Source organism: Amycolatopsis pithecellobii (genome assembly GCF_009707865.1).
Classification (GTDB): Bacteria; Actinomycetota; Actinomycetes; order Mycobacteriales; family Pseudonocardiaceae; genus Amycolatopsis_E; species Amycolatopsis_E pithecellobii.
In genome coordinates this window covers 1-57671 of the sequence record NZ_WMBA01000023.1, presented here as the reverse complement: position 1 = coordinate 57671, position 57671 = coordinate 1, and the positions used below count along the sequence as shown (strand labels likewise).

Here is a 57671-nt window from a genome sequence, read left to right as displayed (position 1 = left end):
ACCGCGGCCGGGGTTTACAACGTGCTCCTGCTGGCGGCGCCGCTGGCCGCGATCGCGGCGGCCCAGTTTGTGGTCATGTACATCGGCGGGATCGACATCTCGGTCGGCGGCACGATGAGCGCGACCGTCTGCGTGCTGTCTTTCTGGGTGCAGAGCGCGTCGGCGGTGGCGCTGCCCCTCGCTCTGGCGGTCGGGATCGGCACGGGCGCACTGGCCGGAATCGGCAACTCGATGCTGATCGAGCGACTGCGGGTGCCGTCGGTGATCGCGACGATCGCGACATTGGGGCTCCTGCAGGGGATCGGTCTCGCGCTGCGGCCGACACCCGACGGCGTCATCGACCCCGGGTTGACCGAGTTGCTCACGGCGCCGGTCTGGGTCTTCCCCCTGCCGCTCGTGGTGCTGTGCGTGTTGTTCGTGGTCGCGGACCGGCTGCTGCGCTCGACCGGCGCAGGCCTGCGCCTGCGTGCGGTCGGGCTCGACGCCCGGTTCGCCTACCGGCTCGGGGTGCGTGCGCCGCGGTTGCGCCGGCTCAGCTACGTGCTGTGCGGGGTGCTCGCCGGTCTGGCCGGGGTGATCCTCGCGGGGCAGGTCGGAGTCGGTGACCCGACGGTCGGCGACCCGTATGTGCTGCTCGCGGTCGCCGCGCCGATCGTGGGTGGGGCGAGCCTGCTCGGTGGCCGGGGCACCTTCGCCGGCTGTGCCCTCGGCTCGGTCCTGCTTGCGCTCGGCTTGACGCTGCCGACCACGCTCGGGCTCGGCGAGGGCTGGAACGTCATTCTCACGGGCGGGCTCACGGTGCTCGCACTCGCGCTCTACAGCCACGGTATCCGGGCGAGGGCCGGCCGGCGTGCGCGCCGCAAAATCCGTCAGATCGAGTTAGTGTCCATTGACAAAACTGACGCAGCCGCCATAAAATCCAAGAGCGGAAGGCAATAATTCCCGCCAACGATCTGGCTCGTCATGAGCATTTATGGACATTCACGCCATGTGGACAGGAGTACATCCAGATGAGAGAGGCCATTTCCCGGCCGTCGCCCGTCGAAGGCACCGCAGGCACATGCGCCGGGCGGTCGCGATGACGGTGGACGCCGCAGCCTCCGATCCCCGGCAGTTCCGGCATCTCACGATCGACGATCGGGGAGCCATCGCGGTCGTGTCCTTCGACCGGTCGCCGGTGAACGCCGTGGACACCGATATGTGCCACGAGATCCGCGCCCTGTTCAGCCGCTTGGACGAGTACCTGCCGCGGGTCCGTGTCCTGGTCCTCCGCGGTGAGGGAAAGCATTTCTGCGCGGGGCACGACTTCAAGGAGTTCGCGAGCCTCACTCCGCAGAACTCGCCCGGCCGGCAGAAGCTCGTCCGGGAGACCTTCGCGGCCGTATACGACTGTCCGGTGCCGGTGATCGCGGCGGTGCATGGCGTCGCGATGGGCACCGGGGTCGCGCTCGCCGCCTGCTGCGACACCATCATCTGCGGGGAAAGCGCGCGCCTGGGGGTGCCCGAGGTCGGAGTCGGTGTCATGGGAGGCGCGCGGCATATGCGGCGCCTGGTTCCCGAACACGTCATGCGGACGCTGTACTTCACGGCCGGCTCCGCTCCCGCGGCGGATCTCCTTCCGTACGGCGGAATTCACGCGGTGGTGCCGGACGAGCAGCTGATGGACACGGCTCTCGCGCTCGCCGAGCGGATGGCGATCCACAGCAGGGCCGCGCTCCGCCACGCCAAGGAATCGTTGAACACGATCGAGTTCATGGACCTCAAGAGTGGATACGAGGCCGAGCAACGGGTCACCACCCGGCTCTCGGCGCACCCCGATTCACAGGAGGCTCGCAACGCGGTGTTCGAACGACGAACCCCCGAGTATTCACACTCGGCCTGACCGCGATCACAATCCCTATTCGACCGAAGGGCAGTCCCATGACGGTAGCGTCGACGGCTCATCCCAATCACAACCCTGCCCCGGTCACCATCGAGGCCCGGCGGCTCGACGGCAAGACGATCTTCATCACCGGTGCCTCGTCCGGCATCGGTGCGGCCGCCGCGCGGCGCTTCGTCGCGGAGGGCGCCGACGTGGTGGTGGGCGCTCGCCGCATCGATCGGCTCGAGTCGCTCGTCGACGAGCTGACCTCCGAAGGAGGCAACGCGCTCGCGGTCCACCTCGACGTCACCGACGAGGCCTCGGTCGCCAAGGCGGTGCAGGACACCGTCGAACGGTTCGGCCGCCTGGACGGTGCCGTCAACAACGCCGCCCTCTCGGGTGCCGGGGCACCGATCGTCGACACCGACAGCGACTACGTCCGTCAGGTCTTCGACGTGAACCTGATGGGCGTCTACTTCAGCCTGAAGTACGAAATCCCCGCGATGCTGGCGACCGGTGGCGGCTCGATCGTGAACGTGAGTTCGGTCGGCGGCATCATCGGAATGCCGAACATCTCGGAGTACATCGCCTCGAAATGGGGCGTCATCGGCATGACGAAGAGCGTCGCCCTCGAATACGGTGGCGCCGGGGTGCGGGTCAACGCGATCGCGCCGGGCAGCACCAAGACGGACATGTACGACGCCTGGCTGCCCACCCCGGAGGCGCAGGCCAAGGTCGCCGCCTACTCGCCGATGAACCAGATCGCCCTTCCCGACGACATGGCCAGGGTCGCCCTTTTCCTGCTCTCCGAGGAGAGCCGGTGGACCAACGGCACGGTGATCGCCGCCGACGGTGGCCAGCATGTCGGTTGTTTCTGAGCACTGACGGACCGAGAGGAGACAGCGTTGACTCTGCGAATCGGTATCGACACCGGAGGTACCTTCACCGACCTGGTGGTGGCGGACGGGGAGCGGGTGTACGCCGCCGTCAAGTCACTCACCACCCACGGCGACCTGCCGAGCGGGACGCTGAAAGCGCTCGACAAGGCGGGCGTCGCCGGCGGGGAGGTGGAGCGCATCGTCCACGGCACGACCGTCGCGTTGAACGCCATCCTGACCCGCCGGGGCGCCGAGGTCGGGCTCGTCACCACGATGGGCTATCGCGACCTGCTCGACATGGGGCGCGGGTGGCGGCCGTGGGAAGACGCTCTCATCGACCCGCGCTGGCGGCGCCCGCACGAGCTGCGGCCGATCATCGAACGGCACCGGCGGCGCACCGTGCCGGAGCGGGTCCGGGCGGACGGCGGGACCGTCGTCGCGCTCGATGAGGCCCACCTGCTGGCGGAGGTCGAGAAGCTGGTGGCGGACGGGTGCGAGAGCATCGCGATCTGCTTCCTGCACTCCTACAAGCATCCGGGTCACGAGCAGCGCGCGGCGGAACTCGTGCGCGAGCGCTTCCCACAGCTGAGTGTCAGCACGTCGGCGGATGTCGCGCCGTTCCCCCGCGAGTACAGCCGCTTCTGTACTTGTGTGTTGAACGCCTACGCCCAGCCGCTGATGGACACCTACACGTCCGATTTGGAGGAGCGGCTCCAGCGGTCCGGGTACTCCGCGCCACTGATGTTCATGACGAACGACGGGGGTCTGATCGGGCCCGAGCAGGCGACCGCGCGCCCTGTCACGACGCTCAACAGCGGGCCGGTCGGCGGGGTCATGGGCGCCGAGATGTATGCACGCCGCCTGGGCATTCCGAACCTCGTCGGCTTCGACATGGGCGGCACGAGCACCGACGTGGCGGTGGTCGCGGACGGGCGGGCATCGGCGGAGCGAGAACTCGTGCTCGAGCACGACGTGATCGCCGGGATCCCGGTGCTGGAGATCCACAGCATCGGCGCCGGTGGCGGCAGCATCGCCTCGCTCGACGCCGCGGGCGGCCTCAACGTGGGGCCCGAGAGTGCCGGAAGCAACCCGGGACCCGCCTGCTACGGACGTGGTGGCACGCTGCCGACCGTCACCGACGCGTTCCTGCTGCTGGGAATGCTGGATCCGAAGGTTGCTCTCGGTGGCGAGATCCCACCCGACGTCGACGCGGCCGAGCAGGCCTACGCCGGGCTCGGCGACCAGCTCGGTGCCGCACCGGGCGACCTGGCCAAGGCCGTCACCGAGGTGGCGATCCACAACATGGCCGAGGCCGTGCGCCAGCTCACCGTGTACCGCGGCGCCGACCCTCGTGACTTCGGGCTCCTCGCCTATGGCGCGGCCGGACCGCTGGTGGCGACGCAGGTCGCGCGGAGCCTGCAGATGCCGCGCGTCGTCATCCCGGCCCTCGCCGGCGTGTTCTCGGCCTTCGGTCTCCTCGGCGCGAAGGTCTTCGAGGAAGACGTAACACCGGTCATGGCTGTCGCCACCGAGGAACTCGCGGCGGAGGTGTTCGCCCGGCTGCGGCAGACCGGCGCGCGACTCGCCGAGGCGTCCGGGCACCCCGATATCCACCTCGAATTCCGCCTCGACGGGATGTACGCCGGGCAGCGCTCGGAGCTCGAGGCGCTGGTGAACCCGGCTCACGAGCAGCCGCTCGGGCACCTGCGGGAGGTCTTCGGCGAGGCGCACCGGAGGCAGTTCGGCTACACCCTGCCGGCCGACGTCTACATCTCGACCGTGCGCGTCCGGGCGGTGGAGCCGGCCGCCCGGGAGGTTCTTCCCCCCGAGCTGGAGGCACGGGAGGAGGGGCGGCCCCGAAGCGCCCGCGACATCGTCATCGGCGGAGAACGCCATGAGGGAGTGCCCGTCTACGAGGCGGCCGCGCTGGCGCCGGGCCAGCGGATCACCGGACCGGCGGTCGTCGAGGCCGCGAGCTACAGCGCCGTCATCGGCGACGGTGACGTGGCCGAGATCAATTCGGTCGGCGACATCCTGATCGACATTCGGGAGGCTGTCTAATGTCTGTTCAGCAGAAGAACACGAGCTCGACCTCCGCGCTCAGCGCGCAGGAAGTACAAACCCGTTACGGGATCGACCTGACCGCGGCCGAGGTTCTGCGGCACGCGTTGCGCTACATCGCGTTGCAGATGCAGCAGAAAGTCAACGCCGCGGCGCTGAGCCCCCTGCTCAGCGAGATGAACGACTTCGGGATCGGGCTGCTCGGCCCGCGTGACGAGGCACGCGACCTGGATTTCGACGCGATCGCCATGTCCACGGGCGCGCCGGCGCATTTCGTCATCAACCAGTACTACGCGCGGATGGCGATCGAGCACTGGGGTGTCGAGAACTTCGAACCGGGCGACATCGTGATCTACAACGATCCGTACCACGGCGGCAGCCACGTCAACGACATCGGCGCGGTGATGCCGATCTTCCACGACGGCCGGTTGCTGGGCTTCGCGGCCAGCATCACGCACTGGCTCGACATCGGGGGCCCGATCCCCACGGGATTCGGCCCGGGGCTTCAGCGTGACGTGTTCGCCGAGGGCATCCGGCTTTCTCCGCGGCTGCTCTACCAGCGTGGCGAGCTGGTCCGGGAAACCATCGAGCTGTTCACCGTGCAGACGCGCATCGCGGAGATGAGCTCGAACGACCTGCAGGTGATCAAGGCCGCACTCCAGGTCGGGGTGGACATGGTGGGCCACTACGTCGACCGCTACGGCGTCGACGCGTACCTCGGGGCGGTCGAGTACACCCTCGACTATTCGGAGCGGGCCGTGCGGCAGGCATTGCTCGAGATCCCCGACGGCACCTACGAAGCCGAGGACCATCTCGACAACGACTCCGAGGGCGAGCCGATGCTGCTCCGGTGCACGGTCCGCAAGTCCGGTTCCGATATCGAGATCGACTTCTCGGGTTCGGCGCGCGAGGACTGGAACGGCTATGCGTGCCAATGGTCGGACACGGTCTCGGCCGCACACCTGGGACTGCAGAGCATGTTCCTCGACTCGGTGCCCCCGAACGCCGGCGCCTATCGCCCGGTGCACGTCGTCACGCCACCCGGGTCCTGCTTCCACGCGCTCCCCCCGATGTCGACCAACTCCGGGCACCTGTTCTTCCTCGTCAAGAGCACCACTCTGGTGAAGATGGCGATCTCGAAGGCGGACCCGAAGTTCGCCGTCGGCGAGAACTACGACGACATCTGCATCATCAGCTTCTCCGGCACCGACAACCGGCCCAAGAATCCCACGCCATTCGTCTTCATCCGGTTCCCGCTGGGCCCCTTCGGTGGCAGCGCGCTGGGAGACGGCTGCTCGTACATGCCGATCGAGGAAGGCAACGCCGTCGAGACCTCGATCGAGTTCGAGGAAGAGGCGTTTCCCCTGTTGTTCCTCGAACGGGAGTTCGTGACCGACACCGCCGGTCCCGGCAAGCACCGCGGCGGGCCGGCGACGCGGGTCCTGCTCGCCCCGCTCGTCGATACCGAGAGCACCTACCAGCTGGAGCAGTGCCGGTTCCCGACCAAGGGAGAGTTCGGCGGTGGTGGCGGCAGCATGGCCGGCATCCTGCTCCACAAGGGCGGCCTCGCGCGGTGGTCGAACCTCGAGGAGCTCGCCGACCCCGAGGTGGTCGCCGGATTCGTGAACCCCGACGACGGCTCCCCCGCCGATCCGGGCGACGAGCGCGCGCAGTTCCGCATCAGCAAGCTCGCCGGCGTCCATTTCGCCGCCGGTGATGTCGTCACGTTCCAGGTCGCCGGCGCGGGCGGCTACGGCGACTCGCGCGAGCGCGACCCCGAGGCCGTGCTGCGCGACGTCCGCAACGAGATCGTCTCCGCCGCGGCAGCCGAACGGGTCTACGGCGTCCACTTCGGGTGACCGACCAAGAAGGGAGAAGCATCATGTTCCCCAAGCCCACCGAGCCGACCGTCGACGAGCCTTTGACGCCGGCCGGCACCGGCTGCCCCGCGTGTGGTGCAGCCACCGTCTTCACCTACCGGCTCGTCGACTACCGCGGCTGGCTCCGCGTGACGAAGTGCCGCACCTGCCTGCACGTCGTCGACCGGCACCGGATCACGCCCCCGGCCCAGGCCGGAGTCGGCTGATGGCCGTGACGCTGACCCCCGCCCCGGAGTACGCCGAGCGCTACCGGCGCGCCGGTTTCTGGAGCGAGGAGCTGATCGACGGGTTCGTCTCCGCCAGGGCCGCGCACCCGGTGACCGCCGCTCGCCCGGCGATCGTCGACGGGGCCCGCACGTTCACCTTCGGGGAGGTCGAGAAGCACGTGCGCGCCATCGCCGGCGCGCTGCACGAGCTGGGCGTCCGCAAGGGCGACGTCGTGTCCTGGCAACTGCCGAACTGGTGGGAGGCCGTTGTCCTGCACCACGGGATCCTGCGCTGCGGGGCGGTCAGCAACCCCGTCATCCCGATCTACCGGCGGCGTGAGGTCGAGTTCATCCTGCGGCAGGCGGAGACGAAAGTCTTCGTGCACCCGGCGCGGTTCCGCGGATTCGACTACCGGCAGATGGTGGCCGAGATGGCACCGCAGCTGCCCGCGTTGACGCACACCGTCGTCGTGCGGGACGAGGCACCATCCGGCCGCGCCTTCGAGGAGCTGTTGCGTGCCGGCCCCGCGCCCGATATCGATCGGGCGGCGACCGATCCGGCGGTGCTGATGTACACCTCCGGCACCACCTCGGCCCCGAAGGGCGTCATCCACCCACATGCGACGCTGGTACGCGAGAACCACGGATGCATCGAGAGCTGGGGGCTCACCGGCACGGACCGGATCTTCATGCCGTCGCCCCTGACGCACGTCACGGGCCTGCTCTACGGCGTGCAACTACCGTCGATGCTGGGCAGCCTGCTCGTGCTGCAGGACGTCTGGGAACCGACCGAGGCGCTGAGACTGATCGAGCGTCATCGCTGTTCCTTCACCGCGGCTGCCACACCGTTCGTCCACGGGCTGGTTCGTTCCGAGGAGCTTGCGCAGCGCGACGTCTCGTCCCTTCGATGGGTCGGTGTCGGTGGGGGAGATGTGCCGCCAGGGCTGGTCCGGGAGGCTGAAGCCCGCCTCGGCGCCACCATCGCCCGCGGCTACGGATCGACCGAGTACCCGACCGCGACCCAGGCCTGGGTCGACGACCCGCTCGACTGGCGCGCCGAGACCGATGGGCGCCCGATGGAGGGGACCGAGCTGAAGATCGTCGACGATGCGGGAGCCGAGTTGCCCCCCGGCGAGCGCGGCGAGCTTCTCGTGCGGGGGCCGGAAAGGTTCACCGGTTACCTGGTGCCGCCACCGGGCGAGGAGGTCTTCGACGCCGACGGCTGGTTCGCCACCGGCGACCTGGCCAGGCTGGACGCGCGCGGCCGGCTGACCATCGAAGGGCGCAGGAAGGACATCGTCCTGCGCGGCGGTGAGAACATCAGCGTCAAGGAGGTCGAAGACCACCTCTACACCCATCCGAAGATCGCCGAGGTCGCCATCGTCGCCATGCCGGACCCGATCATGATCGAGCGGGCCTGCGCGTTCGTCGTCACCGCCGGAGACGAACCGCCGACGCTGTCGGAGCTGACCGGCTACCTCCTGGACCACGGTTTCGCGATCCAGAAGGTCCCGGAGCGGCTCGAGCACATGGCGGAGCTGCCCAAGAACCTGGCCGGGAAGGTCCAGAAGTTCAAGTTGCGGGAACGCATCGAGGCCCTGCTCGCGGCCGAGACCACGGAAGCGAAGCTGGAAAGTCTGGGATGACGGCTCCCTGATCGCGCACCGATGAGTTTGCCGCGCTGCGCCGGTCTGTACGTCTGATTTCGACTGACGGAAAGGCCGGCGCATGCGGAAACTGATCTACGGCATGAACGTGACCCTGGACGGCTACATCGCCGCGCCGGGCGACCCGAGCCACACCTCGGGATCCGGTGACATCGGCTGGAGCGTGCCGAGCGACGAGCTGTTCCAGTGGTGGCTCGACCAGGAGCGGGCGAGCGGCCTGACGCTGTATGGGCGCAAGCTGTGGGAGACGATGAGTTCCTACTGGCCGACCGGCGACCAGCAGCCGGGTGCCACTCCGGCGGAGATCGAGTTCGCGCGGAACTGGCGGGACACGCCGAAGGTGGTGTTCTCCTCGACGATCGACAAGGTCGACTGGAACACGCGTCTGGTCACCGGCGACGCGGTCGCCGAGATCACCCGGCTCAAAGCCGAGGACGGCGCACCGATGAGCATCGGCGGCGCGACGTTCGCCGCGGTGGCCATGCGGGCCGGGTTGATCGACGAGTACGCGCTCGCCACCTGTCCGGTCCTGGTGGGCGGCGGCACGCCGTTCTTCACCACGCTGGACAGCTGGGTGAACCTGAATCTGGTGGAGACGCGGACGTTCCCCCACGGCGTGGTCCTGACCAGGTACGAGACGAGGCGCTGAGCGCGGCCGGTAACACCGCCGGAATCACCAGGGCAGGATGCCGTTCCGGTCGGTGACCGTACCGGTCGGGGTGTCCGGTCCGAGGGTCGCGACACGTACGATCGCGTCGGCGCCTTCCTCGACGCTGTGTCCGAGGTTGCCGGTGAAGTCCGTCGCGGTCTGGCCGGGGTCGACGGCGTTGAACCGGATGTCGTGGATGGTCCTGGCGTACTGCATCGTGATCATCGTGACCGCGGTTTTGGAGGAGCCGTAGGCGGCGAGCGGGTACTGCGACTCGACGCGCTCCGGGTCGTGGATCAGCGTGAAGGATCCGACGCCGCTGGTGACGTTGATGACCGATGGCGCCGCGGCCGCGCGCAGAAGCGGCAGGAAGGCGCGGGTGACCCGGACGACGCCGAACACGTTGGTCTCGTACACCGTACGGAACGCCTCGACCGGCGTCTCCTCGGGAGTCGCGACCTCGCCCAGTATCCCGGCATTGTTGATGAGGACGTCCAGGTGGCCGGCCTCGTCGCGAAGGATCTTCGCAGCCATCGTGACCGACGCTTCGTCGGTCACGTCGAGCTGCACGAACGAGGCGCCGAGTTTCGCTGCGGCAAGACGACCGCGTTCCGGGTCGCGGGCACCGATCCAGACAGTGTGCCCGGCTTCGATGAGGCGGCGTGCCGTCTCGTAGCCGATACCTTTGTTGCCGCCGGTGATGAGTGTGTTCGTCAACGTTCTTCCTTCAGATAGTGAACAGAGGCTTACTGGGCGGGCCGGAACGGTTGCAGCAGCCGGATTCCGTCCTCGATCGACCCTTCGATCAGTTCGAGCATCTGCGGAACCAGCTCTCGCATCCGGGGGGCACCGAGGTGGGCGTCGAGGTATTCGCGGTTCTCCCACCGTTCGTAGATGACGAAGGTGCCGGGCCGGCCGTCGACTTCGTGGGCCTCGTAGTCGATGTTGCCGGCGTCGTTGCGGGACGGGGTCACGGCCGCGGTGATGAAGGCCTTGAGTTCGGCCTCCTTGCCCGGTTTCGCCTTGGCCTCCCAAAGGACGGTCACGTATCCGTTCGGGGTCGCGGTCATGGGGAATTCCTCTCGGTCGAGTGGTTCCAGCTTGCCCGGCGGCCCGGTGGTCCAACCAGAGATAGACAGTGCTACCCAACGTCCGGGCCGTGGTGGGCGGTCCGGGGCATAATGGTGGTGATGTCTTCCGATGTTCATTCCCTCGGTGGTTTGCTCAGTATCTGGCGCGAACGCCTCCTTCCGGCCGATGTCGGCCTGGAGTCGTCCGGCCGTCGCCGCACGAAGGGGTTGCGCCGTGAGGAGCTCGCACAACTCGCCGGCGTCAGTGTCGACTACGTGATGCGGCTGGAACAGGGCCGCTCGCGCACTCCGTCGGCGCAGATCGTCGCGTCGCTCGCGCGGGCGCTCCAGCTGGACCGCACCGAGACCGCGCTGCTTTACCGGGCCGCGGGCCTGACACCGCCGAGAACCGGGACGGTCTCCCACCACATCCCGCCCGGGGTGCAGCGGATGATCACCCGCATGTCCGACCTGCCCCTCGCGGCGTTCGCGGCCGACTGGACCCTGCTCACCTCGACCTCTCTCTGGCAAGCGCTGTTCCAAGCGCCGTCGGTGATACACGATCCCGAGCAGAACCTGATCGTGCAGACGTTCATCGACGAGAGCATCGCCCGCATCGCAACACCCCGAGGGGGGCCTGACGCGTTTGAACGAGCGCTCGTGGCGGACCTTCGCTGTTCAGCCGCGGAACTCAGTGGCGACAGTCGCTTCCGGGCGTTCATCGCGGATGTCCGGGCACGCAGTCCGCGCTTCGCCGAGCTCTGGGAGGAGGGCCGCGCGGCCGTGCACCAGACCATCGTCAAGACCATCCACCACCCGGTTGTCGGGGACGTGACACTCGACTGCGATGTCGTCACCGTCCCGGACTCGGACGTCAAACTCGTGGTCTATACCACTACTGAAAGCGGGCCCGACGCCGAGAAGCTCGAGTTCCTCCGGGTCGGTGCGATAGGCGCGTCCATGACGAGGTCTTGACCGAGCCGGGTCATCGTGGATTGCGGAACACCGCGCTCGCGGTCAGGACGGTCCGCCCTTCGCTGTGGAGCCGGGCGGACACGAACGTCACCGTCCGCGTCGACTGGTCCACCGTCGCTTCCCCGAACAGGAGCTCACCACCACGTGCGGGCGCCAGCATCGAGCACGACAGCTGCAGCGTCACGGGATGGCGGCCGGGATCCACGCCGAGGAACGATTCGACGGTGGCGCCCAGTGTGATGTCGAGGACGGTCATCAGCAAGCCACCGTGTGCGGTGCCGTTGGGATTGAGATGATGCGGCGCCAACGACACGCACACCTCCGTCCGGTCCGCGCCGCGCCGCCACAGCAGGCCGCCGACGTGGCCGAGGAACGTGCCTTCCTGGCCGAGCGGGACGAAGCCTTCGGGAACGTTCATGCTTCCTCCACCAGGACGATCCAGTTCGCCGCCAGCGCGGGCCGGGCACCGGCGCGGCGTTCGAGCAGACAGTCGAGACCGAGCCGGGTGGCCGGGCCCGGCCCCGGCTCGACCGCGTTCAGCGTAAGGCGCAAGCGGAACTCGTCGCCCGGGAAAACCGGTGCCGTGAAACGGATCCGCTCCAGCCCGTAGTTCGTCCACCGGGTGGCGCCGGCGATGGTGTAGCACTGGTTCGCCAGCGCGGTGACCGTGGCGAGCACCAGGAATCCGTGTGCGAGAAGGCCTCCCAGGCCGGCCTCGTCGCGGGCCCGCGCCGGGTCCGTGTGGATCCAGTGGCGGTCGTGCGTGAGTTCGGCGAAGCCGAGCACGTCGTCCTGGTCGAGCGACGCCCAGCCGCTGATCCCGATCTCGCTGCCGAGGTGGGCATGCAGGTCGGCGGCGCTGCCGACGTCGAGTGTTCTGGCCGGGTTCCCGATTTTCACGATTCTGCCTTCTGCCGGTCGTACATCCGCTCGACGAGCGATCGCCGCCGCGCCAGGACGGCACCGCGCACGAGCTGTCCCTTGCTTCCCACCTCGTCGCCCTCGGGCTCCAGCAATGCGCCGTCGAGGATCCTGGTGCTGGGCTTGGTGTTCTCCCGGTTGTACGCGTCCAGCAACAGTCGCAGATCGTCCTCGCCGAACGGCTCGGCGGCCCAGACCAGCACACAAGGTGCGGACCGGTCGGCGCCGGTGACGACGATGTCGCGCAATCGGCCTCCGCCGCGGGCCAGCAGGCTCGTGCGGATACCGCCGGCATCCACCCAGGTTCCGTTGGCCAGCTTGAAATCGTCGGCGATCCGCCCGGCGAAGCGCAGCCCGCGATCGGGGTGCTCGGGATCGACGAGTTCGCCCGCGTCACCGGAGCGATACCAGCCGTCGTCGGTGAACGCGGCCCGGCTGGGTCCGGGCTGCCGCCAGTACCCTTCGGCGACACAGGGTCCGCGGACGAGGAGTTCGTACTTGCCCGCGACGGGCCGCAGTCCGATCTCGACACCCGGCAGCGGGGTCCCGATGCAGTCCGGTGCCACCCCGTGTGCGTGCACCATGGTGGCGCCAGGGCCGACCTCGGTCGAGCCCCATCCGGTCACGATGGGGACCGGGCGCCCGCGCACCGTCGCCGACAGTTCGGACAGCCGCCGGAACACCGTCGGGTGCATGGCCGCGCCGGCGCTGAACATGACGTCGAGGCGGCCGAAGAACGCCTCGCGGAAGGCCGGATCGGCTTCGAGTGCGGGCAGGAGCGCCGCAAACCCCGCCGGCACCGCGCCGTGGAAGGTGGGCCGGTGGCGGCGCAGGTTCCGGATCGTGAGGTCGAGCCTTTCCGGCCTGCCCGCGGCCTCGTCGATGTGCAGGGTTCCCCCTTGGGACAGCACGAGGTTGACGTTGGCGTTGCCGCCGAAGGCGTGGTTCCACGGCAGCCAGTCGACCAGGACGGGGCGATGCCCGGTCAGGAACGGCCAGACGTCGAGTGTCATCTGGACGTTCGTCGTCATCATCGACTGGCTGTAGGCCACGGGTTTCGGCCGGCCGGTCGAACCGGAGGTGAGCAGGATCTTCGCCGGGGCCGCGGCGTCGATGGCGTCAGGCACCGGACCGCGGTCGTGGCTCGCTTGCCGCAGCTCACGGACAGCCGCTCGCCCCACGAGGACGCGAGTGTGCCCGGGCAGGGCCTCAGCCAGCACCGCGGCCTGTGCGGATTCGGCGGCCCAGACCAGTGCGGGTTCGAGCAGGGCCAGCAGATCACGCAGCTTGGCACGGTCGGCCGACGCCCCGGCGTATTGCGGTGCGACCGGCACGGCGACGGCACCGGCCAGCATCGTGGCCAGCGACATGGTCAGGTGCGCCACGGAATTCGGGCCCAGCACGACCACCCGGTCACCCTTGCGCAGTCCACTGTGGACCAATGCGGCGGCGGCCCGCTGGACATCCTGCCACGCCTCGGCGTAGGACCAGGCCGTCCTGCCCGCGTCGGTGGCCGTCGTGAGGAGTGCCGCGCCGGGCGTTTCGGTGGCGAATCGGCGCAACCAGTGCAGGATGGTCGGCGCCGGCCTGCCCGCCGGAATGCGCGATCGCAGCACGACCAAGCCATCCGGTTCCCGGCGGTAATCGACCGCGGGTGTGGCGAACATGCTCACTCCTCGCCCTGCAGCAAGGCCAGCACGTCGACAGCGGCGGCGTCCCTGGCGGCGAGGATGTCGCCGATCGGCCGGTCACCGAAAATCTCGTCCGCGGCCGCGATCAGCCGGGCGCGGGTGTCTTCGTCGAGATGCGGCGTGCCCAGATCGGACCACCACCCCTCGATGGTGTCCGCGAACGAGCGCATCGCGCCGCGCATTCCGCCGGGACCACCCGCGAGCGCCAGCGACGTGAGCGGGCCACCGATCAGGAAGCGCGGGGTGATGCCGTGCACGACGGCGTCCTCGATGCCGCGCGCGTCGACGACGCCCTCGGCGAGCAGATGCGTCGCCTCCCGGAGCATCGCGAAGGTCAGCCGGTTGGTGAGGTAGCCGGGGATTTCGCGGTGCAGCAGCACCGGGCGCTTGCCCAGACCGGTGAGGTGGGCGAGCACCGCGTCGACGACGGCGGGTGAGGTCGCCTTGCCGGCCAGCACCTCCACGAGCGGGAGCGCGTAGACCGGGCTCTGGGGATGGGCGACGACGAACCGCTCTGGGTGGTGCATACCAGCCTGCAGCTGCGACGGCATCAGGCCACCGCTGCTCGACAGGATCGGGACGCCGGGTCCGACCACGTCCTCGATGTCGTGATAAGCGTCCTTTTTGGACTCGACTGACTCGGGGACGTTCTCGTGCACCAGAACCGCGGCGCCGAGATCCGCGAGGGGAACCAGCCGCAGCAGGTCCACGGGCACCGCGGCGGGGGCGTCCGGCACGGTGCGCCGCACCGACGGCCACACCGCCTCGAGATACGCCGTCAGCCTCCCGAACGCGTCCGGTGCCGGGTCCACCACCAGCACCGGCCGGCGGCGGGCGAGATAGGTGGCGGCCCAGCCACCGCCGATGGTCCCGGCGCCGACGAGGCCGATCGGTTCGTCCTGCATCGCTGACCTCCTTGTCACGCGTCCTCGCGCAATGAATCCATGTCCGGCACCGGCCCGCAGCGGGTGAGCAGCGCCTTGCGGCGGAGGAAGCGCAGCATGCCGTTGGGCCCCATGCGCGAGCCGCCCAGCCCCGAGGAGTGGTACGAGGTCTTCTCGACGTCACGCATGATCGCGATGGTCAGCGACGTGTCCATCAGGCTCACCGCACCGGCGTTGAGGCGTCGTCCGATCGCCGCGGCTTCGGTCTCGTCGCCGGCGATCACCGCGGCGGACAAGCCGTACTCGCTGTCGTTGGCGAGCCGGACCGCCTCGTCGACGTCGTGACAGGCCTGCACCGGGACGACGGGGCCGAAAGTCTCCTCGCGCATGATCTTCATGTCGTGGTCGACGCCGGTCAGCACGGTCGCCCGCATGTACCGACCGCCGTCCAGCGTCACGCTGGGGCCGCCGCAGTGCAGCACCGCACCCCGGGCCAGCGCGTCGGCGAGATGGTCGTCGACGATGTCGGCCTGCCGGGCGAGGATGAACGGGCCGAGGTGGCCGTGCCCGATGTCCGGGTGGTTGAGCTCGAGCAGCCGGGCCTGGCGGGTCAGCTCCTCGACGAACCCGTCGTGCACAGTCTCATCGACATACACGCGCTCGGTGGCGAAGCAGATCTGCCCCGTGTTGTGCACGGCCCCTTTGAGGACCGCGGCGGCGGCCCGCGGCAGATCCGCCGAGGCGGTGACGATGGCCGCGTCCTTGCCGCCGAGTTCGAGGAATGCCGGGATGAAACGCCGGGCGCACGTCTGTGCCAAGGCGCGGCCGGTGGGGACGCTGCCGGTGAAGCAGAGCGCGTCGACCTCCTCGACGATGCCCTGGCCCGTTTCGGGGCCGCCGGTGACGTAGCGCAGCACGGCGGCGAGTTCGGGCACTTCCGCGATGCCGGCCGCGACCGGCTCGACGAACCGTGGCGTCACCTCGCTCGGCTTGATGATCACCGCGCAGCCCGCGAGCAGGGCAGGCACGGCGTCCAATGTGGACAGTAGGAACGGGTGGTTCCACGGGCTGATCACGCCGAGCAGCGGGTACGGGTCGAACTCCGTGTCGTAGCTGACCGTGGGGGAGACGCTGGAGACGCCGTGGAGCCGGGCCCCGTCGAGGATTCCGGGCGCGGCGTCACACCACCCGCGGATCGAGGCGGCGACCAGGTACGGCACCTCGTGTGCCACCCGGCTGCGGCCGGTGTCGGCCATCTCCGCGTCCCCGATCGCCTTCGCGTTCGCCTCGATGACGTCCGCCCAGCGGCGCAGCACCGCCGCCCGGTGGCCGATCCCGGCGGCGTGCCACTCGGGCTGGTGCTTGCGCAGGTCGCCACAGACCGCGGCGAGTTCGGCCGGCTCCGGTGGCTCGATGACGTAGTCGACTTCCCCCGTGCGGGGATTGCGGACAGCCAGCACACCGCTCATCGCAACGCACCTTCTCGCCGGCCGAGGAAGTCGAGGACGAGTTCGTTGAACCGCTGATGCCGTTCCCACTGCGGCCAATGCCCGGCGCCTTCGACGAGTTCGAACCGTCCGTTCGGGAGCTTGTCCGCCATGCGCAGGCCGACGGCGGCAGGTCCGGAGGGATCGTCACTGGTCCAGACCACGAGGGCGGGTGCGGTGATGGCGGCCAGTTCGGCGTCCGTGATCATGTTGCGTGCTCGCACATCCGCGTCCTGCAGGCACATGATGTTCCGCATCGACTCGGCGAACGGCGGTTGTGCGTAGATGGTCCGCCGGACGTCGACCAGTTCCTGGGTGACGCTCGCCGGGTCGGCCATCAGCCAGCTCACCCTGGCGCGGATACGCTCGTCGCCGGGGTCGTCGGCGGCGCCCTGGGACAGCGAACGGATCCGTTCGCGGACGGCGGGATCGGACCGCGCGCCGCCGGGGGTGTTCAGCACGATCCGGTTCACCCGCTCCGGGTGGGCGTAGGCGGCCTTCACCGCCACCCAGCCGCCGAGCGACTCCCCGTTGAGATGTGCGCGTGTCACGCCGAGCGTGTCGAGCAGGGTCATCAGGTGGTCGACGTAGTCGGGCAATTCCAGCGGCCGGGTCGCCGGGGTGGTCAGCCCGTGCCCCGGGTAGTCGTAGGCGATGACGCGGAATTTCGTTGCCAGGGCGGGAATGTTGCGCGCGTAGGCCTCCAGGTGCCCGCCGATGCCGTGGAGCAGGACCGCGGTCTCGGGGCCGGAACCGGCTTCCAGTACGCGGGTGTTCCATTCGCCGATCTGCACGTGGCGGATCGTCAGATCCTGCCCGAGCAGGGCGGTCCAGATGCTCGGCTCGCCGGTGACGGGAGCGGGGACGGGGACGGTCACGAGTTCCTCCGGGGCTCTGCGGTGGTGATGCCGAAGCCGGCGATCCACTCCGGGATCGGGCGGTAGAAGCTGCTGCGCATGTCGTAGGGACCGGCGGCGGCCAGCGCCGCGTAACAAGCGAGCCACGTGCGGACCTCATGGGCCGAGTTGCCCGCCTCCGCCGTGATCCACGCGTTGGTCCAGGTGTCGGTGGCCTTCAGCCGCCCCTCGGCGAGGAGATCGAGGAACGCGCGGTCCCAGGCCGGGTTGAGTCGTGGCCCCGGCTCACCGGCCACGACGGCGAGCCCGGCGTCGCGCACCCTGGCCTCGCGCCCGGCCCGCTCGCCGGGTGTCGGATGCCGCCCCGCGATCAGCCGGGCGGCCACCTCGGGCGGCGCACCGTCCAATGTGGGCAGTGGCGGATCGTGCGACAGCCCGCCCGACCCGACCAGCAACACCCGGCGCTCGAGCGCGAGCAGGGCCCGGCCCAGTGCCTCGCCGAGCAGGCGAGTGCGGCATACGGGGCCGAAAGGCACGGCCACAGAGTTGATGAAGACGGGCACCGTCGGTACCGCGTCGATGCCCCCGAACAGCAGCTCCAAGGGCTGCGCGAAGCCATGGTCGACAACCATCCGCTCGGACATCGCCAGGTCGACGCCCGCCGCCAGGACCTCCCGCACGACATGCCGTGCGGCCTCCCTGTCGACGGCCAGCGGACCCTGCGCCGTGCCGTAATCGCCGACGGCTTCGGCCGCGGTGCCGACGCAGAACGGCGGCATCAGGTCGTAGAACATGCCGTTGTAGTGATCCGGTGCGATCACGACGACCAGATCGGGCCTGAACTCCGCGGCGAAGGCGCGGGCCTGTGCGAACGCCGAGTCGACTGCGGTCTGGGCGTCGCCGCGCGGCGCAACGGTGTGCATGAGCGGCGAGTGCGACGCCGTAACGACGGCCAGCGGCATCTTCGACCTCCTCGGCATTGGGGACGACTCGACGCTACGACCACCCGGTCATATAGGTCTATGTGAAAGTTCGGCAGCAGGACTTAGCATTTCTTCTATGAGTTCGTCGACGACGCCGGACAACCGGATTTCCCTGCACAAGCTCGAGGTCTTCTGCAGCGTGGTGGAGCGGGGCGGGGTCCGCCTCGCGGCGGAGGATCTGTTCGTCTCCCAGCCGGTGGTCAGCGCCCACCTACGTTCACTGGAGGAGCGGCTGAACGTCAAGCTCTTCCAGCGTGACGGGCGCGGCATGAAACTGACCGAGGCCGGTGCCGAAGTGCACCAGTGGGCCACCGAGGTGCTGCGCGGGCGCATCGAACTGGACCGCAGTCTGCGTGACATCTCCCGCGGGGTGTCCGGGCGAGCGTCGATCGGGTCGAGCATGTCGGTGGGCAACTACGTCCTGCCGCAGATCCTGGTGGACTTCCGTCGCGAGCATCCGCACGCATCGATTTCGCTGAACCAGTCGACCGTGGAGATCGCACTGGAGCGCACGCTTGACGGCCGCTCCGATTTCGCGGTCGTCGCCACCGACGCCGTGCTCGACGCCAACTCCTTCGAGGCCGAGCTGATCGCTCAGCCCCCGTTCTGTCTGGTCGCGGCGCCCGATGACGAGCAGGTCGGCGACTCGGCGTCGGTCGCCGAGTTGCGCGGGCTGCCCTTCGTCTGCCCGCCTGCCGGCGCGGCGATCCGCCGCAGTCAGGATTCGGCGCTGGCCGCCATCGGGGTCGTGGACCGGAGAGTCGAAATCGAACTCGGCAGCGCCGAGTCGATGAAGGTCGCGGTTCAGGGCGGACTCGGGGTGGCATTGCTCTGGCGAGAATCCGTGCGCCGCGAGCTGGAATCCGGTCTCCTGCGCGAAGTGCGGATCACGGGACATCTGCTGCACGACAAGCTTTACCTCGTGCAGCGTCGTGGCAAAAGACTCACCGCATTCCAGTCGATGCTGACAAAAGTGCTCCGGGATGGCATTCACGAGCTGTTGAGGCAGCATCAATAGCTTTCTGGCTCAGCCAAGTCGTCGAAAATCGTCATAGTGCTATTTCTCGGGGCGGCTTAGTTTCCTTGGCATGACTGAGCTCACACCCGCCACGCCGGCCACCGCAGCCCGGCTGGGTGACTCACCGGCCGCCCGATCACCCAGGTTGCGCCGTCTGGTCACCGTTGCCGTGCTGGCTCAGGCCGTCGAGTACTTCGACTTCTTCGTCTATGCCACCGCATCCGCGATCTTCCTCGGCCCGTTGTTCTTTTCCGGACTCGGCGCCACGGCTGCCACGCTGGCGTCGTTTTCGACCTTCGCCGTCGGGTTCGTCGCGCGCCCGGTCGGTGGTGCGGTCGCGGGCCACTTCGGCGACCGGTACGGCCGCAAACCGGTGCTCGTCGCCTCGACGGCCGTGATGGGCGTGGCCACCTTCCTGATGGGCCTGCTGCCCACGGCGGCGACGATCGGCTGGGCCGCCGCGGTGCTGCTCGTCCTGCTGCGCCTGGTGCAGGGCTTCGCGCTCGGCGGGCAGTGGGGCGGTGCGTCGCTGCTGCTGACCGAAAGCACGCCGGGCGGACGGCGCGGGTTCTTCGGCAGTTTCGTTCAGGTCGGCTCGCAATTGGGGCTGATGGGCGGGATCAGCGCGTTCCTGGTGCTGTCTTTTCTCTTTACGAACCAGCAGATGATGGCGTGGGGCTGGCGGATTCCGTTCCTGTCCGGCCTCGTCATGATCGGCATCGGGCTCTACATCCACCGTGCAGTGGAGGACACGCCCAAGTTCAAAGAACTGCAGGCGGCCCGCCCGGAGCCGGCCGCAGGAAAGCAGCCTCCGCTGACGAAGGTGTTGCGCGAGCATTGGCGGACGATCCTGCTCGCCGGCGGCGCGTTCGTGCTGCCGAACGCCGTCGCGTTCATCGTGGTGTCCGGCATTCTCGACTACGGCGTCCGGTCGTTGCACCTGGCGCGAGGCCCTCTGCTCGGCGTGATACTGGCCGGTTGCGTGGCGCCGTTGTTCTTCCTGCCGTACTTCGCGCACCTGTCCGACCGCGTGGGCCGGCCGAAGCTGTTCATCCTCGGGGCCGTGGGCGTCGCCGCCTGGGGATGGCCGATGTTCGCGATGATCGACACCGGCAACCTGTGGCTGGTCTTCGTCGCGTTGTTCGTCTGCTTCACCATCCACTCGCTGATGTTCGGCCCGCAGGTGGCCCTCTACTCCGAGCTGTTCAGCACCGACGTCCGCTATTCCGGCGCATCGCTGGGCTATCAGGTCGGGTCCGTGTTCGGTGGCGGGCTCGCGCCGCTGATCACCGCCGCCCTGCTCGATGCGACGAAGGCGAGCTGGTCCGTCGCCGCCTACATGACGGTGCTCGGGGTGATCAGCCTGCTGTCCATCGCGGCCCTGCGCAGGCGCGCGAACTCGGCCGGCCGTAAGGAGTTGTGATGACGAGGCGGACAGTGCGGCACATCGTCGACACTCATCACCACGTCGGCACCCTTTCGATCGGCGCGGCCGAAGAGCGGAACACCACGGGGGCACCGCGTGACCCCGTCGATACCCATCACGCGATGCTCGATCGCTTCGGCATGACCGCCTGCGCGGTGCTGCCGGGCCTGCAGTACGAGCGTCCACACGGGATCGTCAACACCCGGGAGGTCAACGATGCGATCGCCGCCTACCGGAACCGCTCGCCACGCTTCCTGGCGGCACTCGGCACGGTGGAGCCGCTGCACGGTCTCGCGCTCTGCCGCGAGGAGCTCGACCGGATGGTCGGCGAACTGCGTCTCGACGGCGTCGTCTGGCACACCCGCTATCAGGGCGTCGCCGTCTCGGACCGGCGGATGCACGCCCTCGTCGACGAGGCCACCGCACGCGGGCTTCCCTGCTATATCCACATGTTCGCCGAGTCCAATCTCGAGGCGCCGTGGATGTTCGCGGACCTCGCCCGCAACCATCCCGATGCGACCATCGTCGCCCTCGACGGGTTCTCGGGCTCGACTCAGCTCCAGTACGTCATGGATCTGGCCGATCGTTTCGGCAACCTGCTGTTCGACACCGCGATCTGTTTCCCGTTGCTGCGCCCGCTCGACACCTTCGTCAGCCGGTTCGGGTCCGAGCGGCTGATGTTCGGCACCGACTCCTACGCCGACCCCGTCAGCTACAACGTGCCTGCCGTGCTGGAGGAGCTGCTTGCGTCCGAAATGGACGGTGAGCATCTCGAGAACATCTTCTGGCGCACGTTCTGCCGCGTCTTTCCCGCCGCGGACAAGGCCTTGCAGGCACTCGACACCTCCGAGGAGAACCTCTGATGCCCACTCCCTCCGGACGCCGCTCCGTGATCGTCGTCGGCGCGGGACCGGTCGGCCTGACCCTCGCCGCCGAACTCGGCGCTCGCGGCATCGACACGCTCGTGCTCGAGAAGCAGGACGCCACCACGGACAACCCGCGCTGCAATACGACCAACGCCCGGTCGATGGAGTACTTCCGCCGGCTCGGCGTTGCGGACCGCATTCGCCGCGCCGGGCTGCCACTCGACCACCCCACGGACGTCGTGTACTGCACGAGCCTGACGGGCTGGGAGCTCACCCGCTTCCGATTCTCGTCCGCGCAGGAGATCCTGGACCGGACGGCATCCGAACTCGACGAGTGGCCGACTCCCGAGCCCCAGCACCGGATCTCGCAGATCTTCCTCGAGCCGATCCTCGAGGAGCACGCCCGCGGCTATGAGACCGTCGAAATCGCCCGCGGGCACGAGGTCACCGGAGTCGCGCAACGCGGCGAAATCGTCGAGGTGCGCGTCAGAGCCGCAGGTGCCGAGAAGGTGCTGACCGCCGACTACGTCGTGGGATGCGATGGCGGGGTCAGCACTACCCGGCGGGCGATCGGCGCCCGGCTCCAGGGCGACTCCCGTGCCGCGGAGAACCGGCTGTCGGTCTACTTCCGTTCGGCCGAGCTGGCGCGCGAGTTCGCCGCGTCGGAGCGGCCCGGCTGGATGTACTGGTGGTATGGACCACGACTGAAGGGCTCCTTCGTCCAGCTCGACGGTGCCGGGCTTTTCCTGTGCCACGCCCGCGTTCCGGAAGGCACCGCGCCCGAGGACCTCGACGAGGATGAGGTTCTGCGCGCCGCACTCGGCCGCGAAATGGACGTGGAGAAGATCCAGGTCGTGCGGTGGACGCCGCGCCGCCTGGTGGCCGACCGGTTCGTCGACGGGCGCATCGTGCTCGCGGGCGACGCCGCACATCTTTGGCTCCCGCTGGGGGGTTTCGGGATGAACACCGGCATCGCCGACGCGGTGGGGCTGGGCTGGCGCCTCGCGTCGCGGCAAGCCGGCTGGGGCGGACCCGAACTCCTCGAGGCCTACGAGGTGGAGCGCCGCTCGGTCGGCGAAGCCACTTCCCGTGCGGCGCTGAAGATCGACCGGGACATGGCGTCCATCGCCCGCGACCCGGCTCTGCACGGCGACGACGCCGAGGGGGCCCGGCTGCGGGCCGAGGCCGGTGCGCTGATCGAGAAGGTCGACCGGCAGCAGTGGCACAGCCAAGGCGTGCAGTTCGGCTCTCGTTACGTGGACTCGCCGGGAATCGTCGCGGACGGGCGGCCCACGGAGAGCGCGATCACGCGGATCGACGAGTACCGCCCGAGCCTCGCCGCGGGGGCCCGCTTCCCGCACACCTGGCTGCCCGACGGACGCTCGGTGTTCGATCTGCTCGGGCGGGACTTCACGCTCATCTGCGCCGGCGCGGATCCCGGCCCCTTCGTCGAAGCCGCCACCAGGCTCGGTGTCCCGCTCTCGACGCTGAACGTCGACGAGAGCTATGCCCAGCCGCTCGTTCTCGTCCGCCCTGACATGTTCATCGGCTGGAGCGGGGCGCGACCCCCGGCCGATATCGACGGCCTGCTCCGGCGGCTCGCCGGTTTCGGCGCGGTCACCGTAAGGCAGTTCTCCAGGGAGGCAGCGAGATGAGATTCGGGGTGGTGATCGCACCGAAGATCGACGACTGGGGAATATTCAAGTATGCGGAAGACCTCGGCTACGACGTCGCGTGGGCTTGCGACTCCCAGATGCTGTGGTCGGACTGCTACGCAACCTTGGCACTCGCGGCGGCGAATACGTCCCGGATATCGCTCGGTCCGGGGGTGGCGGCCGCCGGCACCAGAATCGCGCCGGTGACCGCGCATTCCATCGCGTCGATCTCGAAGCTGGCTCCCGGGCGCACGGTCCTCGGCATCGGCACCGGCCACACCTCCATGCGGGTCATGGGCCAAAAACCCATGAAGGCCAAGGACTTCGAGGAGTACGTACGGGTCCTCCGTGCGCTGCTCAGCGGCGAAGAAACCGAAGTAAGCCACGCCGGCCGACGCGGCTATACCCGGTTCCTGAACCGGGAGCACGGGTTCGTGGACCTCGCGCATCCCATCCCGATCATCGTCGGGGCCAACGGGCCTCAGGCGCTCGCCATCGCCGGAGCGGTGGGCGACGGCCTCCTCACGATAGGAACGACGCGACCCGATGACGTGCAGGCCACCCTCTCGGCCGTCCGGTCCGGAGCAGCGGCCGCGGGCCGTGCGCTGCCGGACGGGTACCCGGTCACGACGATGACGAACGTCGTGGTCCTGCAACCAGGTGAACCGGTCACGTCGGACCGGGTCGCCGCCCTGACCGATTCGTGGGTCGGTGCCGCCCTTCACTTCGCGTACGAAATGTGGCGCATCCGGCAGGACGACGCAATGGTTCCTCCTCCCTTCCATTCTTTCTGGGCGGAGTACTGCTCCTATGTGGACAGTATGGAAACGCCGCTCGATCGCCGTCACCTGCAGATCCACGACGGTCACGCGACCTTCCTCCCGCCCGCCGAGCGCAGGTTTCTCACCGAGGACGCGATTCGCGCCGTCACGATCATCGGCTCGGTCGAGGAGATCGCGGAGCAGGTCAAGGCCGCGGAATCAGCAGGCGTCACCGAGCTGGCCATTCAGAGCCCCCTCGCGACCGCCAGGGATGTCATGCGGGACTTCGCAGAGAAGGTACGGCCGTGTCTGTAGACAACGAAACAGATGTCGTATCGGCCGGCGTCGACACCGGGTCCCCGAAGCGTCCGGCGCGCCATGACTCGCGGCCGGCGAGAACAAGAATTCTCGCGATACTCCAAATGGAGAAGTACAGCGCGCTCTGGATCTGGGCAGGTTTGATCATCCTGTTCGGCCTTTGGGTGCCGGACACATTCCTGACCTGGTCGAACGTCCAGATCATCTTGTCGAGTCAGGCCGTGACCGCCATCGTCGCCCTCGGCCTGGTGGCGCCACTCGCCGTCGGCGCCGTCGACCTCGCCGTAGGTTCCGTGGTCGGCTTCGCGGGCATGCTGGCGGCGGTCCTCATGGCCCGCGGCGATTGGGGAACCGTACCCACGATCGTCGTGACGCTGGCGCTGGGATGTGGCATCGGTGCCGCGATGGGTGTGCTGGTCGGCGTCGTGCGAATCAGCTCGATGATCGTGACGCTGGCGGCGAGCTCCGTGCTCAGCGGCATGATCTTCTGGCTGTCCGAAAGCCAGAACGTGGTCGGGCTGACTTCGCAGTTCTTGGCACTGGGCAGTGGGACGGCGCTCGGGCTGGCTTGGCCGTTCTGGGTGATGCTCCTGCTGTGCATCGGCGCGTGGCTCTTCCTCGATCACACCGCCACCGGCCGTTATCTGCACGCGACTGGGCTCGGGCAGGAAGCCGCGAAGCTGTCCGGCGTTCCCACGACACGCTTGATCGTCTTGGCGTTGACTCTCTCGGCCGGGGCCGCGAGCATCGCCGGGCTGCTGGGTACGGCCCGCATCGGAGCCGGTGATCCCTCATTCGGGCCGTCATATCTGCTGCCGGCCTATGCCGCTGTCTTTCTCGGGTCGACTCAGGTCCGTCCCGGCTTTTTCAATCCCTGGGGCACGGTCATCTCCGTTTACGTGCTGGCCACGGGCGTGAAAGGACTGCAGCTTGCCGGCGCGCCGGTGTGGATTCCCGAGGTCTTCAACGGCCTTGCGCTGCTCGCGGCGGTAAGCCTCGCCGTCGTCAGGCAGCGTATGGCGGCCCATCGCACCTTGGTGCGGATGCGGCGCCTGGTCAACGCACGGAGGCCGAGGTGAACACCCAGGACGAGCTGTTCGTACTCAAGGGCGTTTGGAAAACCTACAACGGCCCACTCGTTTTGAGCGACGTCGATCTCACCCTGCGCGGCGGCCGGGTGCACGCACTGGTCGGACACAACGGATGCGGGAAGTCGACGCTCATCCGCATCATGGCCGGCGCCGAACGAGCGGAACCGGCCGGTGCCGCATACCTCGACGGTGCCCCGGTCGAGCTGAACGACTCGCACAGCCACCATCATCGCCGCCTGCACTTCATCCATCAGGGCCTGAACGTCATCCCGCACCTGAGCACACTGGAGAACGTCGCACTCGGCACGGGCTACCCCAAGAGATTCGGCATCATCCGGTGGCGGTCCCACCGGATGCGCATCCGGGAGATCCTGCACCGGATCGGTGCGGACTTCGACCTCGACCGGCCCGTGCACACCCTGCTGCCGAACCAGCTGGTCGTCGTGGCGATCGCGCGAGCCATGGCACATTGGACGGACAGCCGCTCGGTACTCGTGCTGGACGAGGCGACCGCAGCCCTGCCCGCACCCGAGGTCGAGCAGTTGTTCACCACCGTCCGCCATGCGGTGCGGGACGGCGCAGCCGTGCTGTTCGTTTCTCACCGGCTCGACGAGGTCCTTCGGTTCGCCGACGACGTCACCGTGTTGCGAAACGGCCAGGTGGTGATGAACGCCGAGCGCGACGAGCTCACCAAGGCGACCCTGCTCGACGCCTTGCTCGGACACCAGCAGCACACGACTCCATCGGGGAACCACGCACGTGCCGAGACGGGTAAGGGCACCGCATTGCGTGTCCAGAACCTGACAACCGAACGGATACGGGAAGCGAGCCTGACCATCGAATCCGGCGAAATACTCGGCGTGGCCGGTCTCGATGGATCGGGGCGCGAGCAGTTCGCCGACGCGGTCTACGGAACCATTCCCCGGGCCGGCGGCGAAATACTGCTCAACGGCAACACCGTGCCGGCACGCCCACGCGGGAGCGTCAAAGCCGGCATGGGACTCGTTCCCGCCGATCGCCCTCGCAGTGGTGTCATCCCCGAGATGAGCGTGCGTGTCAACGAAACCCTGCCTCGTCTCAAACAGTATCGCCGGGCGACGAAGTTACTCGATAAACGGCGCGAGCAGCGGGACGTCTCCACCTACCTCGAAAACGTCGACATGACACCCGGCAGCACCGAAAAGAAGATCAAATTTCTGAGCGGCGGCAATCAACAGAAGGTCGTCATCAGTCGATGGTTGAGGCACGGCGTCGACGTCCTCCTTCTCGATGAACCGGTCCAGGGAATCGACGTCGGTGCCAAAGAGGTGATCTTCAACCTGGTGCGCGATGCGGCCCGGAACGGGACCGCCGTGGTGATGTGCTCGGCCGTGGACGAGGACCTCGCGGCGCTCTGCGACCGCGTCGTCGTCTTCGACCACGGCGCCATCGTCGCCGAACTACGAGCACCAGATATCACCGTCGCCCGCATCGCCGCGGCTTCACACGCCTTCAAAACCGGCACACTCTGATCGGAAACCGTCATGAATTTCCTTGCTCGCCATCGACGTCGAGCCCTCTGGGCATGCCTCACCCTGGCGGCCGTAACCGTTCTGGGAGGCTGCGGTTCTTCCCGGGTGGCCGACGGCCCGGCCGCGCACGACCCGGCTACGGATACCGGCGTCGCCGCCGCCAAAGCGCAGATCGCCGCGCAGATGGTGGCGCCGACATCGGTAGGTATCACCAAACCCATCAAGCCGGCCGTCGCCGGAAAGACGGTCGTCTACCTCAAGTGCGCGATCGTCAACTGCAAAATCCACGCCGACGCGCTGGCCGAGTCGTTCAAACCCCTTGGCCTCAACCTGAGGGTCGTGGATTCGGGCCTCACCCCTGAATCCTTCAAAAACGCACTGGCGACCGCGAAAGCGCTTCATCCGGACGGCGTCATATCCGACGCCATTCCCGCCGCGATCGCACAGACGACCATGGACGAGATGGCCGCGGAAGGAATCTCCGTGGTGTCCATCGTCGCCCCCGACCTCAAACTGAGCGATCGGGTGGCGAACGTGATGGGAGTTCCGTACATGATCCGCCAGGGGCAGACGATGGCCAACTGGACCATCGCCGACAGCGGGGGTCACGCCAATGTGCTGTACCTGTCCGACACGACGTTGTCGTTCTCGGCATCGACCACGCAGGGTCTGAAAGAGGCGTACGCCAAGAACTGTCCGGGCTGCACGGTCCACGAACTCGCCACGAATTCCGGCGAGATCGGTACGGTACTGCCGAACAAGATTTCCAGCTATCTGCAAGCGCATCCCGACGTCAAGTATGTGATCGTCCAGTATTCCGCGCTGCTGACCGGGGTGCCCGCCGCGCTCGCCACCGCGGGCATCACCGGGATCAAGACGATCGGCGCCTCGCCGACCCAGATCAACCAGCAGTACATGAAAGCGGGTCAGGAGTCCGCCGGCATCTTCAACAGCAACGCGGCGATGGCCTGGTATGCGACCGATACGGTGGCCCGCCTGATGAGCGGGGAACAGCCACTGCCGGTCGTCGACGACCCGCCGAATCTGCAGCTGATGACCGCATCGCAGGTCACTTGGGAGCCGAAGAATTCCGACTATCCGTGGATTCCCGGATGGGAGCAGATGTTCACGAAGGCATGGGAGGCGAACGGATCATGAGTGACCGTCTCCGGAATCTGTATGAGTCCTTCACTCGCCGTCTCGCGGCCGAACCGGAGATTAGCATCGACGGTATGCGGGACTTGTTCGAACAATGGCACCTGGCGACCGCGGAGCCGGACGGCGTCACCTATCGCGAGGTCACCGACGCGCCCGTACCCGCCACTTGGTGCACCCCGCTCGGCTCGGACACCCGTCGTGCGATCGTCTATACCCACGGCGGCGGTTTCGTGGTCGGTTCGCGGCACAGCCACCGGAAGCTCGCCGGCCATCTCGCGACACGATGTGCGACACCCGTGCTCGTCATCGACTACCGGCGGGCGCCCGAACACCCGTATCCGGCGCAGGTGGACGACACGGTATCGGTAGCGGAATGGCTCACCCGGGCACACGGTTTCGTCCCGGCGCAGATCGCGTTCGCAGGTGACTCCGCGGGCGGAAACATCGCGGTCAGCAGCGCCCTCCGGCTTTCCCGGACAGGCCTGGCACCCGCCGCCGTCGTCGCGATGTCGCCCTGGTTCGACCTGGCGAACAGCGGACCCTCACTGGAGGAAAACGCCCGGCATGACGCGATGGTCAACAGGCCGACGCTCGAAGCCATGACCGGTCTTGTGCTCAACGGGCAATCACCGGAAACCCCTGGCGCGAACCCGTTGGGTGCCGACCTGACCTTGCTGCCCCCGACATTCGTGACGGCGAGTCAGCACGAGACGCTTCGTGACGACGCGACACGTTTCGCCGCGCGGGCCGAAGCCGCCGGACGCGATATCACTCTGCTCATCGAGCCGCACGCGCAGCACGTCTTCCAGATGGCGGCAGGCAGGTCGCCGGCGGCGGATCGCGCGCTCGACCAGATCGGACAGTGGGTACAAGAAAGATTTCTTTCCGGCGCTCGCCGTAATTGAAGCATTCGCGAACCACGAAGAATCGGAGACTTCAATGAGCTCTGTTGAAATCGCACGTTCCTGGCTTGAACGGTTCGCCACGGCGATCGCGCGTCGTGACGCCGATGCGCTCCGGCCGCTGTTCGCCACGGACTCGTATTGGCGGGATCGCCTGGCTTTCACGTGGGATCTGCGGACGCTCCATGGGATCGACCGGATCGCCGACATGATCGGCTCGGTTCTTCCGTCCGTCGACGCCGCCCAGTTCGAACTCGACGATGCGGCCGTTGATCTCGTGAGCAATGGCGACGACGGACAGTGGTTGCAGGCGAGCTTCCGGTTCACGACCTCCGTGGGCCCCTGCCGCGGCATGCTGCGCCTCATCGATGTCGAAACGGCGCCGGTCGCCTGGGTCGTCTACACCTCACTGGAAGGACTGGATACGGCGACGGAACCGATCGGGGAACATCGGCCGATGGGCGCGGAACACGGAGACCGGCGCCCCCTTGACAACTGGGCGGACCGGCGAAGGGCGCAGGTCGAGTTCCGTGCTGCGGACCCCGCCGTGGTCGTGCTCGGTGCGGGGCAAGGAGGCCTGAGCGTGGCGGCCCGGCTCAAGATGCTGGGCGTACCCACGCTGATCGTCGAGCGGAACCCGCGGGTCGGTGACAGCTGGCGGAACCGCTATCACTCCCTTGTCCTGCACGACCCGGTCTACACCAATCACCTGCCCTATCTTCCGTTTCCGGAATCCTGGCCGGTCTTCACGCCCAAGGACAAACTGGCGGATTGGTTCGAGACCTACGTTTCGGTGCTGGAACTCAATGTCTGGACCGGCAGCGAAATAACCCGCGCACAGTTCGACGAGAAGAACGAACGGTGGAGTCTGGATGTGCGTCGCCAGGACGGTTCGGTCCGGACCGTGGCGCCGCGCCATGTCGTTCTCGCGACCGGTGTCAGCGGGCGCCCGAGGGTACCTGAGCATCCCGGTGAGGGCGTGTTTCACGGTGAGATCAAGCATTCGAGCAAGGTGACCGGCAACGAAGACGTTGCGGGCCGGCCGGTCCTGGTCGTCGGTGCGGGCAACAGTGGCCTCGAGATCGCCCATGACATGTGGGAGCGAGGTGCTGAGGTAACGGTCGTTCAGCGTTCGTCGACCCACGTCTCGAACGGGAAGAATCTGGCGGACATCCTTTTCGCCGGTCTGTACGAGGAAGGCGCTCCGCCGACCGAGGAAGCTGATTTCCTCGCCAACTCGCTGCCACTGGAGGTCGCATTCGATCTGCAGGACCGCGTCCTGATGCCGGCCGTCTACGCGCTTGACGCGGATATGCACGCAGGCCTCGAAAAGGCCGGATTCGCCTGGAACCGCACAGGTGTGCACGAACTCTTCCACCGCCGTGGCGGTGGTTACTACATCGATGTCGGCGCATCGCGCCTGATCATCGACGGCCGGATAAAAATCAAGAGCGGTGTCGAGATCGCGGAATTCGACGCGGCGGGTGTGCAGTACACCGACGGAACCCACCAGGCGGCGGATCTGGTCGTCTATGCGACCGGCTACGAAAACATGCGTGAGACGGCACGTGAGCTGTTCGGAGATGGCGTCGCCGACAGGTGCCGACCGGTCTGGGGTCTCGACGGCGAGGGCGAACTCAGTGGCGTCTGGCGACGATCGGGATTCGATGGTCTCTGGTTCATGGGGGGAAACCTCTCGCTCGCGCGAGCCTTCTCTAAGGCACTGGCACTACAGATCCGGGCCATCGAGGACGGTGTCGCACCGCGTCACGAGCGAGACCTGCCACTCGCCGCGGCCGATCAGGTGGCCCTGTCATGACCGGAAAGGAGACCCCCATGACTGGACGACTCGCGGGCAAAGTTGCCTTCATCACCGGTGCGGCCCGGGGACAGGGCCGATCCCATGCCGTCAGATTCGCCGAAGAGGGCGCGGACATCATCGCCGTCGACCTCTGCGAGCAGATCGCGACCGTCGCGGCGCCGATGTCCACAAAGGACGATCTGGACGAGACGGCCGGTCTCGTCGAGAAGGCCGGCGGCCGGATCGCGGCCGTGGTGGCGGACGTTCGTGACCGCGCCGGTCTTGAGGCTGCGCTTGCGCGAGGCGAGAGGCAACTCGGGAGGGGAGTGGACATCGTGGTGGCCAACGCCGGCATCTTCCCGGTCGGCGGACCGGAGCCCGACCCGGATCGGACGTTCGGTGATGTCCTCGCCGTGAACCTCACCGGTGTATGGAACACGATCAGCGCGACGGCGCCCGGCTTGATCGAGCGCGGTCGGGGTGGCTCGATCGTGCTCACCAGCTCCACCCAGGGGCTTGTCGGCCGTGGCGGTGACGGGTCCGCCGCTCTCACCGCCTATGCGGCGAGCAAGCACGGCGTGGTGGGGCTGATGCGCTCGGTCGCGAACTGGCTTGCGCCGCACCAGATCCGGGTCAACAGCGTGCACCCGACCGGCGTGAACACCCCGATGATCGTGAACCCTTTCGTCGCCGGCCATGTGGCGAACCACCCGGAGGCAGTGGCGGCGGTCGCCAACGCGCTCCCCGTGGACATGGTCGAGCCCGTCGACGTCAGCAACGCCATCCTGTACCTCGTCAGCGACGAGGGACGGTATGTCACCGGCGTGACGCTGCCCGTCGATGCCGGGTTGAACGTCCACTGATCCGGTCGCACCGATGCCCGGCGGGTGAGGTGCTCAGATCGGGTCGGTGCGGGGCACCTTCGTCGCGAGGACCTTGAAGTAGGGCAGGGGCGACCACGCCTGATGATCGCCGATCACGTACAGGCGGTGCTTGGCCCGGCTGACCGCGACGTTGAGCAGATTGGGTTTGCTCGCGGCCCACCTGCGGGCGCCCGGCCGATCAGGTGCGCTACCCAGCACCAGGACGACGATGTCGGCCTGCTTGCCCTGGGCGGTGTGCACCGTGCCGGCGACCAGGCCGCGGTACCGCCGGGACCGCGTCTGCACCTGACGGGCGATGTCGCGGAACGGGCCGATCACCATGACGTCGGACATGTCGAAGTCCAGGGTCGCGAGCGTCCGCAGGATCCGGTCGAGTTGGACGCCTTCGCCGGGTATCCAGTGGCCCTGGGCGGCATTGCCGGGCACGTCTATCCACTTGGACACCGGCAGCGTCGGGTAAGTGGCCGCGAACCGCTCGCCGGCCGCCGGTGCGGTGCCGTCGATCATCAGGCCGTCGTAGGCGACCGCGTTGACGATGCCGAACATCGGCTGGTCGCAGCGCCGGTGCACGGTGAGCGGAATCCCGACCCAGGTGGGGGCGTCGTCACCCGGCAGCCAGGTGCCGAGCGAGGTGAGCCGGTCGGCGAGCCGCTGCACGGAGGTGTGGCTGGTCAACCACTGCTCGTCGACATCGAATTCCCGTCGGATGGCCTGTTCCGCGCGGAAGGGGAGGACGGTGATCGGTTCGAGTTGCAGGGGGTCGCCGACGACCACGGCCCGCCGCGTCCGCCACAGCGCACCGGCGGCGTTCTGCGGCGTCGCCTGGCCGGCCTCGTCGATCAGCAGCCAGCCGAGCGCCTCCCGGCCGAGGTGACCGAACAGCCGAGCGTAGGAGGCGAACGTCGTGGACACCACGGGCACCACGAAGAAGAGGCTCTGCCACGCGGCGAGCACTGCCTCGTCGTCGGCGTCGCGGGGCGCCTCGCCGTTGACCACGTCCATGGCGGCCTGGAGGTTCTGGCGCATCTCGGTGGGCAGGTGCCGCAGGAAGGCTTTGTGCAGAGCCAAAGCCGCGAGGAACAGGGCGCTGCGCGCGGTGTTCCACTCGGCGTCGGTCCACAGGGCGGCGAGCTCCCGGCGCTCGCGGTCCTGCCACCAGGCGGTGTCCGGGTAGTGCCGGCCGAGGGCCGCGGCCGCGTCGGCGAGCCGGCCGTCGAGGACGGCGAGTTCTTCTTCCAGCGCCTGGAGTTTCGACGTGGCGTCCGCGTGGGCGTGCACGGTCGAGGTCAGTTCCTCGTCGGCCACCGCGACCGCCCTCCGTGCTGTCACGAGCGGCTCGTGGTAGACGTCCGGCACTGGTATGCCGGCCGTCAGCATGCGCTGCACGGATTCCACCTCATACGCGGCGGCGTCGACATCCCGCTGGGCGGCGTCGATCTCCGTTTGAACGGCCCCCAGTTCCTGATGCGCTTCGGTAAGCTCCTGTTTGGCGGCAGCGACTTGCTTGGCCAGCCACTTGTCCTTTCGGGACCACTTCCTCTTCGCACCGCCCAAGGTGCGGACAATTTCCCCCCATCCCGGCGGGTCGTCCTGGTGGGCTTCGTGCGCCGTCCAGCGATCGGCCGCTTCGCGCTCGTACGACTGGACCTTTCGTTCCGCAGTGGCCCGGCGGCCAGTGCTGAGCCGCTCGATGAGGGCCGTTCGTTCGCGGATGACATCTTCGGCGACGGCCAGGCGATCGCGCGCGGCCTGTTCCGTCTCCGCCTGCCGGGCCAGGGCGATGCGGTCGGCTTCCGCCTTGTGGACGCGTTCGGCGTCGACGGCATCCTCGCGGCGTGCCCGCGCCGCATCGGCCCGCTGCCCGGCTTCGGCGACGGCCTGCCGTTGTCCGGCCACGCCGGCCACAAGGCCGCTTCGGTGGTCGAGCGACTGGTACACGGCGGCTCGCTCGGCCCGCACCTCCTCGACCCGGGCCTCGGCGGTCCTGAACTCCTCGGTGGCGGCCGCCCACGTGCTGTCGGGTGGCGTCTGCTCGTAGGTCTTCAGCACGGACCACATGCCGTGCCAGGCATCGTCGGCGGCCGGGTCGATCGGTTTGTGGTACCAGAAGTTGTCGACGAACCGACTGCGGTTCGCCTTGTTGCCCAGCCTGGCCGCGACCAACGCCCAGCCATGGGGATCCTCGGCGGCAGGCGTTTTTCCCGGCTCGGCCTTCGGCCCCGGCGCGAGCAGCGCGGTGGCGATGTCCGTGAAGTAGTCCACCTCGGCAGCGTGTTCCTGCCACGACTCGTCGATAGCGTCTGCCGCCGGGATTTCGTCGGTGACGTTCTGCACGGCGCCGTTGTTCGTCGACGCCAGAACGATCTCGAATCCGGTCAAATTGGGATTCCACGGATGGATCACTCGTTTGCGTTCGCCGGTGCGCCAGCTCAACCGTTGGCCGGTGAAGGCCCCACTCGGCTCCGGCAGGGCGGCGAGCCGCTGTGCCCTGGTCACGACCAGGTCCGCGATGAGGTCGCGGAGCATGGTGGTCTTGCCCGTCCCCGGCGGCCCGTTGACGCCGATGAGACCGGTCGTGTCCAGCAGGCCGGACGCGGTGATGACGGCCAATTGCTGGTTCAGTGCCAGTGCGTGCGCCGGGTTGCTCGGCCAACGGCCGCTCGGAACTGCGCGCGGTGCGGTTCCGGCCAGCACGTGGTCCAACCGATCTCGCACATCCACCCGGCGGCCGGTGGGAATCTCAGTGGCGGGCCGCAGGTAGTCACGCAGTGCGGCACCGATGTCGTCCTTCGCCGTCTGCTCCGCGACCAGGGCAAGGTCACTCATGATGAAGCTGTTGAGGAAGTCGTGACCGCCGGGGCTGTCCGCGTTGCGGCGGGCCACGATCTGGCTCTGGATCCGGATGTCCGTCACGGAGAGCGCAGCGGAGGTCCCCGCCGCGCCGACGGCGATCTCCAGGCACCGCATGAGGTCGGCGAAGTCCAGAACCCGGGGAACGTACTGCGGCGGCGTGTCCTCGTCCCCGGGGAACACTTCGTCGGTGACGAAGTCCCGCCACTCGGCGCTGAAGTCGAGTTCGGCATCCTGCAGCAGCGCCAGCCAGTCCGGTCCACAGCCCTGAGACCGGTGCACCTCGCCGGTGGCCCAGGCGCAGCTCGACAACACCTCCGAGTTGAGCAACGCCCGGCCGTCCTCGCCGACCAGGAATGCGGCGATCGCGCTGTCCCCTCCCGGACGTTCGTCATAACTGTCCTGGTCCGGTTCGAAGACCTGCGAGAGCACGTCGAACACGTCAGCGCGGCGGTAGATACCGAGGTAGACGGTGTGCCGCCAGGCTTGATCCCGATCGATCCGCCACCCGGCGAGGTCGTGGTCCGGCTCCCACGGCAGCGGCTGCCCCGGCCGTGCCATGAACATCTGCCGTTCCCGATCGGGCGGGTCGACCTTCTGGGGACCGAACATCTCCACCGTCCGCCAGAACTCGACCACCTGCGCCCGCGTGACGTTCGCCCCCAGTCCCAACCCTGCTCCGATCGTCGACACTCCCGACGGCGGCGCCCAGCGTAGCGCTCCCGGGCCGCAACGCGGCGGCAAACCCGGCGTTCACCAAGTATCGAAGTGCATGACGTCCGCGATCGGCTTCCGTTTGACGGGACGGAATGGACGGGTTGGCCAGCCCACCGCCACGGTCATCCCGATGGTCTTGTGGTCTGGCACCTTGAGCATTGCCCGGACGCCTCTGGTGTTGAGGTGATGCAGGCCGGTCGGGGCGACCCCCAAGCCGAGTGCCCTTCCGGCCACGAGCATGTTTTGCGTGGCCCCGTAAATGGCGGAGAACTGGTAGCGGTCCTCTCTCGGGTCGCCAGGAACAAACGATGACCCACATACGAAGATGAGGATCGGAGCCTCCCGGAGCGTGGACATCAGGTGATAGGCACCCTCTCCCATACGACGTTTCACCGGGTCCGCAGCACCGGCCAGCCTCCCGCGGATGGCGTCGAGCGCGGAGATGTCGGGAACAATGGTCTCGTGCAGACGTGCACGCTGTTCCGGTGACTTGACCACAATGAAGTCCCAGAGTTGAGAGTTCTCCGGACTCGGTGCCCTGGTGCCGGCCCAGATCAGTTTCTCGACCAGTTCATCCGGTACTGGCTTGTCGGATAACCACCGCATGGTCATGGCCGACTCCATCGCCTCAAACACATCCATGCGCTACCTCCACGATTTCGCCTTTCATTTCCGCGTCGTCTTCTGGCGCGAGGGTGGCTAGCCGATCTCGGAAAGGGCGGACGCGAGAGGCTCGAGTACCGCCGGGTCGAGCGGTGGCTTCAGGGGGATGATGGCGAGGTCCAGTCCTTCCTCTCCCAGCGCGGCAGCCGATGCGGCGGTGGCTCCCGCGTCTCCGTCGTAGAGCACGGGGCTGGACAAGAGAATCTCGCTCGGATCTCGACCCAGGTCGGTGCAGTGGGCATGGAGGACGTCCCTTTTCCGGGCGAATTCCGGTGGGGTCCCGCCGAGGAAACTCCAATGCTGAGCGAAACGCGCCGCCGTGCGGAGAGTGCGCTTCTCTCCGTTGCCCCCGATGCAGATCGGCGGGTGGGGACGCTGGACGCCTTTGGGTTCATTGCGGGCGTCCGAAAGTTGGTAGTACTTGCCCGAGAAGGTGGTCGCCTCCTGGGTCAGGAGGCTGGTGAGCACCTCGCAGGCCTCCTCGAACCGGTCGCTGCGCTCCGCGGGCGTACCGAGCGCAATGCCGTAGGCGGCCGATTCCTCTTCGTTCCACCCTGCCCCGATGCCCAGCTCCAGCCGGCCTCCGGAAATGATGTCGAGCGCCGACGCCATGTTGGCGAGCACGGCGGGATGCCGGTGATGGATCCCCGTCGCGAGGGTTCCGAATCGCAGCCGCTTGGTCGCCTGAGCCAGGGCGGTCGTGACCGTCCAACCTTCCAGACACGGCCCTCGGCTGTCGGAGAAAATGGGATAGAAGTGGTCGAAGGTCCATCCTGATTCGAACACCTCGATGTCGTCAGCCACCTGCCAGACGGCCAGTATCTCGGCCCAGGTGGTGTTCTGCGGGGCGGTCCTGAAGGCGAATCGCATGCCTTGCCGCGTCCTCTCTTCGTGGGTTGAAGGTCCGAATTTCGACCTAGCTGGGTCGAACTTCGGACTTACGCAGAGTACTCTGCACGGGGGGAAAGTCAAAGGAGGTTCATGTGCGCGAGCTCGACGCGCTGGATAAGAAGATCTTCGGACTGCTGGCCGGGAACGGGCGCATGTCCAATCTCGACGTCGCCGCCAAGGTCGGGGTGTCGGAGAAGACCGTGCGCCAGCGGATCCGCCGATTGATCGAGCGCGACGGGATGCGGGTCGTGGCCACCCTGGACCGCCAAACGCCGCCGTCACGGCTCATTGTCCTGGTGCGGGTCCGCTCCGGTCAGCGGTTCGTCGTCGCCGACCGGCTGGCGTCCCTGCCCGAGGTGGACGAGGTCCACCTGACCACAGGGGCCTACGAACTGATCGTGCGCGCGTCGTTCGAGTCCGACAGCGACGCTCTCGAGTTCTACGTCCGCCATGTCGAACAAGGACCGGGGATCGAGGAGTCACTCTCGACGCATGTCGTCGAGACGATCACCAGCGGCACCGCTGCCCGGCCGGACCATTTCGAGCAGTTCGACAAGCAAGCCTCGAAAGTCGGCTCCCTGTCCGAACTGCTCGACCTCGCCTGCGAGGTGGCCACTGCGTCGCTGGGGGCCGACCGAGTCCACGTGGCCACCGGGAACGTCTGGCCCGCCGACCCGGCTTCCCGGTGGCCGGCCACGATGCGCTGGCGGGGTCTCTCGTCCCGTTATGTCGAGGAAATCCGCATCAAAGGTCAGGCCGAGGGGGTCGTCCTCCCTAATATCGTCAAACACAATCAACACGTCTTCGTGGCCGACGCCCAAACCGATCCACTCTTCCAATCCGTGACCGATCTCGTTTTCTCCGAAGGTTTCCGCAGCTGGATGGGTATGCCAGTGTGCAACGGCGACACCAGGCGCGGCACCTTTTGCCTGTACTGGAACACCGTCATCACCTACCGGGAAGACCTGGTCCGCCAAGCCCAGGAACTGGCCGACACGCTCGGCAAACACCTTGTGCGCTACTCACCCGGATCATCGGACGCCTCGTCCACTCCCGGTTGAGACCACTCCTGTTGGGGCAATGAAGGGTTTAGCGCCAATGGCATCGGGTGTTCCGCGGGATCCGAGGCCCGTAATCTCATGTGGTCGTTGTCGACCTTGCCGTCTTCGCCGTCGTCGCATTTCGTCAAGTAATCTTGAATGCTCGTGCGCTGAGCATCCGCTATCGATTGAATGACGATGTATACCAGTGGATTCGCGCCTTGCCGAAGGTGCGTACCGCCGCGGCTGAACCGTTCGTGTTCGATCGCTGGTTGACGCGGACTGGCCAGGTGCAATCGCCCCGCAGCCGGTCCGACCGGATTCAGGGCGTCGTGAGCGCCTTCGGGACGGCCGCCGTGACCGCCTCGGTTTTGCTTGCCTACTACCTGCTTTCCGGCCCGATACGAGGTGATCTCGATGACGCGGAGGTGGTCAGCTGGGTCGCTGCCTACACGGGCCTCCTCGCCGCGGTCCTGCAGCTGGGCGGCCTGTCCGAGAACATCGGCATCATGGTTTCCGTCAAAAGGAGACTGAATCCCCTACTGGAGTCGAAAACCGAGGACTACGCACAGGGCGCCCCGCTACCGCCCCGTGGTGACATCTGCTTCGATCGCGCCTCCTTCAGCTACGGGGTGGATGATGTTCCCGCCGTGCAAGACATCAGTTTTCGGGTAAGCCCCGGCGAATTCGTCGCGATGGTGGGCCCATCGGGATACGGGAAGTCGACACTGCTCCGGCTGTTGCCGGGTTTCGAATCTCCGGCCAGTGGCAGCATAACGGTGGGTGGACAGGAATTGGCGGACATCAATATGCCGGGGTTGCGCCGCCAGTGCGGAGTCGTGTTACAGGATGCGTTGCCGTTCGCCGGCACGATCTTCGACAACATTCAGGGCAGCGGCCACCTGACCTGGTCGCAGGCATGGGCTGCCGCGCGAGCTGCGGGGCTGGAGGAGGACATCCGGCGGATGCCGATGGGGATGTCGACCGTTCTGCTGGACGGAGGCGCAGGACTCTCCGGTGGCCAGCGACAACGGCGGATGCTCGCCCAGGCTCTGGCCAAGCAGCCGGCCATCGTCGTGCTCGACGAAGCGACCAGCGCCCTCGACAATCGGACGCAGGAGCGCGTGAGCGCGAGTATCGGCGCCTTGCACGTCACCAGGATCGTTGTGGCGCACCGATTGTCGACGGTGATGACCGCGGACCGGGTGCTTGTCATGAGAGATGGCCGAATCATCGAAGAAGGGTCGCCGGACTCCCTCATCCAAGCCGAGCACGGCGAATTCCGGGATCTGGTGCGCCACCAGTTGGGTTAGCGTCACTTCGAGGCTGAGGTCAAGCCTGCCAGTGCGTTCTGGATTTCCGCCTCGAGGAGCAGTTGCGGATCGAATCCCATGGAGGCGAAGGAGCCGGACAGCTCCAGTGAGACGATCCCGTGCAGCCGTGTCCAGGTGAACACGGCGGCCCGCAGGATGTGCGAAGGAGCACGGGTGCCGGTGCGGCTGCGGATCCAGTCGTGCAGCTGCCGGTCCAGTCGTTCGTTCGGGAGTGTCTCCAGGTTGGTCGCCCAGAGCTCGCCGAGTGCTGCGATCAGGACCTCCATCCCGCGACTGGCCGCTGCCGCGACGCGGCTCGCGTTGCCTTCACCGGCGACCCGATCGCCGAACATCAGCGCGTAGCGCTTCGGGTGTGCGAGTGCCCAGCCTCGGTAGGCGTCGACGACCGCACGCACTCGTTGCGGGGGTGCGAGCTCGGCCGAGTCGGCGGCCCGTCGTTCGAGTGCCCCCGCGAGCTGGACGTGGGCGACGACCTGTAGCTCGTCCAGCAGCGCGTCGCGGGAGGCGAAGTAGCGGTACAGACCAGGTGTCGAAATGCCGGTCGACTTCGCGATGGATGCGAGCGTCAACGCGTCGGCACCCTCGGCGTCGAGGACCGCTATGGCGTGCTCGGTGATCTCCTCGAGGGTCTGCGCCCGCAGGCGGTCCCGGCGTGTTGGTGCTGGCAGGCCGTCCACGACCGCGAGCCTACCGGATCACCTCATCGCCTTGCGACGGATCGTCACTTGAGTTAATGTCATTCGCAGAGTTAATCGGATTAACTCTCTTGATCTCGCGCGACGAGGTGAAAAGGAAGAGATCGGCAATGGCGGACCAGCAGGCGGAAGTTCGTGCCCATGACGTCGTCGCGGTGACCGGGCTCATCGGGCGGGAGCGGCAGGCGCGCGACCGGCGGTGGTGGAGCGAAATGGGGAAGTGCTTCCATCCCGATTCGATCGTCGAGCTCAGCTGGTTCACCGGCTCCGGCGCGGAGTTCGTCGCCTCCTCCGAGGTCGCCGCCCGCGGACCGGTCTCACCCGTGCACCACATCGGTCTGCCGGTCGTGCGGTTCCGCGGCGATCGAGCGGTCGCGGAGGTCCCGGCGACGATCACCTCGCTCGACTCGATCAACGGGGTGCCGGTCGACCTGACCTCGAATATCCGCATCCTCTATCGACTGCAGGCCCACGATTCCGGGTGGCTCATCCACGGTCTGCACGCGATCTACGAGCGCGACACGGTGGCCCCGGTCGAGGTCGGCGCCGTACTCGACCTCCGTGAGGAAAACCTCGGGCGGTTCCGCCGGCCGTACCGCTACCTGGCATTCCTCATGAGCTTGCGCGGCATCACCGTCGGTGAGGGTCTTTACGGCGACGACCAGCCGGACCGCGTCGAGGCGCTCTACACGGCCGCGTTCGAGTGGCTGCGCGGATGAAGGATCAGCAAACCTCAGGAGGTCGGTCCCAGTGGTGAACGCAACGCGGTTCCGCGACATCATGGCGTCGACGCCGGCGCCGGTCACGATTGTCACGACCGTATCGGACGCCGGTCCCGCAGGTGCGACGGTGAGCGCCTTCATGTCGATCTCGCTCGAGCCGACGCTCGTGGCGGTGTCGCTCCGATCCGGATCGCGGCTGCTCGATCGGATCGAAGGCAACGGCAGCTACGGCGTCAACCTGCTGGCCGAGGCGCAAAGCGAGCTCGCCCTGGCCTTCGCGCGACCGGGCCCCGATCGGTTCGACGGCGTGCCGTGGCTGCTCGATCATGGCTTGCCGCGCCTGGAGGAGAGCTCCGCGTGGCTGGCCTGTGAGCTCGACTCCGCCGTCGAAGCCGGTGATCACAAGATCCTCGTCGGCCGCGTGCGTTCCGGGATCTCCGGCGCACGGCCGCCGTTGGTCTACAGCCACCGGCTGTTCGGGACGAACTCGTCGATGAGGCTGCGGGAGTACACGTCCATCGAGGCGCGGACCGCCGCGCTGGCCCGCATCGCCATCTGAACGGAGGTCTCTCAATGGTCCACGCAATAGCGAAGCCGGCCGATCGTCCGACGGACGACGAGCTCGTCCGGCGGGTGCACGGCATCGGCGAGATCATCCGCGCGAACGCGGCGGAGGCGGAACGGACCCGGCGAATACCCGAGGAGTCGATCCGCGCCCTCACCGACGCCGGGCTGTTCCGGCTCGGCACCCCGCGTCGCTACGGAGGATACGAGACCTCGGCGAAGACCATGCTCGACGTGTCGTCGGCCGTCGCGGAATACGACGGCTCGACCGCGTGGGTGGTGACGCTGATCAACGTGGCCTGCTGGAGTGCCGGCCTCTTTTCCACCCGGGCGCAGGACGAGGTGTGGGGCACGAATCCCGACGCGAAGGTGACCGGTGTGCTGGGGTCTCCGACCGCCGAGGCCCGGCCGGCCCAGGGCGGGATCCGGGTCAGCGGCAAGTGGTACTACAACTCGGGTGCGCTGCACTCGGAGTGGAGTCTGCTCGGGGCACCGCGCATCGACGAGGACGGAACGGTCATCGGGCACAACATCTTCATCGTGCCCGCGAGCGAGATCGAGATCGAGGACACCTGGTTCGTCGCCGGCATGCGGGGGACCGGCAGCAATGCGGTCATCGCCCAGGACCTGTTCGTTCCCGGACACCGGGTCATCGCCACGATCGCCGCGGCCGAAGGCCGGCACGAGAACGAGCTCGTCGCGGACGAGCCGTTGTACCGTTCGGCCTGGAACCCGTTGCTGGTGCTCGTGCTTGTCGGGCCGCAGCTGGGGCTGGCCCGCGATGCGCTGCGCCGGGTCACCGCGCAGGCGGCCACGCGGGCGATTTCGTTGACCACCTACGCGGCCGAGCGGGACTCGGCGGTCTTCCAGACGCAGATCGCCCGCGCGTCGTTGCTGATCGACTCGGCGCACCTGCACGCCTATCGCTCGGCGGCGGACATCGACGGTGCGGCCGTGGCGGGGACCTACCCGGACCCGGTGGCGCGCAGTCGTGTGCGGGCCGAATGCGGATGGGTCGTCGAGCTCGTCCGCGATGCGATCACGCACCTGATCGACGCCTACGGCGCGGGGAGTTACGCCGACCGGAACCCGCTCCAGCGGATCTGGCGGGATTCCAGCGTTGCCGCGCACCACGCGCTGCTGACCCCGGCTGTCGGCTACGAGGTCTACGGAAAACAGCTGCTCGGAGTCGACGAGCAGGTCGTCCCATTCATCTGAGCCATCTTCCTGTTCTGCAATGCCCAATGCGAAAGATGAGGTATCGATCAATGACCAGTGTGGTAGCGCGACGAAACGCCGGCAGCGAGATTCCGGCCCCGGACGAGATCCTCGCCCGTGTTCGCGAGCTGCAACCGTTGCTGGCCCGCAATTCCGCGCAAGGTGAGGCGGATCGGCGCGTGGTCGAGGCGAGCATCACCGCGCTGACGGACGCCGGGGTCTTCAAGATCGCGCAGCCGAAGCGATACGGCGGGTACGAGACGTCGATACGCACGTTGCTGGACGTATCGGCCGCGGTGGGGGAGAGCGACGGCGGGACCGCGTGGGCGGTGACACTGCTCAACGTCTGCGCCTGGATGGTCGGGTTGTTCCCCGAGCAGGCACAGCACGACGTGTGGGGCGAGAATCCCGGCGCGAAGGTCTCCGGCGTGCTGGCTCCCACGTCGACTTCGGTCAGGGTCGACGGCGGGTACCGGGTCACCGGGCGCTGGTACTACAACTCCGGCTCCTGGCACGCCGACTGGGCGGGCCTCGGCATCATGGTCGAGACGGACACGGACGAGCGCGAGCAGGCCGTGGCGCTCATCCCGCGCACCGATCTGGAACTGGAAGACACCTGGTTCGTCGCCGGGATGAAGGCGTCGGGCTCGAACTGCTTGGTCGCCACCGATGTGTTCGTCCCCGACCACCGGATCCTGCGGGTGCAGGCGGCGATCGAGGGCCGCTATGCGACCGAGCACACCGATGAAGCGCTCTACCGCGCGGCGTATATGCCGGTCATGGCGCTGGTGCTGGCCGGCCCGCAGCTCGGCCTCGGCCGCGCGGCGCTGCGGATCGTCACCGAGAAGGCCGCGACGAAAAAGGTCTCCTACACCAGCTACGCCACGCAGGCCGAGTCCGTGTCCTTCCAGCTGCAGCTGGCCGAGGCGGCCCTGCTCATCGATTCGGCACACCTGCACGCTCACCGCGCCTGCGACGACGTGGATAACGCCGCCCGCAACGGCAGCTACCCGGACCCGCTGATCCGGGCACGGGTGCGCGCCGACACCGGCCTGGTGCTCAAGAACATCACGCACGCAATCGATGTCCTGCTCTCCGCCCACGGTGCCGCCAGCTTCGCCGACGCCAATCCGCTACAGCGGATCTGGCGTGACTCCGCTGTCGCGGCGCGGCACGGCATCGTCGTGCCCCAGGTCAACTTCGAGATCTACGGGAAGGCCTTGCTCAACCGCGACGACCAGATCGCGAAAGTCTGACCCGGACTGCCGGGTCTGGGTGACCGCGGCCAACCAAGCAACCAGGCTCACCTCGCAAAGGAGCGACGATGCCGACGACACCAGCTGAATCCTTTCCCACCCATGTCGAATCCGCAGAAACCTCGGGCGACCGGCCGGCGGGTCGCCAGGCAGGCCGGCTGCGAACGCTGCTGGGTATCGGTCTGGGCACGTTCATCGAGTGGTTCGAGTTCGGCCTCTACAGCATTTTCGCCCCGTTCTTCGCGCGCCAGGTCTTTTCCGCGGTCGACCCGGCGGCGGCTCTGCTGGCGGCGTTCGTGGTGTTCGGTGCCGGGTTCGCGATCCGGCCGTTCGGCGGCTGGTTCTTCGGCTGGCTCGCTGACCGGAAGGGGCGACGGGTCTCGCTGCTGTGGTCCGTGGGGTGTGCGAGCTTCGGCACGCTCCTGATCGCCGTGGTACCGGCCTACTCGACCGTGGGCATCCTGGCGCCGGTCATCCTGCTGCTGGCCAGGACACTCCAGAGCGTGGCCCACACCGGCGAGGCCGGCGCCGCCTACACCTATATCTCCGAAGCCGCCCCGGATAATCGCAGAGCCCTGTGGGCCAGTTCGATCCTCTGCTTCGGGGTCGGCGCGTCGCTGGTCGCCTCGCTCATCGGCGCCGGGCTGACCTCGCTGCTCAGCAACGCCCAGATGGCGGCGTGGGGCTGGCGTCTCCCGTTCGTCCTGGGGTCCCTGATCGGTCTGCTCACCTTGATCCTGCGGCGCGGGCTGGAGGAAACCGCGGCGTTCACCCAGCAGACCCGCGCCACCGCCGCGCGGAACGGCCGGCCGTCGTTGTTCAGGGGCCTGTGGCAGCACCGTGTCGCGGTCGGCAAGGTCTTCCTGTTGATGGGCGCCGGAACCGTGTTCTTCTATTCGTGGTCGGTCGCCCGCCCCGCCTGGGCCATCAGCGTCCTGCACCTCGACCCCTCCGCGACGTATCTGGGCAGCGCATTGTCCGACCTGGCCTTCGTGCTTTTCCTTCCTGTCTGTGGTGCCTTGTCGGACCGGATCGGCCGCAAACCGAACTTCTACCTGTTCGCCATCGGTGTCGCCGCGCTGTCGTTCCCCCTCGAAGCGCTGTCGCGAGGTGGCTCGGTGTGGCAGTTCGCCCTCGCCAAGGCGATCGCCCTGCTCGTCTTCGCGCTCGTCGCGTCGGTCACCCCCGCGGTGCTCGCGGAGCTGCTCCCGACCGGCATCCGCGGCATCGGGATCGGCATCCCGTACGCCTTCGCCGCGATCGTCTTCGGCGGGTTGACCCCGTACCTGTGGACGTCGCTCGACCGAGCCGGGAACTCCAGCCTGTTCCTGATCTACGCGTCGGTGATGGCTGTGCTCGGCGCGATCGTCATGTACTTCAGCCGCGAGACGCGTGGCATCGACCTCTCTGACGTGCCCGCCAGAGGCGCACAGAAGGACGGCACACCATGAACCGAGCCGTGGACACCGACGTGCTCGTCGTGGGTGGCGGCCCGGTGGGGCTCACCCTCGCCCACGAGCTCGGCTCCCGCGGTGTCGACGTCGTTCTGATCGAGCCGGGGTATGCCCCGGACGAGTCGTCGCCCCGGTGCAAACAGGTCAACCCGCGATCGATGGAACACTTCCGCCGCCTCGGCGTCGCCGATGCGGTTCGCGCTCACTCGCCGTTCCCGGCGGGCTGGTCGGACCGCACCGTGTTCTGCACAAGCCTCACCGGCACCGAGATCGTCCGGTTCGACGAGGTCTTCGCGCTGACCGACCGCCGGCGCCCCGAACTGCCCGAGCCCGGCCAGTGGACCGCGCAGTACCGGCTCGAGCAGGCTCTGCGGGCGACCCTCCCCACACGCCCCTCGGTAACGGCCGGGTGGGGCGGCCGGGTGGAGGACGTGGTGCAGGACGACGAGTCGGTCACCGCGACCGTCGTCGGCGCCGACGGCACGACCCGTAACGTGCGTGCCCGCTATCTCGCCGCCGCCGACGGCGGGCGGAGCACCGTCCGGCGCGGCCTCGGGATCGCACTGAGCGGCACGAGTCACGCCGTCCGCAACCTGCAGGTGATCTTCGAAGCCCCGGGCCTCGCGGCGGCCCACGACCACGGTGAGGCCGTCCAGTATTGGGTGCTCGGCGCCGGTGCGGGTGGCCTGCTGGGCCGCCTCGACACCGCGGACACCTGGTGGGCGATCCTCATCGATGCCCCCGATGACGCGCCGGAGCAGTGGGTGACCGCGACGCTGCGCGCCATGACCGGTGCGGCCACCCCGATCCGGGTCCGTTCCCGCGATCCGTGGACCGCCCGGATGCTGGTCGCCGACCGGTACCGCCACGGCCGGTGCTTCCTGGCCGGCGACGCGGCGCACCTCAACCCGCCGTGGGGCGGTTTCGGGGCCAACACGGGCATCGGCGACGCCGTCGACCTGGGCTGGAAGCTCGCCGCGACCTTGCAGGGCTGGGGCGGCGCCGGCCTGCTGGACTCCTACGAGCACGAACGCCGCCCGTTCGCCCAGCGCGCGATAGCCGCGGCCACGGCCAACATGGCCGTCCTCACCCCCGAGCTCGCGAGCCCGCACCTGACCGAACCGGGCGAGGCGGGCCGCATCGCCCGGCAGGACGCCGCGGCTGCCGTGCGGCGGACGAAGACGCAGGAGTTCTCCACGCTCGGCTTCGTGCTCGGCACGGGCTGCCCGGACTCGCCGATCGTCGTCGCCGACGACGGCCCCGCCCCATCGTCCGAGATCTCGGTCTACCGGCCGTCGTCAGCTCCGGGCATGCGGCTGCCGCACGTCTGGCTCGGCCCCACCACGTCCCTCTACGACGAACTCGGACCGGGCCTGACCCTCATCACCACGGATGGCCTTCCCGTGCCCCAGGAATGGCGCAAGGCAGCGGATTTCCACCGGATCCCGTGGACCGAGCTCGCCGTGGCCCAGCCGGGTTACCGCGAGCACGTCGGGGTGCGCCACCTGCTCGTGCGAGCAGACCATGTGATCGCCTGGCGCGGCGACGTCCTCCCCGACCGGCCCGATCAGCTGCTCGAGTCCGTCCTCGGCCTGCGTTCGGCGGACACGTGAAACAGCTCGGTCCGGATCAGCCTGGCCTGCGGGGCCCTCCGTGGCCTTGACCGGAACGCGTCAGATCGGTGTATGCCTTGGACAACATCGTGGTGACGCTGCCGATCTCAAAAGAATGACCGTCCGCGGCCCGCACCGGTTGCACTTCGTAGGCCGTGCCGGTGAGAAATACCTCGTCGGCACGGCGCAGTTCCCCGGGCTGGATGTGCCGTTCGTGGGCGGAAATCCCCAGGTCCTTGGCGAGGGACAGGACCGTCTGCCGGGTGATGCCGTTGAGGAAGGTGTCCGCGGTCGGCGTGTGCAGGGCTCCGTCGATCACCAGGAACAGATTGGCTCCGGTGGCCTCCGCCAGGTATCCGCGAAAGTCCAGAAGAAGGGCGTCGTCGCAGCCCGCTGCCTCTGCTTCGTCGCGGGCGAGGGTGCAGATGTTGTACAGCGATGCCGCTTTCGCCTGTACCGGCGCGGTGGCGGGAGAAGGACGCCGCCATCGGGACGTGTGCAGCCGGATACCACGGCTGTGCGCGTCGCCGGCGAATACGTGCGGCCACTCCCAGGCGGCGATCGCGACGTGGACGGAGGTTCCCGCCCCGGACACGCTGATCTGCTCGCTGCCCCGCCACGCCACCGGCCTGACGTACCCGTCCGCGATGCCCTGTTGCCGGAGGGTCTCCCGCATGGCGCCGTCCAGTTCGGCGGCGCTGAAAGGGATGCGGAAATTCAGTTCCCGTGCCGAGTCGTGGAAGCGCTGGAAGTGCTCGACGGGCTTGAACGGCCGGCCGTCGTAGACGCGAATGCCCTCGAAGATGCCGCCGCCGTAGTGCAGGCCATGGGACAGCACGTGCAGGCGGGCGTCGCGCCACGGCACAAACGCTCCGTCCAGCCAGATCACGCCATCACGGTCGTCGAACGGAACGGAGATCACGCCTGCTCCTCGTGGCCGTAGTCGATGCGAATGGCCTGGTCCAGGAACTGGTGGAATTCCTCGGCCTCGGCGATGTTCGCGTGCCGGGACAGCACGAACGCCGGATAGCCGGTGAAGTCCGGATAGGGCCGCACGATGTCGCCGGGAAAGAGCATCTGCACGACATGATCGACCCTGGGATCGGCACGCAGTTCGTCCAGGCCGTGAATCGCGATGATCCGTCCGGACCCGTTGCAGGGGACGATGTAGTTTGCCGCAGCCGCCACCGGCGCCGGCAGCGTGCCGGAGCCCAGGGGTTCAGTGGCGATCCCGGCGGCGATCCGCAGTGCCTGCGCCGCGAAGTCGATGCCGGTCACCCCGGAGGCGATGTACTGGGACACCCCGGAGCCCCCGATCCGGGCCCCGATTTCCAGCAGATACGGCGTCACCCCACCGCGCAGTCGCAGTTCCGTGTGGGTGGGCCCATCCGTGATGCCGAGGGCGCGGTGCGCGGCTTTCACTTCGCGGCAGATGTCGTCCTGCACGGTCTCGGACAAGGCGGCCGGTGCGCGGTAGACACCCTCTTCGAAGTGCGGTCCTTGGGGGTCGCCCTTGTAGCCGATGGTCAGCATCCGCACGTCACCACCGTGCGCAAGGGACTCGACGGCGAACTCGGGGCCGTCCAGGTACTCCTCGACCACCAGGCCGTCCACCTGCCCGAGCTTGCTCGCGCAGGTCTGCCACACCTGGTCCACGACGCTCTTCAGGCTATGCGGGGACTCCGCCTTGGTGACGCCGAGGCTGGAGAAACCGTGTGCCGGCTTCACCACCACGGGGAAGGCCAAGCTCGCCGCCTTCTCCCAGTCGGCCGGGTCGTCCAGCCGGACGAAACCCGGCACGTTCAGGCCCGCCGCGGCCAGACGCGCCCTCATGACCCGCTTGTCCTGCGCGCCCAGTGCCACGTCGCGGCCGATACCGGGCAGCCCGAGCAGTTCGGCGGCTTCGGCGACGAACGGGACGGCGGGATCGTAGAGAGTGACGATGCCCTGGAAGGTGTTCTGCTCGTACCGTCGCCGCAAGACATTCAGCGCGGCGGCCCGGTCCGCTTCGATGTCCAGCCGCAGTACGTCCACCACGGCGGGCGGCAACCGGTCCTCGGACACCGCTTCGTCGGGCCGGGGAATCAGCACGAGATCGATCCCCGCCCGTTCCGCACTCTCGAACACCCAGGGAAGTGAGATGCGCTGGTAGACCAGTACGACGGTCGGCCTGGGGTGGTGCGTTGTCATCACGAGGTCCCTTGCCCGGTATGCGTCTCATCCGGATCCGCCTCGACCGCGGCGCGCTGGGCAGGGCGGGCACCGCCGATGGTGAGCCACACACCTGCCGCGCACAGCAGGAGCAACAGGAGCACGAGCGGTCCGGGCGCGGCCTCCCGGCCCAGAGCCCACTCTCCCAGTCGCACCAGGAACGGGACGACGAGTGCGAGGGCAGAGGTGAACAACGGGCCTTTGCGCAGGATGAGTTCGTGCGAAATGAGGAAGACCGGAGCGGTCAGGACCGCGCCGAGGGTCGCAATGCCGCCCCAGTCGGCCAGGGAGACACCGCCGAGCGGGACGAACAGGACGACTGTCAGCCCCAGCATGACGGTGCCTGCCCCGGTGATGGCGGGCAGAGCGGCAACCGGGGACACGTCCGCCATGCGCCGCCGGTAGACGTAGCCGTATACCGCGTAGGTGAAGGTGCCGCCGAGTGCCAGTAGCCCTCCGCTCACCAGGGCGCTCCCGCCGACTCCGGGGCCTGCGCCGTTCCCCGCGGAGGCGTCGGCCAGGGCGTATCCGAGGGCCGCGACCACGGCCAGCACCGTGCCCAGGACCTTGCGACCCGTGGAAGGCTCGCGAAAGGCGACGACTCCGATCACAAAGGTGATGCAGGGCAACAAGGACACGATCAGGCCGACCCGGGATGCTCCGATGAAGCCGGTCCCGAGCAGTGTTCCGGAGTAGTACGCGAAGAAGCCGAGGAAGGCCAGTAGCGCGACACTTCCGCCGCGGGCGGTCGCGGCCCGGACCTCGGACCGCGACCGTGGGTACAGCAGCGCGACGACGGTGATGACCACAAAACTGGCGGCTGTCCGTCCCGCCGCGACCAGCAGCGGGGGTGCGCCGTCGACCAGATGCCCGGCGAGCAGCCAGCCGGCGGCCAGTAGTGTGATCATCAGCGCCGAGAGGGCAGGCACCACAAGCTGTCCGCCCCGGCTGGCGCGCAGGGGCGTGTCCATCACCATTCCGCCCGCTCGAACTCCAACGCGGGCATCTCATCCAGCCCCTGCTTGGCCCGCAGCAGGACCTGCTGGTCCTCGGTGAAGACGTAGCGTTGCCGTGGCGAACCGGCAGGAGCGGGTTCGGGAGCGGGAAGATATCTGCGGACCAGTTCCTTCGCCGCCGCGCGATACGCGTCGTCGGTCGTGACGTCCGCCTCCAGTTTTTCCACTGTGGCGACGAATTCCCTCAGTGCGTCGAGAGTCTTGGCCCGGTCGAAACGCAGCAGGCCGCCGTCTGCCGGGGAACCGGCCAGCGCACCGTGTTCACGCAGCCAGGAATAGAGGAAGACCCCGGTGCCCGAGTCGAAGTTGCGGGTGGCGTCGTCCGCCTGCGGGTAGCGGAAGACCCGCTCCAGCAGGATCATGTCGATCTGTTCCGCGGCGAACGGGACGACACCGTTGTCCGCACAAGCCAGTACGGTCTTGGCGTCGACCTTGATCTCCTCCAGGAGGCCGACGAACCAGTTCATCTTCAGCGAGATGTGCTCGTCGAACGGCCAAAGCCCCTGGTAGTGCATCGAGTCGTGCAGATAGCCCCAGATAGCGCGGGCTTCGAAGCACACGTCCGGGTCCAGGCCCGTGGACGCCCGGGGGAGGGACTCCGGAGTCAGGACGGCCGCCGCTCCGGGAAGCGCGTAGGTTTCGTGGATCTTCCGCATCTTGTTGTAGAAGAACATGGCGTACGGCTGCTCGGTGATCTTGTCGTGCGCGGCCACGTTCTCCGGGAAGAACACCAGGCAGTTGCCCTGCCGGAATCCTGCGCTGCCGGTGATCAGAACCAGCGACTGGCAGTTGTTCTTGGGGTGCGGATACGACAAGGCCAGCTCGGGCAGTGCGGCAGGTTCTTTGCGCAGGGCGAAGAAGCAGTCCAGTCGCTTGCCCACGGGCGGCGCACTGTTGGTGCTTTGCAGCGGTGCAAGGAAGAAGACAGCCGAGCCGTCCTCGGGAACGCGCAGCGTGTCTCGCGTGCGTGCGAAGTGCGGCCGTGTGTCGAGGCCGGCCGCGAGCCAGTCGTCGACGTCGGCCGCCAGCGCCGCTGCCTGGTCGTGCCATCCGTGCCGCTCGTACCAGGCACATGCCTCGTCGCGGATCTGGCCGAGCAGCACACGGTCTTCGCCGGTCGCTCCCGCAATGGTGCCGTCGTCGGCCTGACGCGCCCGGAAGCGGTCGACGTCCGGGATGAGAGACCCGGTCAGTTCGTCGGCGTCGGCAAGCAGGTCCGCGGGGATTCCCGCGGTGGCAACGCTTGTGGTCACCGGGCCGCTCCCGCGGGGAGCAGCGACTCGTCCCCGGCGTCGACCGCCAGCACCTGATGGACGGTGAACACCATGGGTACGGCGCCGAAGTCCCGCAGCACGCGCAGTCCGTGGTCCTGCGCCGCGACGATGGTGGTGATGCAGCCCTCGACGCGCCCTTCGGCACATTCGATGGCCGCCCGGGAGTTGCTCAGGACCTCCTGGATCTCTGTACCGGCGGGCACGAGACCCGCCGGTGCCGGATGCGAGGCGACCGTGGCGGGCACGTCGACGTCCTTGGTGGCGAGCACCATGTTGTGCGTCGGCATGATGAAACTGTCGACCATGTGCAGCCGGTGCAGGTTCCCGAACACCAAGGTATGCAACGCCGGATAAACCGCGCAGGCGACCAGCGCATGCTGTCCGTCGTCCGGAACGACGTCGAGCGCGGACTCGATCGAGGAGTGCAGCTCTACCGTCCCCGCTGCACCACGCCGGCGCAGCCATTCGTGGGACGCGGCTTCCAGATTGGTGCCGCGCGGACCAAGTGTGTGCAGGTGCCGGACCTGGTCCGGACCATTTTCCACATGCCTCATGGACTCCCCCTAGAAGAACGAATCACGATCCCATCAGGCGTTGCCCGGGGATCTCAGCCAGCACAGCATGATCACTGAGAATGATCAAGTGATTACAGACGTGATCCTGGATGATGTCCTGAAGTGCCTTCCGGGGGTGACCAAAGAGGCCGGAAATCGGTGTCATTGAAGAACTTCCAACCGTCCGACCACTCAGTCTTGTTGACTGGAGAACCGTGATTGCTGACTTGGTGCGTGCATCCGCGGTGGCAGGCCGAATGGTGTTGTGGGAGGAGTCGGCACGAGACGGAGCGCAGGCCAAAACGTTGATGAGTGCGGCATTCCGGGTGTCGCTGGCCCGGGCGCAGGGCCGCATCTTCGGTGAGAACGGGCCGGCACATGTGGTGTTCGCCGCGGGGTTTCCCGCGATTTGCGATGAGGAGTTCGACGCGACCCGTCGGGTCGCCCACGAGGCCGCTGACGCGGTGAGCCCGGCCGCGGTGTGCCGGGGCACCGTGGACGACGTGCGCCAGGCATGCCGGGCGGTGGCCGGGGCGCCACAGGCACGGGTGATGATCGTGGTGCCCTCGTCCGACGAAATCGCCGATGCGATGGTGCACCAGCCGGCAGCCACGGCACTGGCCACGGTGACCGATCTCGTGCACGCGGCCCGGGACACCGCCCCGGAGGTGGCCGTCGATGTGTGTTTCGCCGACGCGCCGCGCGCCGAGGTAGGACTGCTCGCCGACCGAGCCGAGGCGGTGACCGATGCGGGTGCCGGCGTGATCGTCATCGCGGACACCATCGGCGACCTGCTCCCGGACCAGACCACCCGGTTGTTCACCGAGTTGCGGGCCGCCGTCAGTGACCGGGTCGTGCTCGCGTCGCACCTGCACAACGACCTGGGGCTCGGGGTGGCCAACACGATCGCGGCAGTCCGTTCGGGGGTACGGGTCGCGGCATGTTCCTGGCTGGGCATGGCCGAACGGAGCGGCATGGTGGCCACCGAGCAGTTGCTGTTCCTGCTGGCCCATCGCGCGGACCAGCTCGGCCTGCCGGCCGGCCTCTGGCCCGCGCCACCGGACCTGACCCCGTTGTCGGCCATCGCGAAAGCGGTGTCGGCCGAGACCGGCGTGCCGTTGTCGGTGACCACACCCATCGTCGGCACCGGGGTCGGCACGATCTCCACCGGCACCCCGTTCGTCCGGCCGGCCACCTTCCAGCCCTTTGACCCTGAGCTGGTCGGGATCACCCCGACCGTCGTGCTCACTCATCTGGCCAGCGACCGTGTCGTCCACGCGGTCGCCCAACGCCTTGGCCACGACCTTCACCGCGGCGACACCGCGGCGGTGCGGCGGTGGGTCAAGACGCAGGCCTACCAGCGCAACGACGCGGTGATCCCGGACGTCGAGTTCGCCGGCTTCCTTTCCACGCTGCGGGCGTCCCGGTGACCGCCGGGATCGGCGGGGCGCTGACGGCGTTGCGGGCCGGATCGGCTGTCGTCGTGCCCAACCCGCCGCCGCTGACCCATGTCGTCACCGCCACCGATCCGGCAGTGGTCAATCTCGCCAAGGCACGCCCCGCGAGCCAGCCTGTCGCAGTGTGGATCACCACCGACGCACTGTGGTCCGAGCTGGCTGCCACGCTGCCCCTGGACCACGCGGCGGCCGATCTGGCCCGCCGGCTGTTGGTCGACGAGATGGTCACGCTGCTGGTGCCGGTCGACGAGAATCGCTATCCGCACTGGCTGGCTCCGGCGGTCCACGACGGCCACGCCTTGTTGTTCGGAGCTCGATGGACGCCGCTGCGCGATCTGCTGACCGACATCGGTCTCCTCTATGTGAGCAGTGCGAATCGCACCGGAACACCACCGGTGGCTACCGCGGCCCACGCCCGCACGGTATTCGGGCCCACCGTGCCGGTGATCGAGGTATCGGACTCCGCCCAGCCGGGCATGGCTCGCCGCGCCACCACGACAATCCACCTCCACCGTGACCGCACCCTGTCGCTCACCCGGGAAGGAGCCCAGGATTTCGCCCACGGCGGACCCGAGCACTACCTCGATTACCTGCGCGATCGAGATGTGGACCTCACCACGTGACGAGCCCGCGAATGTATCACATCGATGTGATACATTCGCGGTATGACGGTACTCCCCGAAGTCTCTGTGGGGCTGCGCGAGTTGCGCCATCACACCAGCGAGGTGATCGCCCGCGTGCGCCGTGGCGAGACGATCGAGGTCACCGAGCACGGCACACCCGTCGCGCGCCTGGTGCCGATCGCGAGGCCTGAGCGACCCGCGATTCTGGCTCGTCTCGACGCTGAAGGACGCCTGCGCGCGGCCAAGAATGCCGGCTATGTGCCGGATCGTCTGCACCCTGTCGCGGGTGGGGACCCGAGTCCACTGACCGGCGCGCTGCTTGCCGAGCGCGAAAGCGAACGCTGGTAGACGTGGGCCTGTACTACCTGGACACCAGTGCGGCGTTCAAGCTCTTGGCCGCCGAGGAGCATGCAGAGGAGTTCCTGGCGTTCTACCGCGAGCGTCGCGACGATGACTGGGTCAGCTCCGACCTGCTGCGGATCGAGGTCACCCGAGCTGTCGCCCGCCATTGGCCCGCGTTGATTCCGGACGCCCAGCGGTTGCTCGACGCGTTCCAATACGTCCCGATCGACGAAGAAGTCGTTCGTGGCGCGATGGTGGAACCCGACCCACTGCTGCGCTCGCTCGACGCCATCCACCTCACCACCGCCCGGCTCCTCGGAACAGAGCTCGCCGCCCTCCTCACTTATGACGATCGCATGTCCGAAGCAGCCGAAGCGGCGAACATTCCGGTCCACGCCCCGCGGTCAACGGGTGGATGAGAGAAAGTGAACGACACGGCTCGCCATCAAGGAATTGACCACGGAAAAATACTCTTCGACGTGAGGTGCGGTGCTATGCGCCTCGAGATGGTCCAGACTTTCCCATTTTTCGATGATGATGATCGTATCTTCGCCGAACTTGGTCTGGGTATGCATGGGGCCGACCACATCGGCGTCGACCGTGACGGTGTATTCGATGCACCCTTCTTCGGCGAGCGCCAGCGGAACCTTGGCGTGAAGCTCGTCAAGAATGGCCTGCCGCTTACCCGGATGAGCCGTAACGATCGCGATGACGTGTATCACGGCGATATCCCTTTCAGTCGGCGATCCAATTGCCATGGAAACCGAAGGGCACCCGCACGGGGAGATGGATGGTCGCCACGGGGGTGGCAAGGTCCTGGGCGTGCCGGATGACCACGTCACAGCGTTCGGTGGTGGCATCGTGGACGTAGGCCATCAGCCAGCCGTCGTCCTCCGCGGCGTCTTCGGACGACGGGACGAAGACCGTCTCCATCGTCAACATGCCCGGCCCATAGTCGACACTATCGACCGTTCCCTGTCGAAGGTCGTGCTTCAGCAGTCCTGTGAAGCCCTTCGGCATGTCGTCGGAGGAAATCGTGTAGGCGTAGCGGGCGTTCCGGCCGACCAGACGTTCATCGTGCCGGGGGAATTCCTGCGCGCGGTCGTCCAGCATCTGCTCGGTCACCCGGCGGGTCACCGGGTTGATCGTCCAACGGTAGAAGCGAGCCGGATCATCGAGCGGTGACAGCATATTCGTGTGGAACATCGATTCATAACGCGCGACATCCATCACGACGGTACCGTCCTCGGCGTCGTAGGCGTTGCCGGTGTGGAATACATAGGGCGTGCCGGGCAACTCGCACCACACGATGTCTTCCGCGGCACCGTGCCGTGGTAACAGACCTACGCGAGCACCATGCCCTGGGTCCCAGCGGTACGGCAATGCGTCACCGCTCATCGCTGCCGCCTGCGAAAACGTGACCGGCATGTCCATGATGACGGCGTATTTGGTCGTCAGGCCCATATCGTGCACCATCGGGCGTCCCGGTAGGGGAATGTCAACGAGGTGCCGCACCGAGCCCTCGGTCGTGACGACCTGATATTGAGCCTTTTCGTACTGGGGCACGTAGGTGACGGCGTGTGTCTCCCCGGTCAGTGGATCGACACGAGGGTGCGCGGTGAAGGCGTCGCCCATCGTCCCGCCGAAATCGGACCGCGCCTCGGTTTCGAGCTCATACGAGAGAAGCAGGGGGAGGCAGCCGGCCTCGGAAATCGCGTAGACCTCCTTGCCGATTTTCATCACGTTCGTGTTGTTGGAGTTGTCGAATCCTCGTGTCGGTCCCGCTACCGGCGGACCTCCCCGCGTCGCCAGTACCTCCGAACCGCGGACGAAACGATTGCGATACCACTCGGCTTTGCCGCCGCGCAGCCGGACGCCATGGACCATTCCCGTCCCGTTGAACCAGTGATAGTCCACCGGGTTTTCCACCGGGGTGATCGGATTGGGTCCGTTGCGGAGCAGGCGGCCGGACAGCTCCGCGGGGATCCGGCCGGTGACTCCGAGATCGAATACCGTGACCTCCTCGTGGACCGGCGCGTAGTTTCCCGTGAGATAAAGGCTGCCGTCCCGCTTCAGCGGCGCGACGTCTGTGGTCTCCTGCGTCATGTCAGCTCCTTTGCTTTACCGGTCACGTTTTTCGCGCTTTTGCCGAATCTCGGCCTTCGTCGGCGCCGGGGCTCAGAGCTGAGAGCCACCGCCGTCCAGGACGAGTTCGGCGCCGGTGGTGTAGGTGGCGTCGAACGCGAGGAACGCCACCGCCTTGGCGATTTCGGACGTGGTGCCCACGCGCAGCATGGGGACGTCCGTGGCGAATTGCGCCTTCATCTGCTCGGCCGCCTCCTTGGGCATCGACTTCTCCAGGATTCCGGAGTCGATCACGCCGGGACTGATCGCGTTGACGCGGATCTTCTGCGGGAGCAGTTCACGGGCCAGGGTGCGGGTCATCGAGCGCAGTGCCGCCTTGCTGGCCGAGTACACGCTGAGCATCGGCATACCCAGCATGTTGGAGACCGAAGTGGTGATGACCACGCCGCTGCCCTCGGTCATCAGCGGAGCGAGCTTCTGCACGGTGAAGTACGGGCCTTTGGCGTTGATGGTCAGCAGTTGGTCGAACAGCTCCTCGGTCGTCGCCTCGAACGGCGCGAAACCATTGACGCCGGCATTGGCGAACAAGGCGTCGACCGTGCCGAATTCGGCCTTCACACGATCGGCCAGCGCCTCGATATCGGGCAGCGATCCCGCGTCACTGCGGACCGCGATCGCGTGCTCGCCGAGCTGGTCCTGGGCGGCATCCAGCCTGTCCTGGTCCCGTCCGGTGATCAGGACATGCGCCCCTTCGTCCACGAACAGCTGGGCGGTGGCCAGACCCATACCGCTGCTGCCGCCCGTGATCACGACGTTCTTGTCCGCGTACTTGCCCATATCGGATATCCCCTGGTTTCTGGAATCGGCGGCCCCTGGCGGGACAACATCGAGTCAACAACCGGCTGAGCCGGCCGTCCAAGACCTGTTTCGTATCCCTTTATGCGGAGTCGGTATAACGGGTACAGTCGCTGATGTGTCCAGCGAAGTCCTGCCCTCGACGGCCGATGTGGATCTCGACCTGCGATTGGTGCGGTACTTCACGGTCGTCGCCGAGCACCTGAACTTCGCCAGGGCGGCAGCGGCGTTGCACGTCGCTCAACCCTCACTGAGCCGCCAGATCCAGCGACTCGAGGACACATTGGGGGTACGCCTGCTCGAGCGCACCACCCAAGGCAGCAGGCTCACCGCGGCCGGCGCGGCATTCTTTCCGCGAGCACAGTCCCTTTTGCAGACCGCCAACCAGGCGGCCCGCGCGGCCCGCGCCGCGGCGCCGTCGCGCACGATCACCATCGGCTACGTCGAGGACCTCGTCATCACCCCCGCGGTGCGCGACCTGCGCCGTAACCATCCCGACGCCCACGTGCGCACCCGGCACCTGAACTGGGACGAAGCCGATGCGCTCGCCGACGGCAGGGTCGACGCGCTCGTCACCCGCACGCCGCTGCCGATTCCGGGCGATGGTCTGGACGTGACCATCGTGTACGACGAGGCCCGGGTCCTGCTCGTACCGGCCACCCATCGCTTGGCCGGTAAGGAATCGGTGCGCCCGGACGACTTCGCCGGCGAACCCTTCGTCGCGTGTACCGGCATGGCCGCGGCATGGACCGAATTCTGGCGGCTCGCCCCCCGCC

General features: G+C 67.7%; 54 protein-coding genes (1 of these 54 running past the window's edge). 33 read left to right on the top strand and 21 right to left on the bottom strand.

All coding sequences use genetic code 11. From position 1 onward, the window contains the following. The 8 genes from GKO32_RS16495 to GKO32_RS16460 form a co-directional block, all read left to right on the top strand. Window positions 1–939 carry the 3' portion of an ATP-binding cassette domain-containing protein gene (locus tag GKO32_RS16495; RefSeq protein WP_154757757.1) on the top strand. 1698 nt of this gene lie to the left of the window's left edge, so 939 of the gene's 2637 nt are visible here — the last part of the coding sequence; the start codon falls outside the window, past its left edge; it ends in the stop codon at window positions 937–939. Between the two features lie 121 nt (window positions 940–1060). Then, entirely contained in the window at window positions 1061–1882 is an 822-nt protein-coding gene (locus tag GKO32_RS16490) for an enoyl-CoA hydratase-related protein (protein ID WP_246243883.1), read from the top strand. Between the two features lie 38 nt (window positions 1883–1920). Beyond that, the gene (locus GKO32_RS16485) at window positions 1921–2739 is read left to right on the top strand and encodes an SDR family NAD(P)-dependent oxidoreductase (RefSeq protein ID WP_154757756.1); all 819 of its coding nucleotides are present in this window, start codon (window positions 1921–1923) and stop codon (window positions 2737–2739) included. A 27-nt stretch (window positions 2740–2766) separates the two neighbouring features. Continuing rightward, complete coding sequence (locus tag GKO32_RS16480; protein ID WP_154757755.1) at window positions 2767–4800, top strand: hydantoinase/oxoprolinase family protein; 2034 nt, start codon at window positions 2767–2769, stop codon at window positions 4798–4800. Further along, window positions 4800–6659, top strand: coding sequence for a hydantoinase B/oxoprolinase family protein (locus GKO32_RS16475; RefSeq protein WP_154757754.1), 1860 nt, complete (start codon window positions 4800–4802; stop codon window positions 6657–6659). The genes GKO32_RS16480 and GKO32_RS16475 overlap by 1 nt, the downstream gene beginning before the upstream one ends. Window positions 6660–6682: 23 nt before the next feature. Continuing rightward, window positions 6683–6886 (top strand): hypothetical protein, encoded by a 204-nt coding sequence (locus GKO32_RS16470; RefSeq protein ID WP_154757753.1) that lies wholly within the window; start codon window positions 6683–6685, stop codon window positions 6884–6886. Next, on the top strand, window positions 6886–8532 hold the full coding sequence (locus tag GKO32_RS16465) for an AMP-binding protein (protein ID WP_154757752.1): 1647 nt from the start codon (window positions 6886–6888) through the stop codon (window positions 8530–8532). Before GKO32_RS16470 ends, GKO32_RS16465 begins: the two co-directional genes overlap by 1 nt. Window positions 8533–8614: 82 nt before the next feature. Continuing rightward, window positions 8615–9202 carry a dihydrofolate reductase family protein gene (locus GKO32_RS16460; protein ID WP_154757751.1) on the top strand — a complete coding sequence of 196 codons (588 nt, stop codon included), beginning with the start codon at window positions 8615–8617 and terminating at the stop codon, window positions 9200–9202. A 24-nt stretch (window positions 9203–9226) separates the two neighbouring features. Here GKO32_RS16460 and GKO32_RS16455 read toward each other — a convergent pair whose 3' ends face one another. Both GKO32_RS16455 and GKO32_RS16450 read right to left on the bottom strand, forming a co-directional pair. Next, on the bottom strand, window positions 9227–9919 hold the full coding sequence (locus tag GKO32_RS16455; protein WP_154757750.1) for an SDR family NAD(P)-dependent oxidoreductase: 693 nt from the start codon (window positions 9917–9919) through the stop codon (window positions 9227–9229). A gap of 29 nt (window positions 9920–9948) precedes the next feature. After that, on the bottom strand, window positions 9949–10272 hold the full coding sequence (locus tag GKO32_RS16450; RefSeq protein ID WP_154757749.1) for a putative quinol monooxygenase: 324 nt from the start codon (window positions 10270–10272) through the stop codon (window positions 9949–9951). Window positions 10273–10392: 120 nt separating this feature from the next. Here GKO32_RS16450 and GKO32_RS16445 point away from each other — a divergent pair, with 120 nt between their 5' ends. Beyond that, window positions 10393–11247, top strand: a complete 855-nt coding sequence (locus tag GKO32_RS16445) for a helix-turn-helix transcriptional regulator (protein ID WP_154757748.1) — start codon at window positions 10393–10395, stop codon at window positions 11245–11247. 10 nt (window positions 11248–11257) lie between these two features. Here the strand turns inward: GKO32_RS16445 and GKO32_RS16440 are convergent, their stop codons facing one another. From GKO32_RS16440 to GKO32_RS16410, 7 genes are read right to left on the bottom strand one after another with little or no spacing between them, the layout of a single operon-like run. Continuing rightward, entirely contained in the window at window positions 11258–11665 is a 408-nt protein-coding gene (locus GKO32_RS16440) for a PaaI family thioesterase (RefSeq protein WP_154757747.1), read from the bottom strand. Beyond that, the gene (locus tag GKO32_RS38025; RefSeq protein WP_166459599.1) at window positions 11662–12147 is read right to left on the bottom strand and encodes a MaoC/PaaZ C-terminal domain-containing protein; all 486 of its coding nucleotides are present in this window, start codon (window positions 12145–12147) and stop codon (window positions 11662–11664) included. Before GKO32_RS38025 ends, GKO32_RS16440 begins: the two co-directional genes overlap by 4 nt. Continuing rightward, the gene (locus GKO32_RS16430) at window positions 12144–13835 is read right to left on the bottom strand and encodes an AMP-binding protein (protein WP_154757745.1); all 1692 of its coding nucleotides are present in this window, start codon (window positions 13833–13835) and stop codon (window positions 12144–12146) included. Before GKO32_RS16430 ends, GKO32_RS38025 begins: the two co-directional genes overlap by 4 nt. 2 nt (window positions 13836–13837) lie before the next feature. Then, window positions 13838–14764 carry a 3-hydroxyacyl-CoA dehydrogenase NAD-binding domain-containing protein gene (locus GKO32_RS16425; protein WP_154757744.1) on the bottom strand — a complete coding sequence of 309 codons (927 nt, stop codon included), beginning with the start codon at window positions 14762–14764 and terminating at the stop codon, window positions 13838–13840. Window positions 14765–14778: 14 nt separating this feature from the next. After that, window positions 14779–16212: an aldehyde dehydrogenase family protein gene (locus tag GKO32_RS16420; protein WP_154757743.1), complete on the bottom strand. Its 1434-nt coding sequence runs from the start codon at window positions 16210–16212 to the stop codon at window positions 14779–14781. Next, the gene (locus GKO32_RS16415) at window positions 16209–17108 is read right to left on the bottom strand and encodes an alpha/beta fold hydrolase (protein ID WP_312868003.1); all 900 of its coding nucleotides are present in this window, start codon (window positions 17106–17108) and stop codon (window positions 16209–16211) included. Before GKO32_RS16415 ends, GKO32_RS16420 begins: the two co-directional genes overlap by 4 nt. Continuing rightward, entirely contained in the window at window positions 17105–18049 is a 945-nt protein-coding gene (locus GKO32_RS16410) for a 3-carboxyethylcatechol 2,3-dioxygenase (RefSeq protein ID WP_154757742.1), read from the bottom strand. The genes GKO32_RS16415 and GKO32_RS16410 overlap by 4 nt, the downstream gene beginning before the upstream one ends. 97 nt (window positions 18050–18146) lie before the next feature. Between GKO32_RS16410 and GKO32_RS16405 the strand changes: the two genes are divergently transcribed. From GKO32_RS16405 to GKO32_RS16355, 11 genes are all read left to right on the top strand, one after another. After that, complete coding sequence (locus GKO32_RS16405) at window positions 18147–19088, top strand: LysR family transcriptional regulator (RefSeq protein WP_154757741.1); 942 nt, start codon at window positions 18147–18149, stop codon at window positions 19086–19088. 70 nt (window positions 19089–19158) lie between these two features. Further along, complete coding sequence (locus GKO32_RS16400; RefSeq protein ID WP_154757740.1) at window positions 19159–20511, top strand: MFS transporter; 1353 nt, start codon at window positions 19159–19161, stop codon at window positions 20509–20511. Next, window positions 20511–21377, top strand: a complete 867-nt coding sequence (locus GKO32_RS16395; RefSeq protein ID WP_154757739.1) for an amidohydrolase family protein — start codon at window positions 20511–20513, stop codon at window positions 21375–21377. The genes GKO32_RS16400 and GKO32_RS16395 overlap by 1 nt, the downstream gene beginning before the upstream one ends. Next, window positions 21377–23035 (top strand): FAD-dependent monooxygenase, encoded by a 1659-nt coding sequence (locus tag GKO32_RS16390; RefSeq protein ID WP_154757738.1) that lies wholly within the window; start codon window positions 21377–21379, stop codon window positions 23033–23035. The genes GKO32_RS16395 and GKO32_RS16390 overlap by 1 nt, the downstream gene beginning before the upstream one ends. After that, a complete protein-coding gene (locus tag GKO32_RS16385) occupies window positions 23032–24111 on the top strand; it encodes an LLM class flavin-dependent oxidoreductase (RefSeq protein ID WP_154757737.1) in 1080 nt (359 codons plus the stop codon). The genes GKO32_RS16390 and GKO32_RS16385 overlap by 4 nt, the downstream gene beginning before the upstream one ends. Further along, window positions 24102–25193 (top strand): ABC transporter permease, encoded by a 1092-nt coding sequence (locus tag GKO32_RS16380; protein WP_154757736.1) that lies wholly within the window; start codon window positions 24102–24104, stop codon window positions 25191–25193. Before GKO32_RS16385 ends, GKO32_RS16380 begins: the two co-directional genes overlap by 10 nt. Next, window positions 25190–26716 (top strand): sugar ABC transporter ATP-binding protein, encoded by a 1527-nt coding sequence (locus tag GKO32_RS16375; RefSeq protein ID WP_154757735.1) that lies wholly within the window; start codon window positions 25190–25192, stop codon window positions 26714–26716. The genes GKO32_RS16380 and GKO32_RS16375 overlap by 4 nt, the downstream gene beginning before the upstream one ends. A gap of 105 nt (window positions 26717–26821) precedes the next feature. After that, entirely contained in the window at window positions 26822–27874 is a 1053-nt protein-coding gene (locus GKO32_RS16370; protein ID WP_166459598.1) for a sugar ABC transporter substrate-binding protein, read from the top strand. A gap of 74 nt (window positions 27875–27948) precedes the next feature. Further along, the gene (locus GKO32_RS16365) at window positions 27949–28779 is read left to right on the top strand and encodes an alpha/beta hydrolase (protein WP_208024431.1); all 831 of its coding nucleotides are present in this window, start codon (window positions 27949–27951) and stop codon (window positions 28777–28779) included. Window positions 28780–28813: 34 nt separating this feature from the next. After that, window positions 28814–30595, top strand: coding sequence for an NAD(P)/FAD-dependent oxidoreductase (locus GKO32_RS16360; protein ID WP_154757732.1), 1782 nt, complete (start codon window positions 28814–28816; stop codon window positions 30593–30595). A 17-nt stretch (window positions 30596–30612) separates the two neighbouring features. After that, complete coding sequence (locus GKO32_RS16355; RefSeq protein ID WP_154757731.1) at window positions 30613–31440, top strand: mycofactocin-coupled SDR family oxidoreductase; 828 nt, start codon at window positions 30613–30615, stop codon at window positions 31438–31440. Between the two features lie 33 nt (window positions 31441–31473). Here the strand turns inward: GKO32_RS16355 and GKO32_RS16350 are convergent, their stop codons facing one another. The 3 genes from GKO32_RS16350 to GKO32_RS16340 form a co-directional block, all read right to left on the bottom strand. After that, the gene (locus GKO32_RS16350) at window positions 31474–34983 is read right to left on the bottom strand and encodes a DEAD/DEAH box helicase (RefSeq protein ID WP_246243881.1); all 3510 of its coding nucleotides are present in this window, start codon (window positions 34981–34983) and stop codon (window positions 31474–31476) included. An 81-nt stretch (window positions 34984–35064) separates the two neighbouring features. Then, window positions 35065–35670, bottom strand: a complete 606-nt coding sequence (locus GKO32_RS16345; RefSeq protein WP_154757730.1) for a nitroreductase family protein — start codon at window positions 35668–35670, stop codon at window positions 35065–35067. A gap of 57 nt (window positions 35671–35727) precedes the next feature. Then, window positions 35728–36561, bottom strand: a complete 834-nt coding sequence (locus GKO32_RS16340) for an LLM class F420-dependent oxidoreductase (protein ID WP_154757729.1) — start codon at window positions 36559–36561, stop codon at window positions 35728–35730. A gap of 113 nt (window positions 36562–36674) precedes the next feature. On the opposite strand from GKO32_RS16340, the gene GKO32_RS16335 reads away from it, so the two are divergent. Both GKO32_RS16335 and GKO32_RS39125 read left to right on the top strand, forming a co-directional pair. Next, a complete protein-coding gene (locus GKO32_RS16335) occupies window positions 36675–37643 on the top strand; it encodes an AsnC family transcriptional regulator (RefSeq protein WP_154757728.1) in 969 nt (322 codons plus the stop codon). Between the two features lie 80 nt (window positions 37644–37723). Then, the gene (locus GKO32_RS39125; RefSeq protein WP_154757727.1) at window positions 37724–38935 is read left to right on the top strand and encodes an ATP-binding cassette domain-containing protein; all 1212 of its coding nucleotides are present in this window, start codon (window positions 37724–37726) and stop codon (window positions 38933–38935) included. Between the two features lie 2 nt (window positions 38936–38937). Here the strand turns inward: GKO32_RS39125 and GKO32_RS16325 are convergent, their stop codons facing one another. Next, the gene (locus GKO32_RS16325; protein WP_154757726.1) at window positions 38938–39633 is read right to left on the bottom strand and encodes a TetR/AcrR family transcriptional regulator; all 696 of its coding nucleotides are present in this window, start codon (window positions 39631–39633) and stop codon (window positions 38938–38940) included. Window positions 39634–39761: 128 nt separating this feature from the next. On the opposite strand from GKO32_RS16325, the gene GKO32_RS16320 reads away from it, so the two are divergent. The 6 genes from GKO32_RS16320 (at window position 39762) to GKO32_RS16295 (ending at window position 46478) form a co-directional block, all read left to right on the top strand. Beyond that, window positions 39762–40370 carry a nuclear transport factor 2 family protein gene (locus tag GKO32_RS16320; protein ID WP_166459597.1) on the top strand — a complete coding sequence of 203 codons (609 nt, stop codon included), beginning with the start codon at window positions 39762–39764 and terminating at the stop codon, window positions 40368–40370. 31 nt (window positions 40371–40401) lie between these two features. After that, on the top strand, window positions 40402–40932 hold the full coding sequence (locus tag GKO32_RS16315) for a flavin reductase family protein (protein ID WP_312868001.1): 531 nt from the start codon (window positions 40402–40404) through the stop codon (window positions 40930–40932). A gap of 14 nt (window positions 40933–40946) precedes the next feature. Beyond that, window positions 40947–42155 carry an acyl-CoA dehydrogenase family protein gene (locus GKO32_RS16310; protein ID WP_154757724.1) on the top strand — a complete coding sequence of 403 codons (1209 nt, stop codon included), beginning with the start codon at window positions 40947–40949 and terminating at the stop codon, window positions 42153–42155. A gap of 50 nt (window positions 42156–42205) precedes the next feature. Continuing rightward, window positions 42206–43411, top strand: a complete 1206-nt coding sequence (locus GKO32_RS16305) for an acyl-CoA dehydrogenase family protein (protein ID WP_154757723.1) — start codon at window positions 42206–42208, stop codon at window positions 43409–43411. Between the two features lie 68 nt (window positions 43412–43479). Further along, window positions 43480–44862 carry an MFS transporter gene (locus tag GKO32_RS16300; RefSeq protein WP_154757722.1) on the top strand — a complete coding sequence of 461 codons (1383 nt, stop codon included), beginning with the start codon at window positions 43480–43482 and terminating at the stop codon, window positions 44860–44862. Beyond that, complete coding sequence (locus GKO32_RS16295) at window positions 44859–46478, top strand: FAD-dependent oxidoreductase (RefSeq protein ID WP_154757721.1); 1620 nt, start codon at window positions 44859–44861, stop codon at window positions 46476–46478. Before GKO32_RS16300 ends, GKO32_RS16295 begins: the two co-directional genes overlap by 4 nt. Window positions 46479–46494: 16 nt before the next feature. Here the strand turns inward: GKO32_RS16295 and GKO32_RS16290 are convergent, their stop codons facing one another. The 5 genes from GKO32_RS16290 to GKO32_RS16270 are packed head-to-tail and all read right to left on the bottom strand — an operon-like array spanning window position 46495 to window position 51533. After that, a complete protein-coding gene (locus tag GKO32_RS16290) occupies window positions 46495–47400 on the bottom strand; it encodes a branched-chain amino acid aminotransferase (RefSeq protein WP_208024430.1) in 906 nt (301 codons plus the stop codon). Further along, window positions 47397–48668, bottom strand: coding sequence for an ATP-grasp domain-containing protein (locus GKO32_RS16285; protein WP_154757720.1), 1272 nt, complete (start codon window positions 48666–48668; stop codon window positions 47397–47399). Before GKO32_RS16285 ends, GKO32_RS16290 begins: the two co-directional genes overlap by 4 nt. Next, on the bottom strand, window positions 48668–49660 hold the full coding sequence (locus GKO32_RS16280) for a DMT family transporter (RefSeq protein ID WP_166459596.1): 993 nt from the start codon (window positions 49658–49660) through the stop codon (window positions 48668–48670). The genes GKO32_RS16285 and GKO32_RS16280 overlap by 1 nt, the downstream gene beginning before the upstream one ends. Next, on the bottom strand, window positions 49660–50958 hold the full coding sequence (locus GKO32_RS16275; RefSeq protein WP_208024429.1) for a DUF6421 family protein: 1299 nt from the start codon (window positions 50956–50958) through the stop codon (window positions 49660–49662). Before GKO32_RS16275 ends, GKO32_RS16280 begins: the two co-directional genes overlap by 1 nt. Continuing rightward, on the bottom strand, window positions 50955–51533 hold the full coding sequence (locus GKO32_RS16270) for a type 2 periplasmic-binding domain-containing protein (protein WP_154757718.1): 579 nt from the start codon (window positions 51531–51533) through the stop codon (window positions 50955–50957). The genes GKO32_RS16275 and GKO32_RS16270 overlap by 4 nt, the downstream gene beginning before the upstream one ends. A gap of 257 nt (window positions 51534–51790) precedes the next feature. Between GKO32_RS16270 and GKO32_RS16265 the strand changes: the two genes are divergently transcribed. From GKO32_RS16265 to GKO32_RS16250, 4 genes are read left to right on the top strand one after another with little or no spacing between them, the layout of a single operon-like run. Continuing rightward, the gene (locus GKO32_RS16265; protein ID WP_154757717.1) at window positions 51791–52963 is read left to right on the top strand and encodes a hydroxymethylglutaryl-CoA lyase-like TIM-barrel protein; all 1173 of its coding nucleotides are present in this window, start codon (window positions 51791–51793) and stop codon (window positions 52961–52963) included. Then, window positions 52960–53613, top strand: a complete 654-nt coding sequence (locus GKO32_RS16260) for a Sua5/YciO/YrdC/YwlC family protein (RefSeq protein WP_154757716.1) — start codon at window positions 52960–52962, stop codon at window positions 53611–53613. The genes GKO32_RS16265 and GKO32_RS16260 overlap by 4 nt, the downstream gene beginning before the upstream one ends. 42 nt (window positions 53614–53655) lie before the next feature. Next, a complete protein-coding gene (locus GKO32_RS16255; protein WP_154757715.1) occupies window positions 53656–53961 on the top strand; it encodes a type II toxin-antitoxin system Phd/YefM family antitoxin in 306 nt (101 codons plus the stop codon). A gap of 2 nt (window positions 53962–53963) precedes the next feature. After that, window positions 53964–54374: a type II toxin-antitoxin system VapC family toxin gene (locus GKO32_RS16250; protein WP_166459595.1), complete on the top strand. Its 411-nt coding sequence runs from the start codon at window positions 53964–53966 to the stop codon at window positions 54372–54374. On the opposite strand, the gene GKO32_RS16245 is transcribed toward GKO32_RS16250, so the two are convergent. The 3 genes from GKO32_RS16245 to GKO32_RS16235 form a co-directional block, all read right to left on the bottom strand. Continuing rightward, window positions 54360–54677, bottom strand: a complete 318-nt coding sequence (locus GKO32_RS16245) for a putative quinol monooxygenase (RefSeq protein WP_208024428.1) — start codon at window positions 54675–54677, stop codon at window positions 54360–54362. The two genes, GKO32_RS16250 and GKO32_RS16245, sit on opposite strands and share 15 nt — an antisense overlap. 13 nt (window positions 54678–54690) lie before the next feature. Continuing rightward, window positions 54691–56061 (bottom strand): carotenoid oxygenase family protein, encoded by a 1371-nt coding sequence (locus GKO32_RS16240; RefSeq protein WP_154757712.1) that lies wholly within the window; start codon window positions 56059–56061, stop codon window positions 54691–54693. A gap of 72 nt (window positions 56062–56133) precedes the next feature. Then, window positions 56134–56877: a glucose 1-dehydrogenase gene (locus tag GKO32_RS16235; protein ID WP_154757711.1), complete on the bottom strand. Its 744-nt coding sequence runs from the start codon at window positions 56875–56877 to the stop codon at window positions 56134–56136. A 136-nt stretch (window positions 56878–57013) separates the two neighbouring features. Here GKO32_RS16235 and GKO32_RS16230 point away from each other — a divergent pair. After that, window positions 57014–57671, top strand: a 658-nt coding sequence (locus GKO32_RS16230) for a LysR family transcriptional regulator (protein WP_312868000.1), incomplete at its 3' end; no start/stop codon positions are given.

Coding starts and splice junctions, on each gene's coding strand:
- GKO32_RS16450 (WP_154757749.1), bottom strand. CDS start 10,272: ATGACCGCGACCCCGAACGGATACGTGACCGTCCTTTGGGAGGCCAAG.
- GKO32_RS16300 (WP_154757722.1), top strand. CDS start 43,480: ATGCCGACGACACCAGCTGAATCCTTTCCCACCCATGTCGAATCCGCA.
- GKO32_RS16410 (WP_154757742.1), bottom strand. CDS start 18,049: ATGCCGCTGGCCGTCGTTACGGCGTCGCACTCGCCGCTCATGCACACC.
- GKO32_RS16240 (WP_154757712.1), bottom strand. CDS start 56,061: ATGACGCAGGAGACCACAGACGTCGCGCCGCTGAAGCGGGACGGCAGC.
- GKO32_RS16285 (WP_154757720.1), bottom strand. CDS start 48,668: ATGACAACGCACCACCCCAGGCCGACCGTCGTACTGGTCTACCAGCGC.
- GKO32_RS16280 (WP_166459596.1), bottom strand. CDS start 49,660: ATGGACACGCCCCTGCGCGCCAGCCGGGGCGGACAGCTTGTGGTGCCT.
- GKO32_RS16310 (WP_154757724.1), top strand. CDS start 40,947: ATGGTCCACGCAATAGCGAAGCCGGCCGATCGTCCGACGGACGACGAG.
- GKO32_RS16235 (WP_154757711.1), bottom strand. CDS start 56,877: ATGGGCAAGTACGCGGACAAGAACGTCGTGATCACGGGCGGCAGCAGC.
- GKO32_RS16305 (WP_154757723.1), top strand. CDS start 42,206: ATGACCAGTGTGGTAGCGCGACGAAACGCCGGCAGCGAGATTCCGGCC.
- GKO32_RS16445 (WP_154757748.1), top strand. CDS start 10,393: ATGTCTTCCGATGTTCATTCCCTCGGTGGTTTGCTCAGTATCTGGCGC.
- GKO32_RS16465 (WP_154757752.1), top strand. CDS start 6,886: ATGGCCGTGACGCTGACCCCCGCCCCGGAGTACGCCGAGCGCTACCGG.
- GKO32_RS16400 (WP_154757740.1), top strand. CDS start 19,159: ATGACTGAGCTCACACCCGCCACGCCGGCCACCGCAGCCCGGCTGGGT.
- GKO32_RS16405 (WP_154757741.1), top strand. CDS start 18,147: ATGAGTTCGTCGACGACGCCGGACAACCGGATTTCCCTGCACAAGCTC.
- GKO32_RS16365 (WP_208024431.1), top strand. CDS start 27,949: ATGCGGGACTTGTTCGAACAATGGCACCTGGCGACCGCGGAGCCGGAC.
- GKO32_RS16470 (WP_154757753.1), top strand. CDS start 6,683: ATGTTCCCCAAGCCCACCGAGCCGACCGTCGACGAGCCTTTGACGCCG.
- GKO32_RS16345 (WP_154757730.1), bottom strand. CDS start 35,670: ATGGATGTGTTTGAGGCGATGGAGTCGGCCATGACCATGCGGTGGTTA.
- GKO32_RS16430 (WP_154757745.1), bottom strand. CDS start 13,835: ATGTTCGCCACACCCGCGGTCGATTACCGCCGGGAACCGGATGGCTTG.
- GKO32_RS16320 (WP_166459597.1), top strand. CDS start 39,762: ATGGCGGACCAGCAGGCGGAAGTTCGTGCCCATGACGTCGTCGCGGTG.
- GKO32_RS16485 (WP_154757756.1), top strand. CDS start 1,921: ATGACGGTAGCGTCGACGGCTCATCCCAATCACAACCCTGCCCCGGTC.
- GKO32_RS16460 (WP_154757751.1), top strand. CDS start 8,615: ATGCGGAAACTGATCTACGGCATGAACGTGACCCTGGACGGCTACATC.
- GKO32_RS16490 (WP_246243883.1), top strand. CDS start 1,061: ATGCGCCGGGCGGTCGCGATGACGGTGGACGCCGCAGCCTCCGATCCC.
- GKO32_RS16265 (WP_154757717.1), top strand. CDS start 51,791: ATGGTGTTGTGGGAGGAGTCGGCACGAGACGGAGCGCAGGCCAAAACG.
- GKO32_RS16385 (WP_154757737.1), top strand. CDS start 23,032: ATGAGATTCGGGGTGGTGATCGCACCGAAGATCGACGACTGGGGAATA.
- GKO32_RS16360 (WP_154757732.1), top strand. CDS start 28,814: ATGAGCTCTGTTGAAATCGCACGTTCCTGGCTTGAACGGTTCGCCACG.
- GKO32_RS16425 (WP_154757744.1), bottom strand. CDS start 14,764: ATGCAGGACGAACCGATCGGCCTCGTCGGCGCCGGGACCATCGGCGGT.
- GKO32_RS16355 (WP_154757731.1), top strand. CDS start 30,613: ATGACTGGACGACTCGCGGGCAAAGTTGCCTTCATCACCGGTGCGGCC.
- GKO32_RS16420 (WP_154757743.1), bottom strand. CDS start 16,212: ATGAGCGGTGTGCTGGCTGTCCGCAATCCCCGCACGGGGGAAGTCGAC.
- GKO32_RS16440 (WP_154757747.1), bottom strand. CDS start 11,665: ATGAACGTTCCCGAAGGCTTCGTCCCGCTCGGCCAGGAAGGCACGTTC.
- GKO32_RS16395 (WP_154757739.1), top strand. CDS start 20,511: ATGACGAGGCGGACAGTGCGGCACATCGTCGACACTCATCACCACGTC.
- GKO32_RS16270 (WP_154757718.1), bottom strand. CDS start 51,533: ATGAGGCATGTGGAAAATGGTCCGGACCAGGTCCGGCACCTGCACACA.
- GKO32_RS16390 (WP_154757738.1), top strand. CDS start 21,377: ATGCCCACTCCCTCCGGACGCCGCTCCGTGATCGTCGTCGGCGCGGGA.
- GKO32_RS16295 (WP_154757721.1), top strand. CDS start 44,859: ATGAACCGAGCCGTGGACACCGACGTGCTCGTCGTGGGTGGCGGCCCG.
- GKO32_RS16255 (WP_154757715.1), top strand. CDS start 53,656: ATGACGGTACTCCCCGAAGTCTCTGTGGGGCTGCGCGAGTTGCGCCAT.
- GKO32_RS16340 (WP_154757729.1), bottom strand. CDS start 36,561: ATGCGATTCGCCTTCAGGACCGCCCCGCAGAACACCACCTGGGCCGAG.
- GKO32_RS16475 (WP_154757754.1), top strand. CDS start 4,800: ATGTCTGTTCAGCAGAAGAACACGAGCTCGACCTCCGCGCTCAGCGCG.